42 protein-coding genes are annotated in these 57,671 nt (G+C 37.0%); 16 read left to right on the plus strand and 26 right to left on the minus strand.

What is annotated here, in order from left to right; all coding sequences use genetic code 11:
* Positions 1 to 128 precede the first annotated feature (128 nt).
* Positions 129 to 1,022 carry a C40 family peptidase gene (locus BFM98_RS06690; protein ID WP_066036909.1) on the minus strand — a complete coding sequence of 298 codons (894 nt, stop codon included), beginning with the start codon at positions 1,020 to 1,022 and terminating at the stop codon, positions 129 to 131.
* Between the two features lie 250 nt (positions 1,023 to 1,272).
* Between BFM98_RS06690 and brnQ the strand changes: the two genes are divergently transcribed.
* Complete coding sequence (gene brnQ, locus BFM98_RS06695; RefSeq protein WP_066036910.1) at positions 1,273 to 2,592, plus strand: branched-chain amino acid transport system II carrier protein; 1,320 nt, start codon at positions 1,273 to 1,275, stop codon at positions 2,590 to 2,592.
* A 181-nt stretch (positions 2,593 to 2,773) separates the two neighbouring features.
* Complete coding sequence (locus BFM98_RS06700; RefSeq protein WP_066036911.1) at positions 2,774 to 4,141, plus strand: S41 family peptidase; 1,368 nt, start codon at positions 2,774 to 2,776, stop codon at positions 4,139 to 4,141.
* A 38-nt stretch (positions 4,142 to 4,179) separates the two neighbouring features.
* Here BFM98_RS06700 and BFM98_RS06705 read toward each other — a convergent pair whose 3' ends face one another.
* Positions 4,180 to 4,779 (minus strand): TetR/AcrR family transcriptional regulator, encoded by a 600-nt coding sequence (locus BFM98_RS06705; protein WP_066036912.1) that lies wholly within the window; start codon positions 4,777 to 4,779, stop codon positions 4,180 to 4,182.
* 557 nt (positions 4,780 to 5,336) lie between these two features.
* Here BFM98_RS06705 and BFM98_RS06715 point away from each other — a divergent pair.
* Positions 5,337 to 6,311, plus strand: coding sequence for a proline dehydrogenase family protein (locus BFM98_RS06715; RefSeq protein WP_066036913.1), 975 nt, complete (start codon positions 5,337 to 5,339; stop codon positions 6,309 to 6,311).
* A gap of 103 nt (positions 6,312 to 6,414) precedes the next feature.
* Here the strand turns inward: BFM98_RS06715 and BFM98_RS06720 are convergent, their stop codons facing one another.
* On the minus strand, positions 6,415 to 7,752 hold the full coding sequence (locus BFM98_RS06720) for an AAA-type ATPase lid domain-containing protein (protein WP_066036914.1): 1,338 nt from the start codon (positions 7,750 to 7,752) through the stop codon (positions 6,415 to 6,417).
* Positions 7,753 to 7,931: 179 nt separating this feature from the next.
* On the opposite strand from BFM98_RS06720, the gene pruA reads away from it, so the two are divergent.
* Positions 7,932 to 9,476: an L-glutamate gamma-semialdehyde dehydrogenase gene (gene pruA / locus BFM98_RS06725; protein WP_066036915.1), complete on the plus strand. Its 1,545-nt coding sequence runs from the start codon at positions 7,932 to 7,934 to the stop codon at positions 9,474 to 9,476.
* 276 nt (positions 9,477 to 9,752) lie between these two features.
* Positions 9,753 to 11,723, plus strand: a complete 1,971-nt coding sequence (locus BFM98_RS06730) for an S-layer homology domain-containing protein (RefSeq protein ID WP_066036916.1) — start codon at positions 9,753 to 9,755, stop codon at positions 11,721 to 11,723.
* A 390-nt stretch (positions 11,724 to 12,113) separates the two neighbouring features.
* On the opposite strand, the gene BFM98_RS06735 is transcribed toward BFM98_RS06730, so the two are convergent.
* The 4 genes from BFM98_RS06735 to BFM98_RS06750 all read right to left on the minus strand — a co-directional run bounded on the left by BFM98_RS06735 (position 12,114) and on the right by BFM98_RS06750 (position 20,669).
* Positions 12,114 to 14,036: an N-acetylmuramoyl-L-alanine amidase gene (locus BFM98_RS06735; protein WP_083225287.1), complete on the minus strand. Its 1,923-nt coding sequence runs from the start codon at positions 14,034 to 14,036 to the stop codon at positions 12,114 to 12,116.
* A 233-nt stretch (positions 14,037 to 14,269) separates the two neighbouring features.
* The gene (locus tag BFM98_RS06740; RefSeq protein ID WP_009371892.1) at positions 14,270 to 15,181 is read right to left on the minus strand and encodes a C40 family peptidase; all 912 of its coding nucleotides are present in this window, start codon (positions 15,179 to 15,181) and stop codon (positions 14,270 to 14,272) included.
* 221 nt (positions 15,182 to 15,402) lie between these two features.
* Entirely contained in the window at positions 15,403 to 16,470 is a 1,068-nt protein-coding gene (locus BFM98_RS06745) for a CAP and S-layer homology domain-containing protein (protein ID WP_066036917.1), read from the minus strand.
* Between the two features lie 200 nt (positions 16,471 to 16,670).
* Positions 16,671 to 20,669 carry a rhoptry family protein gene (locus tag BFM98_RS06750; RefSeq protein ID WP_066036918.1) on the minus strand — a complete coding sequence of 1,333 codons (3,999 nt, stop codon included), beginning with the start codon at positions 20,667 to 20,669 and terminating at the stop codon, positions 16,671 to 16,673.
* Between the two features lie 356 nt (positions 20,670 to 21,025).
* Here BFM98_RS06750 and BFM98_RS06755 point away from each other — a divergent pair, with 356 nt between their 5' ends.
* The gene (locus tag BFM98_RS06755) at positions 21,026 to 21,703 is read left to right on the plus strand and encodes a hypothetical protein (RefSeq protein ID WP_066036919.1); all 678 of its coding nucleotides are present in this window, start codon (positions 21,026 to 21,028) and stop codon (positions 21,701 to 21,703) included.
* Entirely contained in the window at positions 21,703 to 22,959 is a 1,257-nt protein-coding gene (locus BFM98_RS06760; protein WP_066036920.1) for an HlyD family secretion protein, read from the plus strand. The genes BFM98_RS06755 and BFM98_RS06760 overlap by 1 nt, the downstream gene beginning before the upstream one ends.
* Before the next feature lie 86 nt (positions 22,960 to 23,045).
* Here the strand turns inward: BFM98_RS06760 and BFM98_RS06765 are convergent, their stop codons facing one another.
* The 4 genes from BFM98_RS06765 to BFM98_RS23855 form a co-directional block, all read right to left on the minus strand.
* On the minus strand, positions 23,046 to 25,538 hold the full coding sequence (locus BFM98_RS06765) for an S-layer homology domain-containing protein (protein ID WP_066036921.1): 2,493 nt from the start codon (positions 25,536 to 25,538) through the stop codon (positions 23,046 to 23,048).
* Between the two features lie 66 nt (positions 25,539 to 25,604).
* Positions 25,605 to 27,497 carry a stalk domain-containing protein gene (locus tag BFM98_RS06770; RefSeq protein WP_066036922.1) on the minus strand — a complete coding sequence of 631 codons (1,893 nt, stop codon included), beginning with the start codon at positions 27,495 to 27,497 and terminating at the stop codon, positions 25,605 to 25,607.
* Between the two features lie 650 nt (positions 27,498 to 28,147).
* Complete coding sequence (locus BFM98_RS06775) at positions 28,148 to 31,825, minus strand: S-layer homology domain-containing protein (protein ID WP_066036923.1); 3,678 nt, start codon at positions 31,823 to 31,825, stop codon at positions 28,148 to 28,150.
* A gap of 339 nt (positions 31,826 to 32,164) precedes the next feature.
* Positions 32,165 to 32,374, minus strand: coding sequence for a hypothetical protein (locus BFM98_RS23855; RefSeq protein WP_066036924.1), 210 nt, complete (start codon positions 32,372 to 32,374; stop codon positions 32,165 to 32,167).
* Positions 32,375 to 32,457: 83 nt separating this feature from the next.
* Here BFM98_RS23855 and BFM98_RS06785 point away from each other — a divergent pair, with 83 nt between their 5' ends.
* From BFM98_RS06785 to csaB, 5 genes are all read left to right on the plus strand, one after another.
* Entirely contained in the window at positions 32,458 to 34,308 is a 1,851-nt protein-coding gene (locus tag BFM98_RS06785; protein WP_066036925.1) for an S-layer homology domain-containing protein, read from the plus strand.
* A gap of 342 nt (positions 34,309 to 34,650) precedes the next feature.
* Positions 34,651 to 35,391 (plus strand): WecB/TagA/CpsF family glycosyltransferase, encoded by a 741-nt coding sequence (locus BFM98_RS06790; RefSeq protein WP_233732380.1) that lies wholly within the window; start codon positions 34,651 to 34,653, stop codon positions 35,389 to 35,391.
* Positions 35,388 to 36,944 carry a putative polysaccharide biosynthesis protein gene (locus BFM98_RS06795; RefSeq protein WP_066036927.1) on the plus strand — a complete coding sequence of 519 codons (1,557 nt, stop codon included), beginning with the start codon at positions 35,388 to 35,390 and terminating at the stop codon, positions 36,942 to 36,944. Before BFM98_RS06790 ends, BFM98_RS06795 begins: the two co-directional genes overlap by 4 nt.
* Positions 36,945 to 36,964: 20 nt before the next feature.
* Complete coding sequence (locus tag BFM98_RS06800) at positions 36,965 to 38,878, plus strand: DUF5693 family protein (RefSeq protein WP_066036928.1); 1,914 nt, start codon at positions 36,965 to 36,967, stop codon at positions 38,876 to 38,878.
* A complete protein-coding gene (csaB, locus tag BFM98_RS06805; protein WP_066036929.1) occupies positions 38,878 to 39,957 on the plus strand; it encodes a polysaccharide pyruvyl transferase CsaB in 1,080 nt (359 codons plus the stop codon). The genes BFM98_RS06800 and csaB overlap by 1 nt, the downstream gene beginning before the upstream one ends.
* A 40-nt stretch (positions 39,958 to 39,997) precedes the next feature.
* Here csaB and BFM98_RS06810 read toward each other — a convergent pair whose 3' ends face one another.
* Both BFM98_RS06810 and BFM98_RS06815 read right to left on the minus strand, forming a co-directional pair.
* Positions 39,998 to 40,828, minus strand: coding sequence for a flagellin N-terminal helical domain-containing protein (locus BFM98_RS06810; protein WP_066036930.1), 831 nt, complete (start codon positions 40,826 to 40,828; stop codon positions 39,998 to 40,000).
* Between the two features lie 172 nt (positions 40,829 to 41,000).
* A complete protein-coding gene (locus BFM98_RS06815) occupies positions 41,001 to 41,477 on the minus strand; it encodes an IDEAL domain-containing protein (protein ID WP_066036931.1) in 477 nt (158 codons plus the stop codon).
* A gap of 204 nt (positions 41,478 to 41,681) precedes the next feature.
* Here BFM98_RS06815 and BFM98_RS06820 point away from each other — a divergent pair, with 204 nt between their 5' ends.
* Both BFM98_RS06820 and BFM98_RS06825 read left to right on the plus strand, forming a co-directional pair.
* Complete coding sequence (locus BFM98_RS06820; protein WP_066036932.1) at positions 41,682 to 43,256, plus strand: hypothetical protein; 1,575 nt, start codon at positions 41,682 to 41,684, stop codon at positions 43,254 to 43,256.
* Positions 43,253 to 46,015: a DEAD/DEAH box helicase gene (locus tag BFM98_RS06825; RefSeq protein WP_083225293.1), complete on the plus strand. Its 2,763-nt coding sequence runs from the start codon at positions 43,253 to 43,255 to the stop codon at positions 46,013 to 46,015. The genes BFM98_RS06820 and BFM98_RS06825 overlap by 4 nt, the downstream gene beginning before the upstream one ends.
* Before the next feature lie 242 nt (positions 46,016 to 46,257).
* On the opposite strand, the gene BFM98_RS06830 is transcribed toward BFM98_RS06825, so the two are convergent.
* Complete coding sequence (locus BFM98_RS06830) at positions 46,258 to 46,656, minus strand: single-stranded DNA-binding protein (protein WP_066036933.1); 399 nt, start codon at positions 46,654 to 46,656, stop codon at positions 46,258 to 46,260.
* A gap of 297 nt (positions 46,657 to 46,953) precedes the next feature.
* Between BFM98_RS06830 and BFM98_RS06835 the strand changes: the two genes are divergently transcribed.
* Both BFM98_RS06835 and BFM98_RS24245 read left to right on the plus strand, forming a co-directional pair.
* Positions 46,954 to 47,379: a YwpF family protein gene (locus BFM98_RS06835; RefSeq protein ID WP_048395644.1), complete on the plus strand. Its 426-nt coding sequence runs from the start codon at positions 46,954 to 46,956 to the stop codon at positions 47,377 to 47,379.
* 85 nt (positions 47,380 to 47,464) lie between these two features.
* Entirely contained in the window at positions 47,465 to 48,418 is a 954-nt protein-coding gene (locus BFM98_RS24245; protein WP_254660007.1) for a nuclease-related domain-containing protein, read from the plus strand.
* Positions 48,419 to 48,622: 204 nt separating this feature from the next.
* Here BFM98_RS24245 and BFM98_RS06845 read toward each other — a convergent pair whose 3' ends face one another.
* The 12 genes from BFM98_RS06845 to BFM98_RS06900 form a co-directional block, all read right to left on the minus strand.
* Positions 48,623 to 49,048 (minus strand): hypothetical protein, encoded by a 426-nt coding sequence (locus tag BFM98_RS06845; protein WP_048395642.1) that lies wholly within the window; start codon positions 49,046 to 49,048, stop codon positions 48,623 to 48,625.
* 109 nt (positions 49,049 to 49,157) lie between these two features.
* Positions 49,158 to 49,541, minus strand: coding sequence for a hypothetical protein (locus BFM98_RS06850; protein WP_048395640.1), 384 nt, complete (start codon positions 49,539 to 49,541; stop codon positions 49,158 to 49,160).
* A gap of 147 nt (positions 49,542 to 49,688) precedes the next feature.
* Positions 49,689 to 50,132 carry a 3-hydroxyacyl-ACP dehydratase FabZ gene (gene fabZ, locus BFM98_RS06855; protein ID WP_016991806.1) on the minus strand — a complete coding sequence of 148 codons (444 nt, stop codon included), beginning with the start codon at positions 50,130 to 50,132 and terminating at the stop codon, positions 49,689 to 49,691.
* Positions 50,133 to 50,188: 56 nt separating this feature from the next.
* Positions 50,189 to 50,479, minus strand: a complete 291-nt coding sequence (locus BFM98_RS06860) for a DNA-directed RNA polymerase subunit beta (RefSeq protein WP_004269489.1) — start codon at positions 50,477 to 50,479, stop codon at positions 50,189 to 50,191.
* Positions 50,480 to 50,526: 47 nt separating this feature from the next.
* The gene (locus tag BFM98_RS06865) at positions 50,527 to 51,366 is read right to left on the minus strand and encodes a flagellar hook-basal body protein (protein ID WP_048395638.1); all 840 of its coding nucleotides are present in this window, start codon (positions 51,364 to 51,366) and stop codon (positions 50,527 to 50,529) included.
* Positions 51,367 to 51,390: 24 nt separating this feature from the next.
* Entirely contained in the window at positions 51,391 to 52,224 is an 834-nt protein-coding gene (locus BFM98_RS06870; protein ID WP_066036934.1) for a flagellar hook-basal body protein, read from the minus strand.
* 21 nt (positions 52,225 to 52,245) lie between these two features.
* The gene (gene mreB, locus BFM98_RS06875; RefSeq protein WP_004269486.1) at positions 52,246 to 53,241 is read right to left on the minus strand and encodes a rod shape-determining protein; all 996 of its coding nucleotides are present in this window, start codon (positions 53,239 to 53,241) and stop codon (positions 52,246 to 52,248) included.
* A gap of 209 nt (positions 53,242 to 53,450) precedes the next feature.
* Positions 53,451 to 53,711, minus strand: coding sequence for a sporulation transcriptional regulator SpoIIID (locus BFM98_RS06880; RefSeq protein ID WP_004269485.1), 261 nt, complete (start codon positions 53,709 to 53,711; stop codon positions 53,451 to 53,453).
* Between the two features lie 156 nt (positions 53,712 to 53,867).
* Positions 53,868 to 54,545, minus strand: a complete 678-nt coding sequence (locus BFM98_RS06885) for a M23 family metallopeptidase (RefSeq protein WP_048395635.1) — start codon at positions 54,543 to 54,545, stop codon at positions 53,868 to 53,870.
* Between the two features lie 37 nt (positions 54,546 to 54,582).
* Entirely contained in the window at positions 54,583 to 55,521 is a 939-nt protein-coding gene (gene spoIID / locus BFM98_RS06890) for a stage II sporulation protein D (RefSeq protein ID WP_048395630.1), read from the minus strand.
* A gap of 81 nt (positions 55,522 to 55,602) precedes the next feature.
* Positions 55,603 to 56,913 carry a UDP-N-acetylglucosamine 1-carboxyvinyltransferase gene (murA, locus tag BFM98_RS06895; RefSeq protein ID WP_048395622.1) on the minus strand — a complete coding sequence of 437 codons (1,311 nt, stop codon included), beginning with the start codon at positions 56,911 to 56,913 and terminating at the stop codon, positions 55,603 to 55,605.
* Positions 56,914 to 57,376: 463 nt separating this feature from the next.
* Positions 57,377 to 57,616 carry a DUF1146 family protein gene (locus BFM98_RS06900; RefSeq protein ID WP_004269481.1) on the minus strand — a complete coding sequence of 80 codons (240 nt, stop codon included), beginning with the start codon at positions 57,614 to 57,616 and terminating at the stop codon, positions 57,377 to 57,379.
* Positions 57,617 to 57,671: the final 55 nt, after the last annotated feature.

The following is a 57,671-nucleotide window of genomic DNA, read 5'->3' on the forward strand; positions in this document are numbered from 1 at the left end:
ATACCGAACTCAGTTTACCCAAGCTGCCTAAACGAAATAACCGTGTCTAACTTATAGGGGTCACTTCATTTAGAAGAAAGGGGGGTTTAGTTAAAAGCGATTTTTGCCTAGGCAAAAATCGCTACTTTTTATTTCACACTATCAAAACGTTTATAGGCTACTAATTTAGAAGACCAGTAAGAGTACGTAACATCAGAAACTTCTACACCATCTGTCCCCGCATGAATGAATTTATTATCTCCGAGATAAATTCCCATATGAGAAATACCTTCTTTATACGTATTCTCAAAGAACACTAAATCGCCAGGTACTGGATTTTCTACATGGGTAGTATTACCGTAAAAATAGCCCTCACTGCTTGCTCTTCCTATTTTTAAACCACCTTGATTAAAGGCATAAAAAATAAAGCCACTGCAATCAAGCCCTACAGGTGTATTTCCACCGTATAGATAGGGTGTTCCAACCAATGTATTGGCAACTTCAACGGTTTTGTTATATATCGCTTGTCCATTAGCTGTAGGATCTTTCGCAGTTACTTTTGATGGAGTGCCCGTACCTGAAGTCACATTATTATGTATAGTATCACCACCGGGTATCACTGCAGCTGAAGAAAGCTTCAATACTTGTCCAACAAAAATTGTGTCTTTTTCAAGCTTATTCCAATCCATTATATCCTTAATTGTCACATTATATAGCTTTGCAATTTTTGATAATGTGTCACCCTTTGCTACTGTATGAGAACTAGTTGCTGGTTTTTCAGATGTTGATGGAGTGGCGGGCTTTACTCCCTCATTCGTTGAATGTTTTGGAATCTCAAGCTTTTGAGCTACAAAAATCGTATCTTTCGATAGATTATTCCACTTCATAATATCCCCAATCGTGACTTGATGATTTTGGGCGATTTTCGTTAAAGTATCTCCTTTTTGTACAGTATATGTTGCTGCTTCCGCTGTTTGTAATGCTAAAAATGAAGTTGCTAAAGTACTTAGAACAAGAATTCTCCATTTTTTTGTCTTTTGCATACCAAAGTGCCTCCGTTCGTGCTAGAATATTCCCTTGTGTGTCTATCATACTAGATAACTATTGCATGAAAAATCGGAAAAACTGACTATTTTTCAAACATTATAGGAAACTTATAGAATACGACGAAATCCGACTATATTGAAATACTATTTTCATTGCAAGATTAGTGTTCCTATGATAACATACACTTCTGTATTTAAAATTTTTAGAAAGTTTTAGCTTTTCAATCTTAAAGGAGTTATTATACTTATGAAAAACATCTTGCATTTCATCAAAGGAAATTTAGCAGTAGGATTACTACTATTTGCCTTGTTCTTGGGTGCTGGTAATATTATTTTCCCACCATTATTAGGCCAACAAGCAGGTGAAAACATCACTGTAGCCATGATTGGTTTCCTTATAACAGGTGTTGGTCTTCCACTATTAGCGATTGTTGCTGTTGCCAAAGCAGGAGGCGATTTACAACTGCTAGCTAACCGTGTTAGTCCTGCTTTTGGAGTGATTTTCACCTCCATTGTCTACTTAGCAATTGGACCGTTCTTTGCTGTACCACGTACTGGATCTGTGTCCTATGAAATAGGCATTGCGCCATTTCTCTCTGAAGCGATGAGGGATCATTGGGCGCCACTTTTTATCACATCTATCTTGTTTTTCACGTTAATTCTATATTTATCTATTAACCCTTCGAAGCTCGTTGATCGAGTAGGTAAAATTTTAACACCTGCCCTGCTTTTTGTTATTTTATTGCTTGCTGTTAAAAGTTTTATCTCTCCTATGGGAGAACCAGGAGAAGCCGTAGGTAACTATAAAGTGTCACCTTTAGCTGAAGGCTTTGTACAAGGTTACTTAACGATGGACGTTCTAAGTGCTCTTGTTTTTGGTATCGTCATTTTACAGGCCTTGCGTGATATGGGTATGAAAGATACGAGAAAACAAGTAAAAACAACGATTTTTGCGGGGGTCGTTGCTGCAATAGGTTTATCCTTTGTCTATATCTCTCTAGGGCATATTGGTAATACAAGTATCAATGCAATCGGTATTTCTGATAATGGCGGAAATATTATTGCAAAATCAGCTGAGGTGCTCTTTGGAAGCCTTGGAAGTATTATTTTGTCTGCGACTATTTTACTAGCTTGTATATCCACAGCTGTTGGTTTATTAACTGCTAATGCACAATTTTTCCATAAGCTATTCCCTCAAATTTCATATAAAACTTTTTTAGTTGTCTTTACTATTTTTAGTACAGCTATTACAAATGTGGGACTTTCAACAATAATTAGTGCATCACTACCTGTACTTTTAATCATTTATCCTTTAGCTATGGTATTGATGGTCTTGTCACTAGCAGATCACTTCTTTAAAGGTGGACAAATTGTTTATATTTTAGCGCTCGTTCCAACTTTCCTTGTCAGTCTATATGATGGCTTAAAACAAATGAAAGTTGAAATTACACCTTATGAAACTATCCTGAAAGCATTGCCAATGTATGAGCAAAATTTAGGATGGCTTTTACCAGCAATTGTTGGCGCATCAATTGGTTTTATTATTCATAAAGTGATAAAAAAATGATTTACAAGAATCTACTTGCCCATAGCGACAAGTAGATTCTTTTTCTATCCCATATAAGTCCACCACTATAGCGATGGCTTCATGTATAATAAAAATCAGATACTCAATTGCATAATGTAACCATCCATTTAATACCTAATAATGATACATTCTATTTTGAGTTCTAGAAAAGAGGTGTCCAATGAAAAAGTTAATATGGTCATTCGTATTTGTTCTAGGCTTCTTCCTTCTCCCTTTTACAACTACTCACGCTGCTGAAAATGATCAACAGCTTATTAAGGAAATTAAGGAGATTGTGAAAGATACTTACGTTGGAACAATTAATGGAAATTTAGAGAAGGCTACATCCATCTCAGAAATCATGAGTATGCTTGATCCTTACTCAACCTACTTCACTAAGCAAGAATTTGAAAATTATATGAATAGCATCAACCTATCTACTATAGGTATAGGTGTGGTGATTGAAGAACACGAAGATGGAATTCATATTTTACAAGTAATCGAAGGCAGTGGTGCTTTTGAGGCTGGTGTTCAGGCTGGAGATATCATCATTGGGGTTAATGGTGAATCCATTATCGGGCGTTCTACTCAAGAGGCCTCTTCCCTTTTAATCGGTAATGAAGGGACTAAGGTGGAAGTTACATTAAAGAATAGTGACAGTTCAAAAACTACCAAAACTATTACACGTAAAAAATTCACATTACCAAATGTACAAGCTGACATTCTATTTGGAAATGTGGGCTATATTTCGTTGGCTTCCTTTTCAGAGGATGGTGCACAGCTTGTTAAAAATGCGCTGATAGACTTAAAAAAACGTGGTGCAACATCGTTCATCTTAGATTTACAAAATAATGGTGGAGGTTATGTGACAACAGCTGAAGAACTAACAGGATTATTCCAATCTGCTAAAGTAGCGTATTTATTAGAAGAAGCACATAACTCTTATACCATCCCAGCAGTTCAACAAGATACAAAGTTTCCTAAAGATACCCGTATTCTTGTAAACCGCTATAGTGCCAGTGCTTCTGAAATGCTTTCCGCATCATTGAAAGACCAGAAAGCTGCTATTTTATACGGAGAAACAACCTATGGGAAAGGCGCTATGCAAGGCTTTTACACATTACAGGATGGTAGCTATTTAAAGCTTACAGTTGGTAAATTTACAGGTCCTGCAGGTCATACTATTCATGAAGTAGGCGTTAAGCCAAATGTTCAAACCACAACAGCACCTATTTTCCAGGCACATTATGATGCATTGAAGGAGAAATATCCTAAATATAAACAACTTTCCACGGTAAAAAATATTGCTGATACACAAAAATTTACAGTAAAAATTCCTGCTGGGCTTACTTCTCAAATTGCTAAAAGCAACATTCAACTGGCTGCTTTAGGAGCTAAGGAAGTACCCGTAGCAGTTAAAATTGAAGGTCGTACATTAACTGTTACACCTAAGAGTGCTTTATCACCAAATCAGGAATATATGCTACTTATTCACCCGAAGAGCAAAGATCAAAAAGGCTACTATCAGCATATAAAAATAAGCAATTAAAAAAACTGTCATCGATAATAAGTATCGATGACAGTTTTTTATATCACTTTTTTGGTTTTCCAAAAATATAATTGTACAATATCATTTGCAAGTTCTGCAGGTAACCTTTTTTCTTCTAACAAATTCGTAATGATGAGTCTTTCTATTGAGCCTACTAAACTATCTATCATGATTTTTATATCCACACTATACAATTGTAGATCTTTGTCACAATCATGCAGATAAATAAGGTGGATCAATTGCTGTGTCATTTGGTTTTTCACCAAATGTGCTTGCTTGGATTCAATAAAACCTATTTTTGTTAATTCAGGATTTTCAATTATGTATACGAACAAGTTCAATAACTTTTGCTCTAAGAGCATGATAAAACCCTGTAATCCATATTCAATAATGTCAGTTGACTTATTATTCATTACTGCCAAGAATCCGCTTTGAAATTGCGCATTCAAATCGTTATAAAGGGCATCCTTGCTTTTAAAATAGAGATAAAAAGTAGGCTGAGTTACATTGGCAGCCTTTACAATGTCACTAATTTTTGTGTGATGATAACCTTTATCAGAAAATAGCTCTATCGCTTTTTCAAGTAATAGTTGTTTACTTTGTTCGCCATTTGAATTAAATTTTCTGCCTCTTGCCATACTTTCCACCTTATCTTAGTTTAGAGTAGTCATATTTCCTTTTGTATTGCTTATATAGACACACTATTCTAAATCAAAAGTAACTATAAATTCACAAAACGTACATAATTTAATCTTGATTATATACCATTTTATTATAATACACCCTGTTTTTTTTTACTATAAACTACTATTAATATGATATTTAAATTGAAAAATGAAAAAGCGGATATCTAAGAATCACTTCTAAGAATACCCACTAATAAATTATATTAAAATATAAATAATTCTGAAATACCATCATGCCATTTCACTCTCGAAAAGTCCAATATTATACATATTCGCAAATTTAGACATATACTAATTAACATAAAGCAAATCTTTTATTTTGAAAAGTCCTTTTTTTTTGAAAAAATTTTTTAATTTAAATTTTTATCATGAAAAAGTCAATGACTGCAATAGTTTTATCTCACTAACTGGCTTTGAAAAAATTTTTTCTGAAAATCAAACCATTTTACTTTTCAAAAAAAGTGTTATAATCGCCAAGAATTTAAAATTTTCATTTTTGGAGGCATATGATGGTATTACGTGACTTTTTCATTTACTTATCAGAGAACAAATTATTAAACAGCGCTGCACAAAAATATGGTTTAAAAATGGGTGCTCAAAGTGTTGTTGCTGGCACAAGTTTACCAGAAGTTGTGCAATCGATTAAAGAATTAAACAAGGCCAATATTTCTTGTACAGTCGATAATCTAGGCGAGTTCGTCTACGAAAAATCAGAGGCAACTGTTGCCAAAAATAACATTTTAGCTGTTGTACAAGCTATTCATGATGAACAGCTTGATGCACACATCTCTCTTAAACCTTCACAATTAGGTTTAGATATTGATTACGCATTTTGCTATGAAAACTTAAAAGAAATCGTAGCTCTTGCACATCAATATAATATTTTTGTGAATTTCGATATGGAAAACTACGAGCGTTTACATAGCTCTTTTGAATTATTAGAGGAATTACACAAAGAGTATGATAACGTAGGGACGGTTATTCAAGCTTACTTCTTCGAATCAGAAGAAAATATTGAGAAATATAAAAACTTCCGCTTACGTATTGTAAAGGGTGCTTATAAAGAACCTGAAAATGTGGCTTATCAATCTAAAGCTGATATTGACCATAATTACTTAAAACTAATTGAATATCATTTGCTACATGGTAAATTTACTTCGATTGCGACACACGACCATAATGTGATCAACCATGTAAAACAATTTGTGAAACAACACAATATTCCAAATGAAAAATTCGAATTCCAAATGTTATATGGTTTCCGTAAAGAAATGCAGCTAGACCTTGCTCGTGAAGGGTATCATTTCTGCACATATCTACCATTCGGTAATGATTGGTACGGTTACTTTATGCGTCGTTTAGCTGAGCGTCCACAAAATGTAGCACTTGTGACAAAACAAGTGTTTAACAAAAAAACGAACATGGCAATTGGTTTAGGAGCAGCAGCATTTGCGCTTGGTCGCCTTTCGAAAAAAGGAAAATAATTATACAAGCTTGAAGCTATCCATCAGTTTCGTGTTTTTATCCTTCAGTTCGATCATTCTATCTTTCACTTTCGAGAACCTATCCAAAAAAGCGAAAACATGGTTAATCAATGTTTTCGCTTTTTTTATTGAGCTTATAGTTTTTAACTCGATACTGTAAACTTTGTCGACGAATCCCCAAGGCAGCGGCTGTTTTGGAGATATTTCCTTGATGAAAATCCAATGCCTTTGAAATATAGTACTCCTCTACCTCTTTCATATAGACATCTAATGGTCGAATATCCTGTTGATTTTTAATGACAAACAAGTCGCTCGTAGAAACCTCTTTTTCCGTCTCCTCACAAGAGCTTTGGATTTTCCATTTGAAATGCACTGGCAGCATATGTGATTCAACTATCGTTTCATTGGTGATCAATGAGGTTATTTCATCCAGCAGGACTTCTAATTCCTTTAAATTTCCTGGCCAATCATATTTTAAAAAGATATCTTGGACTTCTTCTGAAAGCCCATGAATAGACGAGCCAAAGCTATCACGATGTCTTTTGAAATAATCATCGATAAAAGGCATAATATCTTCTTTTCTTTCTCGTAAAGGAGGTACATAAATCGTAATACCTGAAAAAAGTCTATAAAGCTTTTTGGATAGCTCGTGCTTTTGAATCAAATCAATGGGATCTTTGCCAACACTAGCAATTAAAACATGCTGATGATTAGGATGATTATTAAAAAGTTCAACAATCTTTTCTTGTGCTTCTAGAGATAAATATTCAATGCGCTCAGCAAAGAAGGTTATTTTCTCCTTTTCCACAATATATTTTTCAAATTGCTTTAATACCGTTTTCTCATCTCGACGGCAAATTAAAGCAATAAACATATCATTTTGTACCTTTAGATCATGATGTATTCCCTCTGCAACCATATCAATCCCAGTACCTGATTCCCCTATTAACACAACAGGCATTCTACTTAGTGCCACAATTTTTGCTTTTTCAATGACATCCTTCATGACTGGTGATACAGCCGTGATGATGTCAAATGTCAATGGAGCGCCATACCTTCTCAATGGCTGATACATCATGTATTCAAGCTGTGTAATATCTCGGGCAAATTCCACAGCGCCTATTAAAGAGCCTTCATAGTGCAACGGATAAATATTGCTTATGTAGGTCACTTCTTGATTTTTTTTATTCCAATACGTTTTTTTTATATTGTGTACTGGCATTTCAGAGCTGAGGACCTTATAAATATCGCTTTTTTCGATTTCAAAATCAATAATCTCTAAGGCTCGCCTCTCCTCAAATTCATCCTCATTAACGCCTTCTAATTCTCTCATTTTTTTATTGTATATAAGCAATTTGCCCTCTGTGTCTACCACGCAAATTCCCATATCGCCTTTTTCAATGACGTATTTATAAATACTTAGTAGTACATTGTTATCCATTTTGTCCTCCTGTATTCCGTTAAGCTTATTCTAACACCAATATGAAAAGCAGATGCAAAAATTAAAAAAGTTTTAAAATTTGAGTTGATTAATGCCAAATTATATTGCATTATATAATTAACACAATCTTAATAGGTGCATAATCATTTGGCACTACTTATACCTGGGAGGAAACTGACATGATTCCATACAAACACGAACCATTCACAGATTTTTCACAAGAGGCAAACTACAATGCTTATGTAGAGGCTTTAAATAAAGTTGAAGGTTACTTAGGTCAAGACTACCCACTAATTATTGGTGGCGAACGCATTACAACAGAAGACAAAATCGTTTCGTACAATCCTGCAAAGAAAACAGAAGTCATTGGTCGCGTTTCGAAAGCAAGCAAAGATTTAGCTGAAAAAGCCATGCAAGCGGCAGATGAAACATTCAAAACGTGGAAAAAAGTTGATCCAGCTATTCGTGCAGACGTTCTTTTCAAAGCGGCAGCAATCGTTCGTCGTCGTAAACATGAATTCTCTGCTTTATTAACAAAAGAAGCTGGGAAACCATGGGCAGAGGCTGATGCAGATACTGCAGAAGCAATCGATTTCATGGAATACTATGGTCGCCAAATGCTACGCATTAAAAACGGTCAGCCAGTCGAAAGCCGTCCAGGTGAATACAATCGTTATGACTACATCCCATTAGGAATCGGTATTGTTATTTCTCCTTGGAACTTCCCATTTGCAATCATGGCTGGTACAACAGTAGCTGCTTTAGTAACAGGGAACACAGTGTTATTAAAACCAGCTTCTACAACGCCAGTTGTAGCGTATAAATTTATCGAAGTATTAGAAGAAGCTGGTCTTCCAGCAGGTGCGGTTAACTTCGTACCAGGTTCTGGTGCTGAAGTAGGTGACTACTTAGTTGATCATCCAAAAACACGCTTCATCAGCTTTACAGGATCACGTGATGTCGGCTTACGTATCAACCAACGTGCATCTGTGTTAAATGAAGGCCAAATTTGGATTAAACGTGTGATCGCTGAAATGGGCGGTAAAGATACAATCGTAGTCGATAAAGAAGCAGATTTAGAGCTAGCTGCACAATCGATCGTGAAATCAGCATTTGGTTTCTCAGGTCAAAAATGTTCAGCATGTTCTCGTGCTGTCATCGTAGAAGATGTATATGAGCAAGTGGTAAATCGCGTAGAAGAGTTAACAAACGCTTTAACAGTGGGTGACCCAACTGATTACAGCAACTTCATGGCAACAGTAATTGACCAAGCAGCATTCAACAAAATTACTGAGTACATTGAAATCGGTAAAGGCGAAGGTCGTTTAGTAGCTGGTGGTACAGCAGACGATTCAGTCGGTTACTTCGTACAACCAACTGTGTTCGCGGACGTAGATCCTTCTGCACGTATTATGAAAGAAGAAATCTTCGGACCAGTGGTAGCGATTGCAAAAGCAAAAGATTTCGACCATGCGATTGAAATTGCAAACGATACAGAATATGGTTTAACAGGCGCTGTTATCACAACCAACCGCATGAACCTAGAAAAAGCGCGTGAAGAATTCCATGTAGGAAACCTTTACTTCAACCGTGGCTGTACAGGTGCAATCGTTGGTTACCAACCATTTGGTGGCTTCAACATGTCAGGTACAGATTCAAAAGCAGGTGGCCCAGACTACCTACAACTGCATATGCAAGCAAAAACAACTTCAGAAATGCTTTAATATTTACTTCAATAAAATGTCGTACATTGCTTCTTAGAAAGCAATGTACGACATTATTTTTTTGGGGGTAACACAAATGACATATATAATAGAAGAAACTCATGTGAATTTCGGTTCACTTTCCTTCCCCTATTTAAAACTAACTCTCACATCAAATTACAAAAGCATACTTATTGCCTATAAATAGCTGGTATATTTTATGGTATTTCTAACATTTGACCCTTATCTTGATTGTGTAACTTTGTTAAAATGATATCAGTTTAGGAGGGTAAAACTATGAAAAAACTATCAATTTTTATGTTGCTCATGATGCTTGTTAGTCTAGTCATTTGGCAGCCCCAATCTGTCTATGCAGACGAGCTATCAGGACATATGCATGAAAGTGGTCTACGCTATTTAATTCAGAAAGATGCATTACTGAAGGATGCAAATGGAAGCTATCGTCCGAATGCTACGGTTACACGTGGTGAATTCGCCACATACATAGCAAAAGCTTTAAATTTGGACACAAAGAACGAGATAACGTTTACAGATGTGTCCGACACATATTTATTTGCAAATGAAATTAAGCTTGCCGCTACTGCTGGAATTATTACTGGTTATACGGATGGCTCATTTAAGCCAGATGACCGTATTTCAAGAGAGCATATGGCAGTGATGCTAATCAGAGCAGTTGATTATTTAAAAATACCAAAAGGTACTTCTTCTATTACCTTCAAAGACAATGCAACTATTTTTAAAGATTTCCGTCAGGATGTTGCAATCGGTGCACAATTAGGACTTATTAAAGGAAGCTCCAATGGCATGTTTTTACCAAGAGACAATGCCACAATTGGTGAGGCATCGACATTTATTCTACGATTAATTCTTCTTGCTGATCAGGTTGACGCTGGTAAAAATGAAAACAATGGTAACTCCGAAAATAACGGTAATACTAATAATAATGGGAACAACAATAATACTGGTAATAACGGTAATACTACCGCATATATCGTCAAAGAAGTTTCCAATGGTAACTTGGTAGACAAACAAACCTTTACTAGCTTTGAAGCAGCTGAAAAGGCGATGACGACTAGTTCCTTAGTGATTACTCAAAATGATAAAATTATTAAAATGACTTCCGGTTATGTTGTAACGAATAATTATGTTGCTCTAAATTCTGAAACGATTAAGGATCAAATCGCAGTTGCGGGTAATACAGAAATGGAGTATCTAGGTAGTGATGCCACACAAGTAAAAGTACGCTTAGCTGGTCATACTGGCTATTTAAAGCAGGCTGACGTTACCTTAATTCCTTCTGCTTTAGTGAAAGGCCGTTCTTATTACACAAATGAGTACGGTGAAATAAAACATACTTTATATGATTATAAAACTAATAAATATTCTGCTAGTTACGTGTATGGCAAGGCACCTAGCTTTATGAAGCAGGGTGAGAAATACTTTAGCTGGGATGGCATCAACTTTACCAATGCTGATGGTTCTTCAAAGGGAGAAGCCTATAACTACTATCAGTTCTTACCAGCTCGTGCAGCAACTCAATATACAGCAGATGAGCTAGATCAATATATTGTGGGAAAATTAGCAGAAGTTGAAAGCTCAGGTGCTTCGATTTATAAAAATGCCACAACTAAAAGTAAACTACTTGGTTTAGGCTCTGTATTAAAAGAAGTGGAAGCCAATTCTCATATCAATGCTATGCTTATTTTATCCTTAGCACAGCATGAGAGTGCCTATGGTATGAGTGATCACGCTCAAAATCTAAACAATCTATTTGGCTTATATGTCTATGATACAAATCCACTAAACAAGAAGTTTGATAGTGTGGAAGCCAATATTAATGAGCTAGTTGAAAAATTCCTTCAGCCAAATTATATTACGCCAGGTGGACGTTATACAAATGGCGCAGTTGTTGGTTCTAAGGCTATCGGCTTCAACGTAAAATACGCTTCAGATCCATTCTGGGGGGCAAAAATTGCAGGACATTACTATCGTGCAGAAAAAGCTTTAGGCTTTAAAGATGCAAATAATCCTTATAAAATCGCTCTCACAACAACTGCTGGACTAAATGTTCGTGCAGATGCATCAACAAGTCAAAGTCCACTTTTCACATTTAGTAAAAGTAATATGCCTGTCATCGTTACAGATACAAGCTCAAATGGTTGGTATCAAATTGTTTCAGATAAACTAAACACTGAACCTGGATATATAAGTAAGGATTATATTAAATTCATCAATACCGTGAAATAACGTAAATGGCTGTCTCTTAATAAATGAGACAGCCATTTACTGTTGTTGAAAAAAGATAAAATCACTAGCAAAAAAGGCCTTTTCATAAGGCAGGAGGTGGATTTCCGTTCCGCCAGCGATCTTTCCAGGGGACGTCCGATGAGCAGCTTCACTTACTTACGTTCGCTCCAGGGTCTCCTCTGTGACGCTAGCTCCACTCAATCACCCATGTGCAAAAGTGTCTTTTCCTTATAGCTAGCCGTAGCAATCAAACTAGCCCATTATTTGTATGATTAGAAAAATTTTATGGCCATTTTATCAATTAGTTTGTATTTTTCTTATATGGGTATATAGAGAATAAGAAAAACGATCCCAAAGGCTAGTACATCTTTGGAATCGTCTCTTAATCAATTATTGTTTTTTATAATATTGCAAAATACCATTATAAATAGATTCTGCAAATAATTTAACGTATTGATCATTTGTCATTTTACTGTTATCCTCTGCATTCGTTAAGAAACCAAGTTCTACTAGAATAGAAGGGATCACCATATTACGAATTACGTAGTATTGCTCTTGCTTGACACCACGGTTTTTCATATTTAAATTGTTGACAATTTGATTATTAACATAAGTTGCTAAATCAATGTCTTCCTGATACATATCTCCTGTAGATATTGCATAATATGTTTCAGTACCAGACGCTGACGTATTAGCAGCAGAGTTGACATGAACACTTACAAAAATTTCACCATAGTTTGCTTGAGTAAAGTCTACGCGATCTTGTAAGGATGGATACGTATCACCAGTACGTGTCATATAAACTTTTGCACCAGCATTCTCTAGTAATTGTTTCACTTGTGTGCTGACTTTTAATGTAATGTTCTTTTCAGAAGCAGAGCCCTTTACTGTACCTGGATCTTTACCACCATGACCTGGGTCTAGGATGATAATACGATTTTGTAAAGGTTTAGCTGTTTGATTTAATAGTTTCAAATAAGACTTGTGAACATAGCCTGATTGGCCATTATAGGTGATTTCTGCCCAGTAACCATTGATGTTATTAACTTGGACATACTCTCCTTTATTCAGCTTAAATAACACGGCTGATGTAGAGTTACTTTGACTGCGAACATTTAAATTAGCTACCGTTACTCTTCCTAGCACATCACCAGAAGCTGGTGGTGTTGGATCTGGATTTGGATTAGGATTTGGCTTTTCTTCCTCCACAATATCCGTAGTGCTATTCGCTACAATATAACCTGGTAAACCATTTACTTGTGTTAAGTAGTAGCCACCAATTGTTTTGTAAACGGGAAGCTTTTCATTCGCTTTAATCGATGAAATGACTTTTGCTGAAGATGTAGGCTTCACATATAAATTGACAGCATTTTTTGTCGTTACTTCTTTTTCGACTGTTCCTAACGCATTACCATCTGCATCTACAAATTCTGCATATTGCTTATAGATGTAGGCATATGCGCCTTTATAAGTAACCTTTAGCCAATTACTTTCAACAGCGTAGACTGATAATTTACCGCCTGTATTGACTTTGCCTACAATGTTCGTGCTTGAAGTAGAATCTTTTGTCTTACGGATGTTTAACCCATCTGTAGTGACCTTCACTAAGCCAATGACTTGTGATGTATCTGGAACTTGTACACCTTTTACAGGAAGCTCTAATCGATATTTTTCACTATTTGCACGTGCAACGAATAATGAGAATTGAGAACGTGTTACAGTGCTATTTGGTAAATACGTATTACCTGTTCCGTTGGTAATGCCATTATAATAGATTGTATTGATGTATTTCACATATTCATGTGTGATTCCTACATCAGTAAAAGGTGAGTCGATCCCCTCATACTCACTAGTATCTAAATTAAAAGCCTTTGTTAATACATAACTCATTTCTCCACGAGTTAGAGGCTTATTTGGTAAGAATTGACCTTTTATATTTTTGTCGAAAAATCCTAGCTGTACAGCACGTTCTATATAACCTGACATTTCAGTGCCGACTGTAACATCTGAAAAGCTAGATTTATTTACAACTAATGGTTTATTACCAGAGGCAACAACAACCATTTTAGCTGCTTGTCCTCTTGTAACACTATTATTTGGGCCAAAGACTCTCTTACCATTCACAAAGTAACCTTGAATTACCCCCAAATTTACTAAATAATTGATTTCTTCATAGGCTGGGTGATTTTTAGTAACATCTTCAAATGTTATATTTGAATTGTTAGCTGCACTGACACTTGCACTATGTATCGTAAACATAGAAGCCGAAATGAATAAGACGCACAAGATAAGACTAATTTTTTTGATGTTCAATGTCTTATTTCCTCCCTTCTTGTTCTCTTAACGTGTCCATTTTAACAAAATTAGCTAAATAAAGCATCATACAATAGAACTGTTAAAATTTAATTTTCCAATTCACATCCTTTCCTACAAAATTATCATAAAAATAGAAGAGTCTGCTATTGCAAACCCTTCTTCCATTATACGCTATTCAAAAGATCATTTCTTGCAATCTATGACACAATTAAAGTGTTAACTTTATGAACTTATTGTTGGATTCTTTCAATAAATACTTTTAATTGTTCGATTTTTAGTAATTCATCAGAACCGAAGCTACCGTCTCCGTCACCATTTGTAATGCCATTTGACGCTAGAGTAGAAACATATTCATTAGCCCAGCTCTTTTGAGGCACATCACTAAAAGCTACACTTCCACCATTATTTTCAAGACCAAATGCTAGCACTAATACTTTAGCAATTTGTGCACGCGTAATTGGTGAAGACGGGTTGAATTTACCATTTGCATCGCCTTCAAAGATACCTAATTTTGCTACAGCTGCAATAGCACCTGCATGAGCATATGTAGGTTTTACATCTACGAAACTAGTAGTAGTATCAGATGTATCTAAGTTTAAAGCTTTTGCAATTTGTACTGCTACCTCTGCACGAGAAGCATATACGGAAAAGTCAATAGCTGCTTGTTTTACTTCAGCCTGTTGTTGAGCATCAAATGTTGCTACACGTTTAGCACCTACATAACGATCGCCCCAATAATATGGGTCATTAACATTTGAATAGCTTACACCTTGACCAGTTTGAGAGTGGATCATTTTACCATCACCTATGTATATCCCCACATGTGAAATACCACTACCACTTGTATTGAAAAATACTAAATCGCCAACTTGAAGATCACTCTTGGCAACTGCAGTACCTTGTTGATATTGAGATCCCGACGTACGGTTTAATTGAATGCCTAAGTCTGAAAATACTTTAGAAGTAAAGCCAGAGCAATCAAAACCGCTTGTTGTTGTACCGCCGTATTTATATGGAACACCTAAATATTTAGAAGCTGTATCAGTTAAATCTGCTTTAGACGCTGCTTCAGCAGTATTAATATTAGTAGTTGAAAATAACATAAATGATGCAAAAATCGGTAATAACCATTTCTTATTCATACTTTTGTTATACCCCTCTCAAAACTTTTTTGCCTATACATAGACTATCACAAAAGAGGCGAATGTTATTTTTCAATTGTGTAACGGTTTTAGACAGCAAAAAAACGCTGTAATACCAACGTTTGGTGGTATTTCCAGCGTAAAAAAGGGGATTTTTTTATCGTAATTTGGAACTTTCGTAACATTTCTGTAATATTAGCGATTCTTTGTTACACAACAACTTATTGACTAGAGAACATTTGGACCCAATAGTAATTTCCTTTGCTATCCTGTGTTATTGCAACACCTGTGTTCGTATAGTGCTCTTTTAAAATATTATCTCGATGGCTAGGTGAAGCCATCCATGCCTTAACAGCAATTTCAGGTGTTTTAATATTTCTAGCAATATTCTCTCCAAAACTTGTATAGTTGTAATCAAATAATGTCGCTAAATCCCAAGGTGCCCCATAATATGGGGAAACGTGTTCAAAATAATGGCGATTTACCATGTCCTGTGCTTTGATAATTGCAATTTGTGTCAGTTTCGAATCATAAGCAACTGGTTCTAGCTTATTCTTCTGTCTTTCAACATTTATTAATTCAATCACCTTTTTAGACCACTCAGAAGAAAGGTTTACAGTTGGGATATAATCCTTTGCTAGATAGTCATAGGCTACTTCCAATGCCTTAATTTTTTGTTGAAAAATCATGCTTCGCTCAACAAAAACAGCAAACTGTGCACGTGTTACCAATTGGTCAGGAGCAAAATGCTTAGCATCCACTCCACCAATAATGCCGATATCTGCTAAGGATTCAATATAGTCTTTTGCCCAATGCGTACGCGTAATATCCGCAAACTGGCTATTATTTTTGCCATCTACTTTAATTTGGTAAGCTAGTGCTAGCATTTTTGCCACCTGCATACGCTTTAAAGGCTCTTCTGGATGAAAGGCATCACTTTTTTGAATAACTCCCAGTTTAACAAGCTGGCAAATTTCCTTGTAATATGGATGTGTTGTAGGAACATCCTTGAATTTTACAGGGTTCTCAATGTCAATGTTTGTTTGAAGAGAGCGAGCAATGGCAGCAGCAGCCTCTGCCCTTGTAATAGCTTGCTCTGGCTTAAAAGTGTTGTCGTTGTATGTAGTCATATATTGTTTTGTGAGCATATGTTGAATCGAGGCATTTGCCCAGTATGAATTTGTCACATCTACTGCCTTAGCAGACGCTGCTTCTACTTGACTAAAACTAGTTAAACTTCCTACGGTTGCAGCTATTGAAAGTACCATTATACTCAATAATTTTTTCAACAGGGCGACCTCCTCACGTTGGCAAAATGAAAATGTATCAAATGGTACCTCCCAATCAAAGCGACCATTTATACTATAAGATACGAATTTCAGATGATATAGTTTCACTTTTTTGGAAATTAATATTAGGATTCATTTTTTCTTACTTATAAAAGGAGTTTTCCCGTTATATTGATTGGGAAAACTCCTTTTTTATCATACTATTGAATCATTTTAAGATAGTCTTCTAGAATGCGGTAATTATACACTAAGCCCTGTTGCTCAATTGACAAATTACTATAATCTTTTTGAGCAGCTAACACTTTTTTCTCGAATGAGGAGCTGTCTGGATCAATATTTCCGATCGCTTGAACAACTTTGAGAACGGCAGCCACATCTTTTTCAGCCTGCTTTAAGACATCCTCATTAATGACCTGTCCTTTAATTTTAGAGTCCAATGCCTTATAGGCAGCAACGGCATTCGCCACATCTTCAATATACGTTGAAGAGCTTGGAGACAGTCCCGCTATGATCTCCACAACCTTCTTCACATCAGCTAAACTTTTCTCTGCTTCGAGTAAAAGAGCATAATTGGAGATACGTTGTTTATCTGTCGTATTCAAACTATCATATTCTTTACGCGCCGCTTCCACCATGCCAAAGTAATATTTATCCTTTGGATTCAATTTAGCAATATTATTATAAACCTTTATAACATTATCTAGCGAAAGCAATAGCTGGTCGTTATAAACATAGCGACGTTGTTCCGCATTGAGCTTATCATAGGCTTTTAAAATCTTTTGGTATTGGCTATTCATATCTTTTGCCGTTAGCAATCGGTCTATATCTTCTACAATACTCATTACAGGCTTTATTAGCTTTTCCTGATCTTGTAGCACTTTATAATTTTGAACAGCCCGTTGCTGATCCTTTGGTAAAGCATTGTAAGCAGCACGGATTTCTTGAATACGTTTCACATATTGCTTTGGATCAACGGATGGTAAGTCATCAATCATTTGCATGACATTACCAGCCCCTAAAATACTAGACTCCGCTGCTTGCAATAAGTAGTAGTTTGTCACATATTGCTTCATATCGTCAGGTAGTGCATCGTAAAGTGAGCGTGCTCGCGATGTATCTTGAAGGAATGTGTTACTTGAAGATTTAAGTTTACTAATCAATTCCATCACATTAGAGACAGGCTCAAATTTTAAGAGAATATTAATATTATCGATGTATTTTTTTTGATCTTTCGATAATTTATCATACGCTTTACGTGCTGAGTTTACCTTACTAACAAAGTTTGTTGATTCTGGATCAAGTTCATTAATTTGAACCATCACACTTAAAATTGGTTTCACTGCTTTTTCACGTGTTGTTAAATCTTTAATATTCGTCACTAATTTCTTTTGGTCAGATGACAGCTTATCGTATGCTACACGCGCATTCATCAGCTTCGTTAAATAGTCAGCATCTTGCACTTCTGTTAATTTAATTAGCTCGACTACACTCTGTGCTAATCCTTGTTCATTCTCTGCTGCTACCAGTGCATCATAGTTTACGATCGCTTGCTGCTTCTCTGCTGGCAAGGCATCATAAAGCTCACGCGCTGTTTTCATATCTTGATAGAAAGTTTTACTTGTTGGTTTTAACGACGCAATAAGACCAATCAAGGAAGCAACATCCTCTACAGCTGTGAGATTAGCATAGTTTGTTACACGTTTTTGGGAAACTTGATCAAGTGCATTATAGGCTTTACGTGCATCAAGAACCTTTTTTGTATAATCCTTATTTGTTGGATTTAAGGCATCGATCATTTGAATCACCTTGATTACCGCCTTATTATCCTTTTCGTAGGAGCTTAACACTTTGGCTTGCTCCACTAGCTTCTGCGCGTTCTTATCCATTGCTTTATATTCTAATGTAAGTTCTGCTACCTTTTTGACAAATGTGTCAGGGCCTTCATTTGCTAAGGCTAGAATACGGTCATCAAATGCTTTGGCCGTATTGATATAGCCTTGTGCGTTTGTTAGGTGTACATAATTGATGACCTCGTCTTGAAGTTTTGGCTCTATATTATTTAATGCGTTATAAGCACCCGTTGCCTTTTGCACATCATCTTTATAGGTCTTTTTTGAAGTATTTAAAGCATCAATTTGAACAATAACATCTATAACAGGTACTTTTTTACTCAAGCCCTTATAATTTAAAACAAACTCCTGATTAGCATTATCTAGTTTGGAGTAAGCCGTATAAGCTGATTTTGCTTTAGAAATATAGCTTTTAGAGGAAGGATCCAATTTTTCAAATTGAGAGATGACATTAACAACCGATTTATAGGATTTCTCTAAATCTGTTAGCTCTTTAATATTCGTTACGCGCTTTTTAGCTGTTGGTGATAACTCATTATAGTTTGCTCGTACGGTTAATATTTTTTCAATAGCTATATTTTTATCTAGCAGATCAATTTCCTCAATAACGTCTTTTACTGCTTTTTCCTCATTAATTAAAGCCTCTACTTTTTCTATCAGCTGTGTTTTTAAATTGCTAAGTGCTTCTTCATAGCCACTACCTTGTGAATCTAATTGATCTACTAGATTTTTCAATGAAGCAAGCTGTGTACCATAGTCAGCTGTTGGTTTTAATGTAGCAATTTTTTTCGATAAATCTGCGTATTTTTGGAACAGTGTTAGTTTTGTAGCTCCTTGCACTAACGCTTTATCATTTTCATTTAACTTGTTAAAGGCAGTCCAGGCAGAGAGCGTCTTACTTTCAAAAGTTTTTGCAGTTGGATCTAGGCTATCAATTAACTTATCTACCTTTAACGCAGCACTTAAATTTTTCTCCCAAGATGTCAGCTCGGCTAAATTACTGACGATTTTTTTTACATTGCTTGGATTGATTGTTATTCCAGTTGGAGCAGGTGGATTATCATAAGCTGCACGTGCTGCTTTAATGGCAGCTACTTTTTCACTGTCTGCTTTAGGCTCAATCAATTTTATAAGGGCTTCGATACTTTCAGCTACAGTAATATTGGCTATTGCTGATTGTAATTCGTTCGCGTTTTTAACAAATCCTTTATCAATTGTTAGGTTATCATATTCTGTTTTTAGTCCAGTAACTGCGGTACGATATGACGCTTCTTTGGATACACGCAATCCTGAAATGCTTTTTGAAATATTTGCTGCCTGAAGATATTGTGCAATACTTTCATATTCCGTTTTTAATAATTGTTTTGAGGCAGCATCCAGACTATTATAGGCTTTCTCAACAGCTGCCACAGCACTAATAAAGCTTGAGGCTGAAGTGAAATCTGCAGGCTGCTTACCTTTTAATTGCGCAATACTAGAAGTCACTTTTTCTAGAGCAGATAAACCTGACAAGGCATCCTTATACTTCTTAAAAGGTGTGATTTTATCATCTTTTGGATTATAAGCTTCGACTACTTTCTTTTGCTCTGCTGTCAGTGCATTATAATTCGTCGTAAAGCTATTCATTCCAGGTGAAATAGCTGCATAATCTGTAGATTTCTCTAATAGCTCAACTAGCTGATCTAATTCTGTAGTGACAGCTTCTGCTTTTGCTGCGTCCACTTTCAGCTTACTTAACTTGTCAACATCCATTCCCTTGCCTTTAAAATAGACATTGCGTGCTGCATCATCATAGCCATATTGCAACGCTGTACCACGAACTGTTGAGGCAATACTTTTGGCATTATTAAGTGCGGCTGTGACAGCTGCTTCAAATTCCTTTTGAACAGTTACATACGCTTTTAGATTATCCGTGCCGATATTTAAAAAGTTATCATATTTCTTATCGAAAGCGGCTACCTCTGCAATAAATGTTTTACTTGTAAACGAGATTCCCGTCATTTCTTTTCCTAATTTTTGTAGCTCACTTAATAAGCTACGCTGCTCCTCCACATAGCGATACTTAGCTTCAATAAATGCAACTTCGTGTTCATTAAAGCCTGCTGCACTTAAAACTTGCAGATCTCCTTTTGCAATGACCATGTCATCAGCTGATGAGTTCTCTGACAGCTTACCAAATTGAGCAATAAGCTGCTCTCTTGTCGTTGCAGCCGCTACCTCATTTGTATAGGCAACTTGCTCCGTATGTGTTGTGACGCGGGATTGTGCATCATTTTCCTGTGCGTTCGCTATAGCCGTAGGTGCCAATAAAAGACCCGTTATGACCCCTGCTGTCAATTTTCGATTCAATCGAACCACCCTTTCATCGTTTATGTATAGGAAAATGATTGTATTCATTTTCATTTAGAATTTATGACTTTAGTATCGGTGTAAATTGCTCGATTTCAAGCCATTCTAATATATTTACAAAATGAGACATATCAAAAGTAATTTTTCTAAATTACTAGCTAGAAAAACAGGAAGTTATTTCAATTATACTATACAATGGTGTTATATAAGGTTTTCACCAATTGACATATAATAAGAAATTATGTTTTTTCAATGAATTTATTGGAAAAAAACAGCTATTTTCATATGTCATAATATCTTTACAAGGTGTATACTACAACTTTGATATCCTATTTTGGAAGAAAGGACGCTGTTTTATGTTTTACCATTATAAGTTCTGGCATAGCTTAAAAAATCCTACCTACTTTACTAGCATCGTAGAGGAAGGCGAGGTCATCGGATATAAAAAAAGAGTACTAACGGTGTTCATTCTTTTCATCCTGTTGTTTGCTGCTCGCGAATATTGGGGAATGGGGACAGAAAATTTAACGTCCTTATTCGCAATGGATTTACAAAATGAATACTATGTAGCACGTATCCTTTCGATGCTTGGTGCCGTTTTATGGGGAATCGTCTATTTTTGCTTCCATTATTATGGTGTTACCTATCTTTTACATCTATTAACGGACATTCCTTATACTTGGATAAAAAAAGTCCAGCTTTATGTTGTAGCCTTTCTATTAATTGAAAAAGCAATCCTCTTTGCTGTTTTCTATGCTGTAGGCTATACAACCATGTTTTCTTTCTTCTCCTTAGCTCCTGCTGCCTTACAGGTGATTGAAACAGATTTCGTATTATTTACCCTCAATCAATTGACGGTAACAACTGTTTTAATCATTATTGTACAGTACCTCTTCCTATCAAAATGGGAGGAAGAAGCTAGTAGAAAAATGTTAGTAGTCAAATTGATTGGTATACAGCTATTTATGGCCATATTTGTTGGTTTGATTAGTGTACTACCAATTAAAGAATGGATTGCTAGGGGGTTAGGATGATGGCATTTATCAAAACAAGACCATGGACAACTACGACCATCGTGTTAGCAATGCTAGTAATCGGCATAAATGCTTATTTTGTTTTTAAAGATAATAGCAACGTGACACGATCCTACTTTATCGATGAATTTCAAAAAGCTTATATCGGCACGAATACAGAGCGTGTTCATAAAGAAACCATTGTAGCACCTGCTGAGACATACACGATTACTGCTGATGCAACTAGCTTATCAGCTGTGAATGTAAAGCGTGGCCAAGAAGTGATGATGAATGATGTACTTGCTACCTATAAAACAGATGAGGTGGATGAGGAGTTAACAAAGCTTGAATCTGAACGCACAGCCTATGAAACAGAATTACAAGATTTACAGGATGCACTTGATCAAATTGAGGATGAGTATGGTGATGATTCTAATCCAAAAAGCTCCATTAATACGGATCAAATCAATGACAAACTATCTGTAACGCTAAAATTAGAGCTTGCTCAACAAAATTCAGCATCTACAGCGGTTGCCCTGTTAAATCGACATATTGCTGAAACAAATCGTCAAATTGCGTTACTTGAAGCCCAAATTACACAAATTCAATCTCGTCAGGGTATTGTCAGCCCTATTGATGGTGTTGTGGCAGCGATTAAGAAAGAAGCTGGTGCGCTAACTTTTGAAATCTATTCGAATGAAAAAGCAATGTATGCCTATTTATCAGAAAAGGAATGGCAAAAGGTGGAGGAAGGGCAAACTGTAGATTTCGAGGTGAAACATGTCAAGGATGATCTATCTGGCATCGTATTAGAAAAACAAACGATTGCTACTGACGATCAGACAGTTTGGGCAAATGAGTTAGCCAAAACGGCTGCCTTGCCACAACCAACTAATTATGAAGTGACCTTACAGCAAGATGCCCCACTCGAAGACATCCCATTTTCGACAACTGGCAAAGCCTCTATTATTGTCAACGAAGCATTCGATTCCTATAAAGTCGATAAGTCGTGGCTAGCCACAGCTAAAAAAGGGAACAAAAAGTTATATATCATCAATCAGGACGGTAAAATTCAGCTAATTGATGTCAATGTCCAATTTAAAACGGCTAAGTCAGCTATTTTTATGGATTATCTTGATGAAGGTACGCCAATGCTCTCGAATGAGAAACGTAATCTCGAAGCTTATACCTTCAGAACATTACCTGTTGAGAAAATCCAATGGAGCCATTTTAAAGAGCTAACTTGGAAGCAATATGTGAAATATATCGTTTTCTAACCTAAATCCGCCTCGTCTTTTTATGGGCAAGGCGGTTTTTTTACAAAAGAAATCCCCTGTAGATTACTACAGGGGATTCGTCATTTTTATTTTAATGATAAACATCTATTTAAGAAGCTTGCAAATTGCGCACGTGTAATTTGTGCATCTGGTCTAAATGTGTTATCTGGGAAGCCGCCAGTTAAATCATTTGCCACAAGTGCTTGGATATGGCTGTATGCCCAATGTGTTGATTTCACATCAGAGAAGCTTACTTTGCTTGTACCCGTTAATTTATAGGCCCTTGTTAAAATGGCAGACATTTCTGCACGTGAAAGCTGTCCGTTTGGATTAAACTTCCCTGCCTCTTGCCCTTTAATAATGCCCGCCTGCTCAACTGCGGCAATGGCACTGTATGCATAATGGCTCTTACTCACATCTTTAAAGCTAGAATCCTTCGTTGTAGTTAGATTTAAAGCTCTGGCAATGATCGTAGCTGCCTCAGCACGTGTAATGGATGCCTCTGGTTTGAACGTTCCATTTGAGTATCCTTTAATAAGGGATTGATCGTATAGACTTTGGATTTCGGAAAATGCCCAATGTCCTTTTGTTACATCTTTATAAACTAATTCCTCATGATTATCTTTATAAACGGCTTGTAATTGATCGAAATACAGCTGTCCTTTCTTCTGAAGAGATGCTGTTGGCTGAGCAACATACAAACGCTCGAATTTTAGTGGCTGTGGTAGATCACTTGGAATATCTGCCGTCACGTATTTCCAGCCACTCCAGTCTAAACCGCCCTGGCTTGTAAAATCAATTGTATGCTTAGCTCCAGCACCATCAATGACAACGCCTCTTAGCCAATGCTTACCAGCATCGCCAAATACCCAAAGACCGATATTTTTAGGCTGCCCTGAAATAGCAATTGGTGTTTTCGCAACCATATAGGCAGCTTTTGTGCCTGTGCCACTAGTTGTGAAATCATAGTTTAATTGTAAGCTAGCAGTTCCCTGTCTAGCATACTCTTTAGAGCTTGCTAATGAAGCATTAGCTTTCGCCACTTCTGTTGTCCAAGATGACGTATTATCAAAGCTATCTAGTACAATAGGTTTTTCTGCTAGATCTACTACTTTCACAGCTGTAGACGTACGAATTCCTTCATACTCTCCAATAATTTTCCCTTCACCCTTTTGTGTTGCTGTGAAGGTTGCACCATCCATTTTGCCGATATTACCTTCAACTGTCCAGCTCATATTTGCTGGGTTAATGGTCATTGGATTCAAGTATTGATCATAGGCACTTACAACCTGCATATCTACAGAAGAACCTTTCATTACCTGACCAACACTACTTAACGTAATTGATTTTACTTTCCCTGGTGGCGCTGTATTCACTACCTGTAAAATGGCAGATACACGACGTTCACTACCCTCTGACGGTCTATTCACTAGGTTGGCGAAATAACCTCCTGGGTTACGCGCCACCATTGCTGTAGAGCCGCCTCCGTCTAGGTTAATAGCCGAAGAAGCACCCACTGAAATTAAATGAGCAGCTAAATCTGATAAATTAACACCATTACTATGACCACTTATGCGACCATCAATCGTGACAAGAGATACCTTTGTACCTGTAGCATCTATAGCTACTGCTGTACGTGGACTACGTGTAGAAGCAAACCCTGAATTCGTTGGCATAGAAATATCCACTTTGCCGTTACGCACAAGCATTGGTCCAGCAGCTAAGATGAACTGTGCATCCATCCATTTTTGATCGATCGATAAGCTGACATCCACGCTTGTACCTGCTGTAATACTACTTAATTCAGCGGCTAACTCTTTATTTTGTACAGAGATAACAAAGCCATCTGCTGGTACAGAAGAGTTACCTTCTGCTCCATAAGCTGTTACATGAGATACTGTACCTGAGAACTGATCACCAAAATGCAAGGTACTTGTATCTTGGCTAGCGCCCGACACAACGAGTTCTACCCCCCATGTATTTGTCCCTGTTGATTTTTTTTCAGGTGTATATAAAACGTTTTTATTTGTTCCTCGTTCACTATTAATAAGATCAATAGGATAGCTTTTGCCATTCACTTGGAAAGTTAGATTCGTAGAATAATAATCTGCAATAGCTTTCCCTGATTTCGATAAACCAAATGCAACTGGCTTTTGTGTTGGGCTATCATATGTATCTCCCAAAATACCATAGTTCACAATTTCATTGTTTTCTGCTAACAAGTTCGCAGGCATACCATTTCCTAAAAAGTAAGAGGCATTGACAGCCCCAACCACACGATGCCCATCATATGTGTTTTGCTTGGCCATCGCTGATGTTGTTTTTAATGAATTAATAGGATTTGGCATACCAATTTCTAGTTTTGTATATGTATTATTTAAATTGACATCTAAAACATTTACAAACTGACGTATCGAACCTGACGTATAGTTTTGCTGTGAATGTATTACCTGTGGTGAAACCTCTGTTTTAACTTCACTGACTTTATTGCCTAAACCAGCAGCTTGTCCATTGATGGGGCTAACTGTTAGTGTAAGCATGAGTAGGACTACAATAATCGTTATTAGTTTTCTTGCCATTTTTCACTCCGAATTAATTCAAAGTATGGCACGTACCATGTCACATGACCCGTGCCAGTGACTTTTTTATTTTGTTTCTACATAGATTGCTACTGGAAGGTTGACACCACCAGCATGCATTAGTTCTAATTCAATCGTATCTTTTGAACCCTTCATTTTGAAATCAGGTAATTCAACATACTCTGCCCCGACTCTTAAAGAAGGCACTAAATACACTTTGCCATTCACCTTAATCGCTCCGCTGTATAATCCTCCTCGACCAGCTAACTTCAGCTTAATCGTTTTTGTAGAGCCTGTTGGATTGACAACAGGAATGGACACTTTATAATTCACGCCAAAATGTCCCGGATTTCCTACTGAGCCATTAATTTGCGACATTGAATTTTCAGCCGTTTGTAAATGGTCAGTACGACCGTTAGAAATATTGTAGCCTACCTCAGGAGAATCTACTGTGTACGCTGGTAGTTCTGCTAGAATTGACGCACTAGACCATGCACCTCTAGGGTGTTTAGCATACTGATCAACTGCCACCTGCTCAGATTGAATTGTTGTTAAATCACTATTATCCTTAGTTAGTACTGTGCGAATCGTATATTCTGGCTTTCCACCATTAACCGCTTGAATATCTAAATCATGTAAAAAGCCAATAATATAATCATAGTTTAGTTCATATGTTTCGATGACCTTTGTTTCACCTGGTGCAATGACAATGCCACTGCTGTCCGATTTTTGAAGCTTGTTATTTAAAACAGCATCCGCAATCGTCAAGCCAAGATCATGACCTACCCAACTATTACCTGTTTTTTGGTTAATGCCTTTCGAGTCAGTGACTTTAATGCTTTCTGTCGTAGACTTGTTTTGAACGGTAATCCCAAGATTGACATCTGTACCTAATGTGTTGTAATGCCAGCCAAAGATACGATGCTTATTTGTTGCCGCTGTTGGTTTCACATCATATTGGGCAAGTGTCGCATTGTTCAGTGGCACAAGCTTACGTGTTAACGTTTCTGGATTATCACTAATAAATAAATCACGATCTCCTTCTACTCGAGCAGAAGGAACAGCTTCTGGATAAGACGTAGAACCAAATGATTTATCTAGGAAGGGGCTTGTGAACATATAACGGTAAACATAAATATACATTTCTTTTTTTTCTGTGATATAGCGTAAATTTCCGCCTAATGCATCCACAAGAAACTTGGTAGGAATGTACATTTTGCCTTTTTGTATAAATGGCTTTTCGATCATTGTCACTGCTTCATTGTTAACCAAAGCCTGATTGCTGTTATCATTAAAAATAAAGCTCATCCCACCAATTAACAATTCAAAGGAACCATCAGGTTGCCAAGTACCAGATGAATCATCTAAATAATCATAAATATAGCTAGCAGGTAAATAGGTTCTTCCATCCTTTGAAACAATCGGATCTTTCATAACGATACGTTTGTTATTGATATGTAAGATATATGGGTCTTCCTGCGGTGGTGCTGTTGTTTCATCTGATAATGTAATATCTACCGATTGGGTAGCCTCATCCCAATTAACAACACCATCAAAATTTTCGCTGACGAAACGTAGTGGCATGTAGGTACGATCTTTATACATAAACGGTGCAACATCCATTGCAACCTCTTCTCCGTCTATTAAAGCAGTCTTCGAATCGATCGTTAAATCAACCATCTTACCATTGCGAATCGCCGATGCAGTCATTGTTTCCTTATCCCAATCCACACTTGCACCAACCGCTTCATATAATGCACGCATTGGTAATAACAAGAAGTCCGACTTATTTAAAATAGGATCATTAACATTGATGGTTTCTCCATTAATCGTAATCGAGACATTGTTTTTTATCTGAATTCCATTGTTACTAGTCGCTAATGCAGACGCTTGTCCTGGCAAAATCGTAGCCAACGCAACTGCTGATACAATACATGTAGTCCTAAGTTTCTTAAACATCTTAATCTCCTTTTTCCTCTTACAATAGTCTTTATCATCTTAACACGAAAAACCCCTAAAATGTGGGATTTATATCGAAAAGAGTAGAATTCGGTACTAGAGTGCTAGCCTTTCTCCTTCGAAAGCTTCATATAATACAAAAAAGACTTCCATAATTCTGTGAATATTTTCTACAAAATTCTTTATTGCCTAATAAATCCTTTTAATACCATCTATTACACCGAGTTTTAATGTATAATATTTTATTTTTAATTTAATTCTACTTACTCTATGGATGGAGTTAATTGCGAATACATATTAATCTATCAACCATCCTATTAAGTAGACTTATTTTTAAATAAAAGGTTACCAAAAATTTTAAATTCTTTTTAAAAGAAAATTCCTATTTTTATTGTAAGCAAGATTTTAAATATAGGAACAAAAAACTATGAGAAAGAGTATTCTTATAACGATTTCATTATTAATTATTTAATTAAACATTGTTTTATATCATTAAATTAATTTTATAGTAATTTTAATAACTATTTGTCATTATTGTCATATAAAACCTATAAAAAAAGTTCTATGCAAGATTTCTCTCGCATAGAACTTTATATTTTTATAAAAACCCTTCAATATATATTCATATATTGTGGAATATTCTTATATTCTTATTGTTCTACAGTTTTAACAACTAACTTATCAGAAGTTGCTGCTGGAACTGCTTGTGTAATTTCAATAACATCACCATTTGCAGTTACAGTATAGCCTGTTAAGTTAGCAGCTTGTAGAGCTGTTACAACTTGACTTACAGTTGCAGCACCAGGAACTGAAATAGTTGCAGTTGCTGAACCAAGAGTAATTGTATAATCTACTGTTTTACCAGTTGCTACACCTGATGCTACTTTAAATCCATATTTAGCTGGAGTAGCTGTACCTGCTGCACCTGCTACAATTGTTGCTTGAGCAGTAGCAAATTGTGTACCTGCTACGAATTCTAAAGTAGAATCTCCATCAACATTAAGAGTTGCAGTAGTACCAGTACCTACAGATACTAATTCAACTTTTTCATTTACTACTGAAGCATTGACTTTAACACCATAAGTAGAAGCAAATGTATTAATTGCAGCTACTACTTGTGCTGGAGTTTGACCAGCTGTTAAAGCAACATTATATGGTGTGCCTGTTTCATCAGTAATTTCTAAGTTACCACCAACTGCTACTGTTGTAAATGTTGGTAAAGTTGCCTTAGCTTTTGTTGGTGTTGCAGCAGCATAAGGAATTACAGGGTTACCATTAGAAATCACACTTGTATAAACTGTAGGAGTTACAGTTACATTAAATGTTACAGTAGTTGTTGCATTTTTGTCATCTGCTACTACAGCTGTTACAGTAGTTGTACCATTAGCTACTGGAGTAACCGTGATTGATGTATTAGCTGGTCCAACTAATGCAGCTGTTGCAATTGTTGGATTAGAAGTATAAGCAGATAAGATAGTTAATGGATCGCCATTCTCATCCGTAGCTAAATCAGATGTAGTGAACGTTAAAGGTGTAGCACCAACTTGAATTGTTTGCGCAGGTACTGCTTTAGCAGTTGGAGCGCTATTTACAGCTGTAGGAGCTGTATTTTCTTTAAGTTGATCAGCTACAGTTCCAGCAGTTTCTGCAGTAATAACTTTAAATGTTTTTGTATCGCCATCTACACTGTAAGATAATGTTACTTTGCTGCCAACATATTGTCTTAATAGTGCTTCAAATGCTACTTCGCTAAATACTTCATTACCATTAGCTCCGAAGTACTTGTACGTTTTACCAGACTCACCAGCATATTTCACTGGGTTTTTACCAGCAAATGTAATTGTATTGTTGTTTTTACCAGAATCAAATGAATTGAATTCTGCAACTACTCCAGTATATGAAGCTGGTACTTCAGATGTAGCTGTAAATGTAGCAGTAGCTTCTTTAGCTGTAAATGCATAGTCTTTACCATCTGTATTGATAGCAATACCTGTAGCAATTACTTTAACAGAAGTTGTTTTACCATCAACTGAAGTTACTTCTAAATTCTTAGCAGGTGTAATAACAGTTCCTGTAGAAGATAAAGAAGCTTCATAAGTTACTGTATAGCTACGATTTGGTGAGATAACTTGGTTATCTACTTTAATATCATTAGCACCAGTATTGTAAACTGTATAAGTTGCTTTCTTAATAGAAGTACCATTCATTTTTTTGCCGCTTTGGTTTACTAATTCTGCTGCAAATACTGCAGTTTCAGAACCATCAAACTTAGTTACAGCTTTAGTTAGATCTGATTGTTTGTATGCTTTGATAGCTGAACCATCAAGGTATGCTGCTTGGAAGTAAGAAATCGGTGCAACTGCTTTTGGTTCACCTTCATCAAGATCACCTTGTTTTGCATCAGAAGTGTTAATATCAATCCAAGCAATAGGTGTTGCATAATCATTTACTGTATCAGAACCGATAACAAATGTAGCTTCACCTTTATCATTTGTTTTTACAGAGATTTGTTTTGCTTTATCTCCAGTGTAGAATACATCATTATCTGCATCAACAAATTTAGCATTTGTAACTGTTGAAATTACGCGATCTTTATCTTCATTGAATGCAACATTAACGATTTCATTTTTAGCTAAGTTACCAGCTTTATCTTTTACAATAACTTTATATTCACGGCCGTTAGTTTGACCAATTGCTGCTACTTCGCCACCTTCACGAGTTAACTCAAGAGTATATTCTGCTTGAACAGCTGCGAATGTTACTTTTGTAGCTGATACTTGTAAAGCTGATGTGCTGTATTTTTTATTTGATGTATTATTTTTAGTATCATGTAAATCAAATACTATTGGAGTTACAGAAGCATTTGTACCTGAAACAGTGAATGTAGCTTCACCTTTAGAGTCTGTTGTAATTTGAGCAGCGTCTAAAGCAGTTCCATTGCTTAATTGTAATGCTTTCACACCATTAACTGAAGCATTTGCAACTTTATCAGAAGTTACATCCATGTTTTCAGCGAATCCAACGTTGAATGTTTTACCTGCTTCTGGTTTACCAGTTTTAGGGTTTTTGTAAGTAACTTTGTAAGTTTTGTTAGCGCCATTGTTAATTGTAGCACCTGTAGTTACTTCTTCAATAGATAGAATTGTGTCTACGCCCCAGAATACATAACCATATGCAAATTTAGAACGATCTCCAGTTGCATAAACAGTTACATCATCTCTACCTTCTTTATAACGAGTATAAGAATAAGTAGCGATACCCTCTTCATTTGTTACTGCTTCGCCTACGATTGTAGGAACAACAGCATCATTGTTGTCTCCAGGTACGTTGAAAGTAACAGGAATACCTGCTTTAGATTGACCTTCAGCAACAGAAACTTTAGCTTGAAGTTTTACTTCTTGACCAAGTTTACCTTGAACTGCAGAAGATACTAGTTCAACTTTAGTTGGAACTACAGCAGCCACACCTTTAAAGCCACCGATTGTTTCGCCGTCAAGAGTTAAAACATACTCTTTATCAGCTGTTTGAGCTTCAGTAGTTAATACAACAACTTTTTTGTTTGTTTGTTTAACAGAAGCATTTTTAATTTCTAAACCTTCGATTTTGAAGTTAAGTGCTTGAACGTTAGTAACTTCTTCTTCGAATGTTACTTCAACAGTTGTGTTGTTGATAGCTTTAACAAATGCTGCTTCTTCTGGAGTTTCACCTTCAACTTTGTCAACTGTACGTTTGAACACTAGTGCAAAGTCTTGACGAGTGATTGAGTTGTTAGGGTTAAGTTTGTTTGCATCAGTACCTTCGAAAATGCCGTTAGCTACTGCGATTTCTAAGTATTTTTTAGCCCAAGGTTTTACTTGAGAAGCGTCAGCAAATTCGCTAAGATCTGCTTCACCTTCTAAACCGAATGCTTCTACTAAAATTTTAGCAGCTTCAGAACGAGTTAAAGATTTGTTTGGTGCAAATTCAGTTGCACTAACACCTTCAAAAATGCCGTTAGCTACAACAGCAGCGATTGAGTTGTAGTACCAAGCGCCAGCTTTCACGTCTTTGAAGTTTACATCTCCGTTAGCTTCTAATTCTAAAGCTTTCGTGAAGATTTCTGCAGCTTGTGCACGAGTTACTGTGTTAAGTGGGTTGAAGTTCCCGTTAGTATCACCTTGGATTACGCCTTGGTCAACTAAAGCTTGAACTGCTTCTTTAGCGTATCCAGAGATTTTGTTATAGTCGTTTACTTGTGCAGCAGATGCTACAGGTACGATTGCCGATGCAACTAATGCAGCTGTTGCTGATGCCGCGAAGAACTTACGGCCTTTGTTTTGCTTTGCCATTAATGTATTCCTCCCTAAAATTCCTTAAATTGATATTAATCCAACGAAAACTATAGTACCGCCTAGTTACCTAAATGTATGTATTATAGCTTTCTTGAATAATACAAAACTAAAGCAAATTTGTTAGTAAATTTACTAGAAAAAGCGTAGTAGAATACCATTCTAGTAAGTTTATTCACTTTCTACAATAATATAACACTATCTTTTCCGAAATTCAAGCATTGGGACATAAATTTAGTTATAGAAGATTTTTTTACCATACCTAATATGGTATTTAGTAGAAACCATTAAAATTACAACTAATTATATCCTCATTTGGATTGGTAACATATAGTTCCGTTACCTATTATACCTTACTCTCAATAATAACCAAGCATTTTCTGGAATGGTTACTAAATTGTCAAAAATTAAAGACTCCCGTAATATTTTAGTTATAATTGTAAAGAAACCGAAATATAGAAGGCGTTTCTTAGCGAATTCCGCCTCTTCCCCACCAACTTTATGGGTTTCTTCTTTATTAAGTAAAAAGCTAAATCTATCTGTCCCCATGTTGTAATAATAGATTGCCACTTTTTATGCTACACTTTTGATAGTTTGATAGAACATATCAGCTATTGAAGGGAGCTTAAAAAATGAAACGTAAATTTCCTCTTTATGGGGCCGTGCTGGTAGGAATGTTATACCTTGCGCCAACTACCGCTTCAGCAGAAGATATTTCGAAGCACTGGGCCTACCATGAAATGAACTATCTTATTACCAACGATTTAATGAAGGGTGATGAATTCGGCCATTATCGTCCGAATGATGCTGTCACTCGTGCTGAATTTGCAGCCTTTCTTGTTAGAACACTGAACTTACCAGCAGCTTCTAGTCAGGCAACCTTTACAGATGTTAAAAAAGGTGACTGGTATTACGGAGTAGTCGAGCAAGCAAGCTATCATGGGCTAATTAAAGGTGACGAGCAAGGCAAATTCCATCCTAATAATCACATTAATCGTCAGGAAATGGCGGCTATGTTAAAAAGAGCTCTTACTTATCAAAACATCAATACATCTTCCTCCCCTATTGCTTTTAGTGATAATGCGCGCATTGCCAAATGGGCCTATGCAGATGTACAAGCTGTCGTCACAACAGGACTACTTGTTGGGAAGCCAAATAATCAATTTGCACCTCTTGCTCAAACAACTCGTGCTGAGGCAGCTACCGTGCTCTATCGTTTAATCCATTTAGAGGCGCCTGGGACAGGTGGTAAGCAATATATGACGACGAATTACTCATATGATTACTCCTCTGTAGTAAGTAAACAAACAATGAATAATCCAAAGGTCGATGGTGCTGGCATTTTCACGGCTAGCGAGGCACTAGTGTCATACTATGTACACCCAAAAAGCTTTATGCAGGATAGCCCATCTTATTATCAATTCCTTAAATTATCTACTGTCGTCAATAATCTGAGTGCAAAAGAGCTAAATGATAAAGTACTTGCCAATAAAGGAAGCTTAGCAGGTACAGCGGATGCCTTCATTCAAGCTGGTGTAGACAATAAAATCAATGCTATTTATTTAGTCTCCCATGCCTTGCATGAAACAGCCAATGGTGGTTCTGCACTAATTAAAGGGATCGAGGTTGGCTTAGATACAAATGGCAAGCCGATGGTAGCAACACCAGAAAATCGCGATAAATTAACTGCTATTAAGACAACCTACAATGCTTACGGTATTGGCGCTATAGATGCCGATGCTAATAAGTATGGTGCGGAGCGTGCTTATACAAATGGCTGGTTTACTGTTCAGGATGCCATTATCGGCGGTGCCCAATTTGTAAAGGATCAGTATATTAGCAGGGGGCAGGATACGCTCTATAAAATGCGTTGGAATCCTGATAATCCAACAGTCCACCAGTATGCAACACATGTGATGTGGGCTGTCATTCAAGCGAAAAAGATCTATGATATTTATGAATTAATTGGTGCTCATACGACAACAAACCTAGTGTTTGATGTGCCTGCCTATCAAAGTCAATCTTCCGCTCCTTCATTACCGAGTCCATCGAAGCAATACGCATTGGATTTAGGGTTAGCTGGAGCAACTGGTAAAACGACGATTAATCTCAATATGAGAACGTACCCGAATACAGCAGATAATGCTTCGATTATTACGAATTTGCCAAAGGATACCTCCTTTAAAGTTCTTGGTGAAAATGGTGGTTGGTTGAAAGTAAGTGTCAATGGACAAGAGGGCTGGGTGATTGATGATTATGTGAGTCTTGAAAATGGCTTACAAATTGTTAATATGAACATTACACTTAATGTTCGAAGCGAACCATCTACAACAAGTGCTATTTTAGGTACTGTTAAACCGAATGGCTTTATTATCGGTGTTGTAGACGATAAAGGTGAGTTTATAAAAAATGGTCCCTGGTATCAGGTGCTTTACAACGGAAAAAAAGGCTGGGTACATGGCGATTATATTGTAAAAAAATGATTTTAATAGGATGCGCAAAAGAAGAGTGCGATGATGATTCGCACTCTTTTTGTTAGTCATTTATTATCACCGAGATGAAAGCGCTATATAATAGAAGAAACTCGAAATTTTAGGATATAATTTTCATACTATCCCCCTAAAATTTAGTAAATTCTACGTCAAAATAGTGTCCTAAAAAAGCTTAATAGGACAATTGCTATACCATGTAAAAATCGTTACTAATAAGAGCTATACTCTAGGTAATCATCGTTAAACCCATTATCGAAAATTTCCTGTCAATATTGCTTTTGTGGTATGATAGATTGCAGTGAAAATGGAATTACAGAAAGGTTTGAACACTATATGAGGCATGTAACGATTATGGGCGTACCCTTTTTACATATTGGTCAACAAGGGTTTGTTGATTTACTCGTTAATCGTATTGAACAGCAAGAAAAAACTTTCGTTGTGACAGCCAACCCTGAAGTTGTCATGCAGGCAAATGAAAATCCAACTGTCATGAATTACTTAAAGCAGGCAACATACATTTGTGCAGATGGCATTGGTGTCGTTAAGGCTGCACAAATCCTTGGAGATTCACTTCCAGAGCGCGTAACTGGCTATGATACGATGGTACGTCTGTTGGAGGTTGGTCAGCAAAAGCATTTTAAAATCTATTTACTAGGTGCTCAAAAGGAAACTATCGAAAAGACGGTTGCCAATATTCATAAGAACTACCCAAACGTTGATGTCGTTGGCTATCATGATGGCTACTTCGACTGGAATAATAATGATTTTGCAAAAGAAATTGCAACTTTACAGCCTGATCTTGTATTTGTGGCATTAGGTGTACCAAGACAGGAAAAATGGATAACAGAAAACCTTGAAAAATTTTCAAAGGGTGTATTTATCGGTGTAGGTGGCTCCTTCGATGTCATCGCTGGTACTGTAAAACGTGCACCAGTACTCTGGCAAAAGTTAAATCTTGAATGGCTCTATCGACTGTTACGCCAGCCAAGTCGGTTTGGAAGAATGCTTGTACTCCCTCGCTTTGCTTTAAAGGTATTTGCATTAAAGTTTAAAGGTCAGGGCAAAACAAAATGAGTCAGTCAACATTTGTTAAAAGCACACTCATCCTGACGATTGCCACCTTACTTTCCAAAGTAATCGGAAGTATCTTCCGTATACCACTTCAAAATATTGCTGGTGATGAAGTACTTGGTATTTTTAGTCTTGTCTATCCTGTTTATATGGTAGCACTTTATTTATCCGTTGCGGGTATCCCTATCGCTATTTCTAAGCTAATAGCCGAAGCTAGGACGAGTCATGATACTGCCAAAATTAAGAAAATTTATGTGACTGCAAGAATCCTTGCATTATCCTTTGGCGTCATTAGTTTTACAATCATTTACGGCTTTTCAGGGCAGATAGCGAATGCACTTGGTGGACCTTCAACAGAGATTGCCTTAATTATTGTTGCCCTTACATTACTGGTAGCCCCCTATATGGCTGTCTATCGTGGATTTTTCCAAGGTTTTGGGGATATGCGACCTACTGCCATTTCTCAAGTGATTGAGCAGTTAGTACGTGTTGCATTAATTTTAATTGTTGCGTATTTCCTAGTAGCAATGGATTATTCAAATGATATCGTAGCTGGTGGAATTATGGCAGGCTCTGTATTAGGAGCCCTCGGTTCACTTTTCTATTTACTCTTTAAATATTTCCGTTCTTCGGTAAAAGTGACGAGTAAGGAGAAATATTCTGGTAAGGATTTCTCTAAATACAGTAAAACCATTTTAAAAATTTCGATTCCCATTGCGATCGGTTCTGTGACAATGGCACTCTTTAACTTTGTAGATTCCTTTACGGTTACATATGGCTTAAGAAGTGCTGGTGCAGATGCAAGTGAAATTAGCTACCTTTATGGTATTTATGGTCGAGGACTAACATTAGTTCAAATTACGACTGTTTTTGCTTCTTCAATTATCTTGCCGCTTGTGCCTTTGATTACAACGAAGCTAGCTGAGCGTAAATTGGATGAAACACGCACTATTATTGAGCAAACTCATCGTATGACACATCTTATTTCATGGCCAGCTGCTATTGGGCTACTAGCCTTAACCTTGCCTTTAAATCTAGCTCTTTTTAAAGACTTTGAGGGAAGCTTAATGTTAGCCATCATCAATCTAAGCTCTGTCTTTACATCACTAACTTTGCTAGGAACAGGTATTCTACAGGGCATGAATGCTGCCAAAACAGGAGCTCTCATTATTTTGAGTGGTGTTGTCCTTAAGGTGTTTTCTAACATCTTCCTTATTCAAGCATTTGGTTTAGATGGTGCTGCCTATGCAACTTTGCTAGTGTATTTTGTGTTATTTATTGTGAATTCTGTCTTTATTTATCGTACGATTCGCTTTACTGTCCTTGGAAAAGATACGGTGAAAATGATTGTGTCTTCCATTGTAATGGGAGCAGCAGTTGGATTACCAACACTTTGGCTTGACTTTACACATTGGTCAAGAATGTCGGCAATGGGCTATCTAACTGTCGCAATCGTAGTTGGTGGAGCTCTTTACTTCCTTCTACTATGGCTGATGAAAGCTATTCATAAACAAGATTTAAAGAAAATCCCTGTTATCGGAAAAAGATTTTCATAAATAAGAGAGGTAGGACACTTATGTCAAAACAGAAATGGCTTTGGGGAATCATTGTTCTTTTACTCGTCGTTTCCTCTACAGGTATTATGAAGAGGTGGAATGCGGAGCAATCGAATGATGCTTATGAGATTGTTATTCCCTATGATGAAATACAAACCGCAGAAAAAAATAGCGACCTAACAATGGATGAAATTCTTTCTTCCTTAAAGGATGCTGGGCTGAATACTGTGAGTCTAGAGCCCTTAACATTAAAGGAAATGGAAAAGCAAAACTTAATTACTGTTTATAAAGAAAGTGAGTTAGCAGCACAATTATTGTTTACACCTTATAAAGATGCTGTTGATATCACTAATAGCGGCTATTATATTCGAGTGCCTGAAAACGAAAGCTACCAAAAACTGATCATGGAGAGCGTTGAACCAGAGGAAGTACAAATAGGAGAAGAAGCTTTCTATTTCCTTCCTGCTTCTAACCACAATTTTGATTTAAAAACTCCAATTGGCTATGATCAGCCTGCTATTGACATGATTAGTAAGCATGGACTAGCTCACATCTTTAAGGTGGAAAATGCAGATAATGAAGTAGCTAATGAAAAGTTGGTCAATCAATTAGTCGATTTAAAAGAGGCTTCAGCAGGCCGCTTACTTGGTCAGGGTGATGAAGCTATTGGTTTTGGACAAGAAGACGGCAATCAATTAGTTGAAAAATTAAATGATGCTGGCTATTACTTCTACACAATTGAAAGTAACCCACTTAAAGGCGAAAGTAAAATCGCTCAAATGACGGATTACAATATGATTCGTTTGCATAGCATCAATGTCAATAGAGAGACTAAATTAAAGCTAAATGCAAGTATTGACCGTACAACACGAGCTGTCAAAGAGCGTAATATTCGCTCTATTTTCTATCATATTAAAACAACAGGTAATGCCAAAGAAAATGTAGAAGAAACGATTGATTATTTAAATGGTGTGCATGACACAATGCCAGATCATTTCAAAGCAGGTGAACCTAAGCTATTTGATAAAGTAGTCGTGCCAGCTTGGGTCACAGCAGCCGTATTAGTAGCAGGTATTTTATTTACCTTTATCATTTCAGAATTAGTAAAATGGATGCCTCTTCGTATCGCAGCTGCTGGCTTTATGGCTATACTAGCGATTGCGTACTTTATCCTGAAAAGTACTCTATTTTTACAAGCATTTGCACTCATTATTGCAGTCCTTGCCCCAACCTATGCAGTCATTAAATCAGCGCAAGGTTCTACGAAGGTGTCTAACATATTGGTCCAATACTTAAAGGCAGTAGCAATTAGCGTTATTGGCATTGTAATTGTTATTGGCTTATTGAATGGTAATGCCTTTATGACAGGCTTTGCTGTATTTAAAGGGGTTAAGCTTGTTTATCTTATTCCAATTATGGGTGTTTTACTATTTACAGTGATTGAGATAAACCGACTAGCTGAACAAAACATTAAGAACTCTTTATCAAATACGGTAACATTGTTAAATAAAGAATTAAAATATTGGCATGTGCTACTACTCGTTGTGTTGGCAGGTGTCGGATTATTTTACATTAGCCGAACAGGTAACTCTGGCTCTGTAAGTGATATGGAATTAGCCTTTAGACAATGGCTAGAAAATACATTGTATGTTCGACCAAGAACAAAGGAATTTTTAATTGGTTTCCCATTCTTCATATTAGCGCTTTATGTAATGGGGATTAATCGAAAATGGGGAAGTATTCTCCTAGTACCAGGTGTTATCGGTTTCTTATCCATCATGAATACATTTACTCATCTACACATCCCAGTAGCTGTTTCTGTATTACGTACACTATACAGTGTATCTCTAGGTCTTGTAGTAGGACTTTTGTTTATCCTAATCTTCAAAATCGGTTATCGTTGGGTTTCTAAGGCAATCGCGAGGTGGTCATAATGCACGTTGTTTTATCTGGCTATTATGGATTTGATAATGTCGGAGATGATGCCATTCTACTGTCCATTATCCAATCTTTAAAAAAGTGGCAAAGTGATATAGAAATCACGGTATTATCTAATAATCCAGCAGCTACTGAGCAAACATATGGTGTCAAAGCCATTAACCGTTGGAAAATGAAAGAAATTCGTCAATTACTTAAAACAGCAGATGGACTGATTAGTGGTGGCGGTAGTCTCATGCAGGATCAAACAGGCATGAAAACGATTCCTTACTATGCGGGCGTTATTCAAATCGCAAAATGGTTGAAGAAGCCAGTATTTGTTTACGCCCAAGGTATGGGCCCGATTAATCACCCACTTAGTAAATTTATTGTTCGTACAGTTTTTAATAAGGTCGAACAAATAACAGTCAGAGATAGAGCCTCTCTAGCTCTTTTAACAGAGATCGGTGTGCGAAAAGAAACAAAGATCGTACCAGATCCTGTTATGGGACTTAACGGTAATGACTTTCATTGTGAGTGGCTAGAAAATGTCTCTTTGTCAGCCGATAGCTATATCTCTGTAAGCGTTCGAGATTGGCCATCCTCTGTTGCCTACAAGGAAAAAATTGCACACAGCCTAGATGAATTAGTACGTCAGGGTGAGCAAATCGTTTTCCTGCCTATGCATGGTGAGCATGATTTTATTACTTCACAGGAAGTAGCAGCACTTATGAAGGAAAAGAGCTTGATTGCTCCTGCTGATTTATCTATTGAAGAAAAAATCGCAGTGATTGGTCAATCTCAACTATTAATAGGTATGCGACTGCACTCCTTAATTTTCTCAGCAATCTATGCGACACCGTTTATTGCCATTTCGTATGATCCGAAAATTGATGCGTTTGCTGATATCGTTGATCAGCCTGTCATCGGTCATGTCGAGGTTGATGATTGGAATGGTGTAACATTGTTTGAACAAGCTGTAGCAATTCTTGAATCCTATACAACAGTTCAAGAAAAAATGCGCCAGGCCGTCATCCCATTGCAAGATGAAGCAACTGCAACTGCTAAATTAGCAATTGATGCTTTGTCAAAATAAACATTAAAAAATGATGAATTTCAATGTTAATTGAAATTCATCATTTTTTTCCTACTTCTAATAATTTTAAAATGGACTGGGCCTGTTGCATATGCATGGCTAAAACATATTGACCTGCTTGCATTAAAATTTGCGCCTTCACCATATTCATCATCTCTTTTGCGATATCTGCATCTCGAATACGAGACTCTGCTGCTTGTAAATTCTCTGCCGTGTTCACATTAGCATTATAGGCATGTTCCAAGCGGTTCTGATAGGCACCAAGACGTGAGCGCTCATTGGAAACACGTTTTAAGGCTTCATCCATTGAAGACATAGCTTTTTCCGCATCCTCACGAGTAGCAATAGAAGCATCCTTCAACCCAAGTGCCTCGGACCCCATCCCATTAATAAATAATTCTATACTCTGTCCTTCATTGGCGCCTGCTTGAATCTTGATGCCATTTGTTTCATAATCCCCATTAAGTAATGTCTTCGTATTAAATTCTGTATCGGTTGATGTGCGCTGGATTTCCTTTTTTAATTCCTGAAATTCCAAATCTAATTTTTTACGATCATCATCTGTTAATGTATCATTGGCTGCCTCCACTGCTAACTCACGCATACGCTGAATCATGGCATGTGTCTCATTCAGTGCCCCCTCTGCCGTCTGCACAAGCGAAATACCATCCTGTATATTCTTAGCTGCCATATTCAAGCCACGAATTTGAGCACGCATTTTTTCAGAAATCGCCAGTCCTGCTGGATCGTCTGCTGCACTATTAATTCGATATCCGGAAGAAATTCGTAGCATAGCTTTACTCATCGCCCCATAATGACGATTCATATTATTCAGGATTGCCATCCCTGTCGCTGACCACTTACCAAGCATGATTTCACCACCTTCTTGTTTTTATATCGGTCCAACATCTCATCTATTGACCTTAATACTGGAAATCGTTTCTAATTTTTTATGTTTTTTTAACATTTTATAGTTGATTAACTACATAATAAAAGCACCTGCTTGTCATTTATGATAAGTAGGTGCTTACTGGACATTCCATCTATTCAATTTTGAAACCCCCAAGTTGATGGCTCTTTTGCTGTAGCAATTCGAAAAAGAGTTCTTTATTATTCTCTAGTAATGCCTGATCAATCAAATGATCCAAATTTTTCTCCTCTAACTCTGCAATAAGCTGATCGATTTCACCAACCGTCACAGTAGAAACCATCGGAATTTGTTGCTTTGGTGTAGCGCTTTCAAGTATTGGTGCTAGATGCTCATGAACATTAGTAATAAGCAATAGTTGATAAAGTGGTAACCGAATAAAGCGATTTCCTTTTTGGAAAACAAAAACCTCAGATAAATTTTCAATCTGCTGTGTCTTCATGTTGATGATCATCTCTTTACCTTCTATGGGAATGAAATGGAAAATCTCATTCTCTTTTAAAATAGAGAAATATTGATAAGCAAATACGAGACGTAATTTATCTCCAGTAACTTTTGTGTAAAACGGCTTCATGTATTGAACTTGCATCATCCTTCATCCCTCCCTAGTTATCTGATTATTCAGATTTTAACACAAATCAAAAGCCTTGTTAACTATCTTTACCTCATTTTTTTCTTTCTGATCATTCAGCTTATCATTACTGCATTTTAATCGTATAATGGAAGGACAGTCTTTTTTTCCTTTTTACAATTAACAATGTTAACTATAGCCATACATGATGAAAGGAGTGAGGTTATGGCATTGTCTATATCGCAATTAGCTAAGGAACATCAAACATTTGTGCTGACTAAATTAAAAGAAGCTGAACAAGGGTTACATCCTTCCTCTACCGAAGATGAGGAACTAGTGCGCCGTGCTGTCTTTTCAGTAAGGAATAAGTCCATTGTTTTTGAACGATTTAATGGAGCAAGTTCTATATTATATGCAAGTGTTCAAGATGTCAGACCCGCTTCTGTTGAAATTGATTTTTCAAAGGAAGAGCTACATTGTAGCTGTCCTCAAGCAAAATGGTGTCGACATCAAATAGGTGCTTTACTCGCTCTCTACCAATATTTTGATTCGGTTCAAAATTGGTCGAGTGCTTGGCGTGCACAAAAATCTGTTCAATTAAAATCTTTAGCAGATGAACGCAGCCCGCAAAGCTGGTCGATGATGGTGGATGAGGTGATGAAACGATTATTAACACCTGGGCGCATACTAGAAGGCTATGGGCTTTCCGCTGTAAGAACCGATGCTTTGGAGCGTCTTCGTCGACATATGCCCTTTGAGCGTGAATGGCAACCTCTTTATAAGCTCTATATGGAGCTAGCCATTTTTAATTCGATATGGCGACATTTAAATGAAACACCTGGACATTCGTTAGATTCACCTTATATGAAATATTTTATCGAACAAAGCACGCAATCTTTTGAGAGCATTCTTACAGAGCTTTCTAATCGATCACGACTATTTGCGACAGATCCATTTTATGATGCCATCCAAGAGCTAGTAAGAGAATTTTTATTAGAAAGACAAGGGCTTTTTGCCAATCGCCTTCGTCTATATATGCTACTATGGGCAGTACTTTTTTATGAGAAGCCTCGTCGTGAACAGGAATTGGCATTTATAAATAATCTTGTTCACTCTTCAGCAGAAATTTCTCTACAATCACTAAAATTATTATTTTATGTGCTATTACAGAAAGAGGATTTACTGCTTGAAAAGTTGGCACAGGTTGATTTACCACAAATGCAGGATTTGTTTGAACTAGCTACTTTTGCACAACGTGCTGGAGAGTCCAATTCATTAGCAGTCATTTTACGAGCAATTTTACCTTTGACTGAAGTGTTTCTACAGGAGGTCGTTCCAGTCGTTCAGCGTGCCCAATACGTAAGGCAATTCCAACTTTTATTTGACGAGATTCAGCTTTCGGAGGAAGAGGAAGCAACGCTGTATAGTGCCTTTGGTGTGTATGGACTACAGCCGTTCTCAAGTTTTTTAATTAAAAAAGGTCGCTATCGGGAATGGGCAGCTCTGCATCAACTAAACCCATCATCCCTCTCTTACTTAGAAATGTGTGGATTAAAGGATGTATTACAGGTTGAACCTGCAACTGTTTTACCTTTATATCATGTCTATGCAATGGCTGAAATTACGCAAAAATCACGCTTAAATTATAAACAGGCTGTGCGTATTTGGAAAAGTATGCGTAGCGCTGCAAAGCGAGCTGGTAAAGCAGCTTATTTTGAAACATATATGCAAACCATTCGTGCAGAATATAAACGACTACGTGCGTTACAAGAAGAAATTGAGAAAGGAAACTTAGTATGATGACAATAAATGCTCCTTCCCCTTTTTCCAAAACACAACAGCTCCATATTGAAGTAGCTCGGGAAGGATATTTTACGTTGCAGGGTTTTACTGCAAATGGTACAACAATCGATGTTGATACATTAATTTCTTCGCTATTCTTTACTTATGAGGCAAACGTTTATGGATTATTAACAAATCGAGCTGATTTTACAATTGAAGTTTCTACAGCTGAGTTACTCGATATTTTTTCAACAAGCTTCCAGCACCCTTTCATCAATTGGAGTGGTGCAAATGAAGAAAGTATAGAATGGTTAAAAAAAGTTTACGCATTACAAGCATACTGGCAAGAGCCATCACTTTGGTCACATGCTGTGATTGCAGATGATTTTTCATCATTAACTTTCCCTATTGATCATGTAGATTCAGCATTATTGGAAACAGCTGTACAGCAGAAGCTTTCACAGGTTGGGCTAATACTAGCTGATTTACCAAAGTTACTTCCCTTTTTCCTACGTGGAGGCTGGCCATTGGATCAAGCTCGTCAAGCTGGAGCCGTTTCCGTTTCTTTACGGTTAAGTGAGCCAGAAGAAGATGCCGATGTATGGTTATTAGAAACAGTCCTAAGCACTGCTACAACAAAAAACTACTGGACACCTGCTATTCGTAAACAATCCTTACCTATAGAAGAAGCACTACCTACAAAGTGGCGAATGTTTGCGACTGAAATTACGCAGCAACAACAGCAAATTGTAGAACTTCTATCCACCGATACAATCAATAGTGATATCTTTATTCGTGCGACACTGGAAGATTTAGAAGTTCGCTCTTTTTTACGTGAGGATCTTGCTAGATTGCAGGCACTTGGTTTTGATGTTGTACTGCCAGCATGGCTAAAGGATTTAAAACAATCCAAAATTCGAGTACGCGTTACAACTAGCAATGTTTCTACAAGGAAGGTAGCAGGTTTAGATGATATTTTAACGTTTAAATGGCAGTTTTCTATGAACGGACAAACGATTTCAGCTGAGCAATTTAAAAAACTTGTGGATGAGAAACGTGAATTTATTCGTATTGGCACTGAATGGTTCCGAGTAGATGCTAATTGGATGCAAGAAATGCGTGAATTGATGCAACAGGCAGAAGATGAAAGTTGGACTGTTCGAGAATTATTATTTAGGGAGTTACCAGAAGACCTGTCTGCCCCTCTTGAGGAAGAAGATGCAGATGATGCACTGAGAGATGATCCAATCTTTGCATTGGAAATACAACAATCATTAAAATCATACATGGAGCAACTTTTGGAGAAGAAAGGCTTGCCTGCCGTCTCGATTCCATTGTCCCTACAAACCGAATTACGCCCTTATCAATTAGAGGGCTTTGAATGGTTAGTCTTTATGCGCCAACAAGGTTTCGGTGCATGTCTAGCTGATGATATGGGCCTTGGAAAAACGGTTCAATTGATTACCTATTTGCTTCATATTTATGAGTCATCAACTTACACAAAGCCATCCATCATTATTTGTCCCACTTCAGTACTTGGGAACTGGCAAAAAGAACTTGCTCGATTTGCCCCGTCCCTGATTGTGCATACACATTATCAAGCAAATCGAGCAAAGGATGAAGAGTTTAAAAAGCTAGTGACTGCAGAAAGGCCACATGTCATTTTATCAACCTATGGTACTGTGTCACAGGATACTGAATTTTTACAGGATATCGAATGGGCAACGGTAGTACTTGATGAAGCACAAAACATAAAAAATATGCAAACTTTACAATCGAAAGCCATTCGTAAATTGCTAGGTGACCATCACATTGCTCTTACTGGGACTCCTGTAGAAAATCGTTTATCTGAGTTATGGGCTATTTTTGATTTCATTCATAAGGGCTATCTAGGTAGCTTTGGTCGCTTTAATGAAGAATTTATTTTGCCTATTGAACGGGATGAATCAGAGTCGCATAAGCAGAAGCTTCGAGCTAAAATTCAGCCATTCTTATTGCGTCGTACAAAGCGAGATCCACATTTACAGCTGAACTTACCAGATAAGCTAGAATCAAATGAATATTGTCCATTAACAACAGAGCAAGCCTCACTCTATGAGGGCTATATTTTAGAGACGCTTGATCAGCTGGAGCAGTTAACAGGCTTTCAAAAAAAGGGTCGCGTCTTAAAGATGCTCAGTAAATTAAAGCAGCTATGTAATCATCCTGCCTTATATTTAAAGGAACCTTTCGAGGATGCCGAAACAATGCTTGCGCGTTCGACTAAACTAGAGCGCATTGTACAAATGGCAGCTGAGATTGTGGACAATGGCGAGCAATGCCTCATCTTTACACAATATATTGGAATGGGACAATTGCTACAACATTGCTTTAGTGAAATATATAATGTAGATGCACCGTTTTTAACTGGTGCCATGCCTAAGCAGCAGCGAGACCGCTTAGTAGAGGCTTTCCAGGCAGGAGATTTTCCTATATTTATCCTTTCTTTGAAAGCTGGTGGAACAGGACTTAATTTAACAGCAGCTAATCATGTTTTACATGCAGATCGCTGGTGGAATCCTGCTGTTGAAAACCAAGCGACAGATCGAGCATATCGAATAGGACAGACACAATTTGTGCAGGTCCATAAGTTTGTGACAATTGGCACGATCGAGGAAAAAATTGATAAGATGCTGGTGCAGAAATCTGCATTATCTGAGGAGCTTATTCAATCAAGCCAATGGTTGACCGAGTTAGAAGATCAAGAACTCCGCGATTTAATAACATTAGATATATAATAAATGAGATGCGCCAAGAGCAAATAGTTCTTGGCGCTCTTTTAGTGGAACTTGCTACTTCTTTTCCCTACTTACTTCATTATTCGTATTTAGTTGTGTTGAAAATTCCATTGCTGTGCGGTCTTCAGCAATGTTTATTAGTGTTACACATCACTCCTTTCTGTTTGTTACGGTGCAAGAAATATAAGGAGAATGGCGGATCAGACAATGAATGTTCTTGCCCCGTATGTAAACTATACTTGCTAAGGTAAAACAAAATCCTTTAAGTGTTCCTGTTCATTCGGTGGCTGTGGCGGTTCAGTAACTGCTTCGTCACTATCTCTTTGTTTAAGTTGATAAAATCTAACATCCTCAACCACTATCTCTGTCATAAAAATCTTTGTGCTTTCCTCATTTACAAATGACCTTGTTTGAATACGGCCAGTGGCACCGATTAATGAACCTTTACCGCAATATTTAACGATATTCTCTGCAAGCCTTCCCCAAGCTGTACAGAAAACAAAATCTGTATCTACTTCCCCTTGATTGTTTTTAAAATTACGGTTAATGGCTAGTGAGAAATGGGTCTGCATACGATTTCCAGATAAGTAACGTAACACCGGGTCTTTTGTAAACCTTCCAACCAATCCGACTTGATTCATTCATTCACCTCCTTTGCTTTTGATTGCTCTCATCTTACAAAATGATTCCGGTATTCGCAAAAATCAATATTGTTAATTTCCTTCAGTTTTTGTGCATAAATTGGGTAAATCGGCATTTTTATTTTTCTATTTTTTATTAATTTTCTAGCTGAATGCTTTAGGCTGTAATGGCAAATGCTATTCCATGAAATCTGCAATTTCGCAGTTTTTGAATAACCGTCACAAGTGCGCATCACAAACAACAGCTGTCTCATGTGTTATACTAAAAGAATGACAGACTTAGGAGGAATATACATATTGAAAACCTTTAAAATGCTTTCCTTTGACCTTGTCACGAAAGATGGCGTGCAACCATTCCCTTTAATCGATGGCATCATTATTAATCAGGAAAATAGCCATCAATCTTGGGTACTTGAATTGTTTATGGAAAAACAATATCGCTCAACCTTTGATGAGCTCTTAGCGAATGCTACAGTCTTCAATGTACGTGCAGTTATTTCATTCCCAGATAATGAACCCGCTCCTTTTCAGGTGATCGTACATACTGTTGAAGAAATCGGTAATCATGTTTCAGTCCTATTAAAAGGTACGCTTAAAATTAAACGATCAAAATATGCAGAACAATTACTTTCCGAGCTACTTGCTGAGGGTGTTTCTTTAGAGGATTTACTGGATCGCTTTACACAAGATATGAAAAAGCGACCAAAATTAAAAAATGACTGACGATGCGAATTTTTGCATCGTTTTTTTATTGGACAAGCAGTAATTTTTTTGTACAATACAATTTAAAAAAGGAGGGTTACATTTGGTGGTTGCTATAAGGAAGAAGCCTTTAAAATTATTATGGCTTGAGGCTTTGATGAGGCGTCTTTTAAAGGATGATGTAGAATATCATTATTATCAAGAGCAGTATCGTCGACTAGATGCAGGGTTTGCTGGCGAGCAAAAGGTTGATCGCGTATGGCATGAATTAATATATCCAAATACCTTTTTTGTCTTACATAATTTATGTCTTATGAACACGGCTCAACATCTGCATCAGATTGATACGCTTTTTATTTGTCCCCATTTTATGTTGGTTGTAGAAATCAAAAACATACATGGTCGTCTTGAATTTGATCAACACACACATCAATGCACACGCACAAGGGTTGATGGTACTGTAGAAGGATTTCCAAATGCTCTTACTCAAACTGAGCGTCATATGGAATTTCTTAAAAATCTGATTACAAGTTATTCCCTTCCTGTTGAAGGGGCTGTTGTTATAGCAAATCCTTCCACAATCATCGTCAATTCAACTAGTACTCTTCCCATTTTTCATGCGTCCGGACTTCATAAGTATCTCCAGTCGCTTTTTAAAAAGCACCCTAAAAAATTAATAGATAATCAATTAACCCAATTAGTGCACCTACTACTTTCTAAACAAATTATTCCTCAGATTCATACATCAATTGCCCCATCACGATTTCGACACGGTGTTCTTTGTCCAAAATGTACCTATCAAAATAATATGTACTTCCATCGTGGCATTTGGAAATGTTCATTTTGTCATTATAGAAGTATAGAAATTTTCGCAGAGGCTTTGCTTGATTATCGGTTATTGATTAGTCATTCTATTACCAATAAACAGTTACGAGCGCGTTTTTTAGAATTAATTCTAACGATGCAGCTACTCGATTGCTACGGAAGTTTAAGTTTCCATATACCGGTACCTATAAGAATCGTGTTTACCATTTACCAGAAAATTTACTGGAGCATATGAAGAATTTTTTTTGATGGGGGTTTTGCTTAGCTTTTAGGTATTCACCCTGCTTTCGCGGGTATTCGCTTTGCTTCCGCTGGTATTCACTCTGTTTTCGCGGGTACTTACTCTGCTTCCGCGAGTATTAGGTCTGCTTCCACCGGTATTCGTTTCGCTTTCCATTGAAAAAAGAGTGTTTTCCGCAGAGGAAACACTCTTTTTATGTTATCGGTTATTCATACCATCACGGTATTTTTCAGTGTTGTTTACTTTATCGTCGACAACATCATTATTATTGTTACCGTTCATGTTGTCATTACGTTCAACACCATTTACACCGTTTGCATTTGGTGTGTTGTCATAGCCGTTTGTGCTGTTGATATCGGCATTTGAACCAGGTGTTGTTGCTTCAGGTAATGTTGTATTATCGTTAACAGTACCTCGATCTACACCATTCCCATTTACATTATTGCGATCGTATGCATCGTCACGATTATTCGGATCTAATGCGTCCTCGACATCGTCGACTCCTCGACGTACGTCATTCTCGACTTCTCGAACAGGGTGATCTTCTACTGCATTATTTCCCCAGTTACAACCTCCAAGGAATGCAGTTGCAAGAATGATGGTTAAAAATGACATTTTCCACATAGTAAAAAACCTCCTTTCTTGGGTACTATGTCATCAAATACATCTACTGTATTTGTGATCCTACATAGATTGCCCGAGAAAGGAGGGAACTATCCGATTTTTGTACAAACTATTTTTGTTTTTCTTTTAATAACTGTTCAATATATGCTGCCTCTGCTTTACAGTCGTAGCTATAGTTTGTGCCTAGCTCTTTTTGCAATGCCTCGATTGTTTCGACTTGCTGTGCTGTTGGTTCTTCATTTAAAATTTTGGCAATAACCTCATCGATTTTTTGTGCCATTTCTTCATGAAACTGTGCGCTCATCAATGTATCAGCAGGGATTTTTTCGATCCACGCGGCATTCTCCTGAAAATAAGTCTGCCAGTTTGCAATGAAGTCTTCCATGGAAAAGCGCTCTTCATCCCAACCAATACTTGCTAAGTATGTTTCAAAAGATGTTGAAATCGAACGAGTAATGCTAATTTTAATACCTGAAGACAATTCCTTATACATCTTAATAATCCTCCTACGTTTGTAAAACCTAAAAATTACATCTATTTCAATTCACAATCGCTTATTTACCATCGCAATTTAAGAACCTACTAATCAATTTTTGACTTGACTTTATCTATTTTATATCTTTTGGTCTACAAATGCAAATTAAGCTTGTTTAGGCTGTTCAGGCCCAATTGCAAATAGAATATCGGCTTCACATACAAGTTCTCCATCTACAGTTGCTACACCATGACCTTTACCCATTGCGCCACGAAGTTTTACAAATTCTACTTCCAATTTAAGTTGGTCGCCAGGTACGACTTGACGCTTGAAACGACAATTATCAACACCCGTTAAAAACGCTAAACGACCCTTAAATTCTTCAGCATTTAATAAAGCCACTCCACCTACTTGAGCTAAAGCTTCCACAATTAACACACCTGGCATAACTGGATAACCTGGGAAGTGCCCATTAAAAAAATCTTCGTTAATTGAAACGTTTTTTAATCCTACTGCACGTTTCCCTTCTTCTAATTCAATGATGCGATCGACGAATAAAAAAGGATAGCGGTGTGGTAAAATTGCTTGAATTTGTTCTGCAGTTAACATGTCATTTCCCCCTCAAAAATTAAGTATGTATACACAAAGTAAGGTAAAGAATAATGTTATTCTTTACCATTCATAATATCAAATATATGCTGCCATGTTTCTCGTTTAAAAATATCCATAGCATTGCCTTCTCCAATAACGCTAAAGCCAAACATTGCGCCTAATGCTGCGGCAACAACGACTAAAATGAGAACAATTACAATGCGTAACCAAATCGGAATCAGTCGGATTTGCACCCATCGAACCTCGCGTTGCTCTCCAGTCGAGCGGCGTTCTTTCTTTTCTGGTTGCGGTTGCGTATCGGTTTCTTGTGTCGGCACAGAACGTCGACGTGAATCGTTTGTCATAGATTGTACTCCTCTTCATTCCTTACTATGCGTTTTTGGATAACTTCCTATCGAATGCCATTAATTAGTCCTAGCATTTGATCTGCTAATGTCACCGCTCTTGCGTTGAATTGATAAGAACGTTGTGTTTGAATGAGTTCTGTCATTTCTTTCGAGAGGTTAACATTGGACATTTCTAGTGTACCACTTTGCATGCCAATTTGCTGACGGTTGGCTCCCACAAGCTCTGTCAAAACTTCTGCCTGCGTATAGCCAAGTTCAGCTAAATTATTAGGTAATCCCATATAAGAACCGGCAACATGCTCCATTAATTGCGGCTTTTGGAATTCTGTTACAGCTAAATCCGTACGAATAATATCCCCATTTGGATAAGATGCTTCTAATACGCCACCATCTCGAACAGCAAACTTTTGAACCGTGTCTGGTAATGTAATAGCTTGTCCTGCAGCATTAGCTACTGGATAACCCTCTGCTGTTACAAGCATAACTGTTCCATTATTCAATGGAGATAAATAAAAGTCACCTTGTCGAGTATACACTGTTTCAGTTCCATTTTCACCATCTGGCATCAAAATATTGAAATATTGTTTCGCTTTTGTGAAAGCTAAGTCTAAATCACGATTAGTTGTTTGTAATGAACCTTGCTTTTCATTGGATTTAATTTGCCCAATCATTGCGCCAGATCCATAGCGAATACCAACAGGTGTTTGTCGTTCTGCGCGATCCTGCTTATCATTATTAAATTGCTGATAAAGTAATTCATTAAAGGATGCTTCCTTTGTTTTATAGCCCGTTGTATTACTGTTAGCAATGTTATTACTAATGGTATCCAGTTTGTTTTGTAATTGCCCCATTGTGTTTGTAGCTGTAATCATTGTACGTAGCATTGATAAAAGCCTCCTGTTCGCCCATTAAATTTTTCCGATTTCATTTACAGCCTTTTCCATGCTACGATCATAAGCTTGTAATACTTTTTGATTTGCTTCAAATGCACGGTAGGCAGTCATTAAATCTGTCATTGTGCGACCAGAATCTACGTTTGACCCTTCTAAAAAGTTTTGACGTAGTGTAAAGGAAACACCATTCGCTCCATAAGCTGTTGGCAAGTTCTCACCATTTTCTGTACGAATAAGGCCATTATCTTGTTTTTGTAGCATGTTCGGGTTTGCAGCAAATGATACACCAACACGAGCTACTTGTTGATTATTTACAAAGATAGCGCCACTTTCATCTAATCGGAAATCATCATTTGGTAGCTGGATACGTTGCCCAGCATCATTTAGTACATATAATCCTTGACCATTAACTAAATAGCCTTGCCCATCTAACGTGAAATTACCATTACGTGTGTAAGCCTCACCACCAGCAGGATGTTCTAGTCGGAAGAAAATTGAACCCATAACCCCATCTTCATTTTGTGGTAAGTTTCCATTAATCAATGCCATATCTGTTGTAAAATCAGTGTTATAGATTTGGCCTTGTATGTAATTTGGCAATGTTTCTTGTAAATATGTCCCTGTATTTAAAGCTCCTACTTGACTCATATATTCAGCGCCGGCTTGTTGGTGAGCAGGAGCATTTGTTTTTCCAATGCTAGACATTAGCATATCTGGGAATGAGCGAATCGTAGATTGATCTGCCTTAAATCCTGGCGTATTCGCATTTGATAAATTATTGGTAAGTAATTCTGTTCTTCTTTGTTGCGTGATCATACCTGTTGCAACTGTATAAAATCCTTTAAACAAAGAAATCACCTCATTTTATTTTTATAAGGATGCTGGCACACGATCAATATTTTCAAGCATGATACCTGTACCAATGGCTACACAATCCATAGGTCTCTCTGCAATGAAAACAGGTACCTTCAACTCTTCTATTAATAGCTGGTCCATTCCATGTAACAATGCACCACCACCAGTTATAATCACTCCACGATCAATGATATCGGCTGATAGTTCAGGTGGTGTTTTTTCTAAGACATTTTTAGCTGACTGGACAATCATGGCTACTGACTCATGTAGTGCACGTTCAATTTCTTCAGACTCAATTGTAATTGTACGTGGTAAACCTGTTACCATATCACGGCCACGAATATCCATTGTATCATTGCGACTACCTTTGAAAACTGTACCAATTGTCATTTTGATTGCCTCTGCAGTACGTTCTCCAATCAGCAATTTATATTCTTTTTTAATATATTGCAAAATATCGTTATCAAACACATCGCCTGCTACTTTAATGGATTCACTTGTTACGATATCACCCATTGATAGAACTGCGATATCTGTCGTTCCGCCCCCGATATCGACTACCATATTTCCACTTGGTTGGAAAATATCCATTCCAGCACCTATTGCTGCAACTTTTGGCTCTTCCTCTAAATATACTTTTTTACCACCGGATTTTTCAGCAGCTTCACGAATTGCCTTTTGTTCAACACTTGTAATATTCGTTGGACAACAAATTAATATGCGTGGCTTCGCCAAAAATCCTTTTACGTTTAATTTATTGATGAAATGTCTTAACATCGCCTCTGTCACATCAAAATCTGCAATGACTCCGTCTCTTAGTGGACGAATAGCTGTGATATTACCTGGCGTTCTCCCTACCATTTGGCGGGCTTCTTCCCCAACCGCTAATACTTTATTTGTCTTTTTATCGATCGCCACAACAGATGGTTCATTGAGGACGATCCCTTTCCCCTTAACGTGGATTAATACGTTCGCAGTCCCTAAGTCAATGCCAATATCTTTCGAAAACATTTTATAATTTCTCCTTCCCGCCAGTTCCAACTACATAACGTTCATTTTATCTCTTTATCTAGAATATTTTATCATATTCTATTGGTAATTTCACCTAAATTTAGTGAATAAGACTGTTTTCTTTTTAGGCAGTGAACGGCTATAATATAGAATTACTATTCTTAGAAAATCATCACTTATGCTTGTCCAACACAACAAAAAAGAACGAATCATTCTTGACTCGCTCTTTCTTTCCACTTGTTTTTCGTTGCTTCTCCTCCGCGAATATGACGTACGGCCTTATGGTAGGCGAGTATTTCTTTCACTTGGTCAGCTAATCCTTCATGAATTGTTGGTAATCGCTCTGTTAAATCCTTGTGCACCGTACTTTTTGAATAACCAGTCATTTTCGCGAGGACACGCACAGTCTCACGCGTCTCAATCAGTAATTCACCGAGGCGTATGCAGCGCTTCCGAATGTGCTCATGCACGTTCTTCGTCCTTTCCACACAATTTCACAAAATGCTTTGGCAATCAGATGCACATTTGCGCATTTCTTCACCTTATGTGAGGACAAAGCTATTCAGAACACGTTTTGCATTTTCTTGATAAAATGCTGACTTTTTATGCGTTACTAGCTTTTCTCATTAAAAAGCTAGTAATTTTTTCGGATTGATATATTTTCCGTTTTCAAGAATTTCGAAATGCATGTGGACGCCAGCCGCTTGATTCCACTCGTTGTCAGTCGCTTTTCCTAATGCTTGACCTTGTGTAACCTCATCGCCTTCTTTAACAGCGATATCCTTCACAGAGCTATAATGTGTCTGCATACCATTTGGATGCTCGATCACGATCTTATTGCCTGTAAATGCGTCTAGTTTTACCTCTAGTACTTTACCACTCATAGCAGCTAGTACTTCAAACTCTTCACCATTCATAGCAATAGAGATTCCTGAAGATGTAGTAAATGTTTGATTAAATACCATTAGTGCATTTTCACGAGACTCTTCATTTGCCTCTAACTCGTAAAATTCTTGTAAGACTTGTACTTTACTAAAATTCTCTTCTTTGAATGGATACTTCATGTTTTCAGTTCGTGCATTAGTTTCCACTACAGGACCTGGATCTACTTCAGCTAAATCTGGTAAAGGAGCCTCTTCTACTTTTGATACGAGACTATTGTAACCAAATAACAATCCTGCTAGAACAAGTGCACCACCTGTGTAAACTACTGGCCAAAACCACGGTTTCTTTTGTAATTGGCCATTTTCCTTTTGATTTGGATCTTGGTTTTGAGAAGCTTTGTTATTTTTATCCTCTCTCATTTTCATCACCTCTAGTTGCAGTGTGAACAACTAGAAGTTATTTTAAACATGCATCTATTTTTTTTATTTCAATATCTTGATAATAATAGTGTAAAATTTCGGCAGCTGTTTTCCCTTCATTTGCCATTGCCTCAGCTCCATATTGACTCATGCCCACTCCATGCCCATAACCTTGAGTTTTCACTTGAACTTTTCTTTTATTGGCATTAAAGATGATTGTGAAATCAGTTGATGGTATACCAAGGAGCGTTCTTACCTCTCTCCCTGTCCAGACGTTATTCCCTAGCTGTAAACGTTCTACTCGTCCAGAATCATTATAAAATAACTGGATACGATTAAAATCACTAGGTTGCCATTGTATAGGCCAGAGCTTATTCCATTGAGCTAAAGTCCATTCTTGCTCAGCCTCAAACTTAGGAGATGTTTGATCAGATATACTTGCAACACTTTGCAAATATGGAATATCATTTCCACCATATCCATAAGCACTTTCTGTTTTACCATTGCTTGTTGAATGAAACATGGCTGTAATCAATTCATTATTATAAAGAATAACTTGTCCTTGTGTTTCATTGATAGCTTCGACAATTTTCTTTTCATTTCCCAGGAAATTGCTAGCCCAATTCGCCTTTCTTTGTTCTTCATCATAGAAGACTTGCTTTGCCACAGTTGGGGCGATCGCAATTTTTCCGTAATTTGTCGTTTTCAACGCATATGTGCGTGCTGCAATAGCTTGTGCCTTCAGTGCCTCTTTTTTAAAAGAAACGGGCATTTCTGCAGCAACTACTCCTGTAATATACGTTTCCAAAGGGATTTTTTCTTCTTGCCCCTCCACTTCTATAAATATTTCACAAGCATTCTTATCACTAGTTTGAGGTATGATAGCCTCTTGTCTTTCACTAAACCCTACTATAGGAAGCATATATAATGCCCCAATCAAGCAAATGACACCTATACTAATCATCCATTTTTTCATAAGGAATAATATGCTAGATTTCTTGTAGTTATGAGAAAACAAAAACCCTCTGCATAAAAAGCAAAGGGTTTTAAAATCTATTTAGTTTGTAGGCAATTCAACTGTTACATCTTCAATTGTCACTACTTCTTCTGTAATACGTTCAATATTAGCACCAAGAGATGCTAATTTTCCATGGAAATCAACATAACCACGATCTAAATGATGAAGTTTTGTGACACGTGTCATTCCTTCTGATACAAGACCCGCTAAAATTAATGCAGCCGCAGCTCGTAAATCCGTTGCCATTACCTCAGCTCCCTGAAGATCCACAGGCCCCTCGATAAACACAGAACGTCCCTCTATTTTAGCACCAGCATTCATGCGACGGAATTCCTCAACATGCATAAAACGGTTTTCGAATACCGTTTCTGTAATAATACTCGTACCTTCAGCAGTAAGCATTAACGCCATCATTTGTGATTGCATATCTGTTGGGAAACCAGGATGTGGCATTGTTTTGATATCAACTGCTTTTAGTGTTTTAGGAACTCGTACACGGATTCCTTCATCCAACTCAGTAATTTCTACGCCCATCTCACGCATTTTAGCTATTAAAGCAGTCATATGCTCAGGAACTGCGTTTTCAATCACCACATCTCCTCTCGTAATAGCTGCTGCCACCATAAATGTACCAGCTTCAATACGGTCAGGAATAATATGATGCTCTACTCCATATAATGTATCGACTCCTTCTATACGAATCGTATTTGTCCCCGCACCGATTACACGGCCACCCATACTATTAATAAAGTTTGCAAGATCCACGATTTCAGGCTCTTTCGCTGCATTTTCAATTACAGTTGTCCCTTCAGCTAAAGATGCAGCTGTCATAATATTTTCAGTTGCCCCAACACTTGGGAAATCCAAATACACATTAGCCCCTTTTAAGCGACCCTCTGTCTTCGCCTCAACATAGCCATGGCCAAATGAAATTTTTGCACCCATTGCTTCAAAGCCTTTTAAGTGTAATTCAATCGGACGTGATCCAATTGCACAGCCTCCAGGAAGTGCTACACGAGCATAGCCATTACGAGCAAGTAGAGATCCCATTACTAAAATAGATGCACGCATTTTACTAACAAATTCAAATTGAGCTTCACTTGAAAGTTCTTTTGTTGCATCTATATATACGGCATTATCTTCAGGTATATATGTAACTGCTGCGTTTAAACTTTTAAGTACTTCATTTATTGTAAAGACGTCTGCTAAATTAGGGACTTCTTTAATTACATTTTCTCCTTTTGAAGCAAGTAAAGCTGCTGCAAGGATTGGTAACACTGCATTTTTTGCGCCCTCTACACGTACTTTCCCCTGTAGTTTTTGGCCGCCAGTCACTATTATTTTATCCACCCTATGTCCCTCCGAATTCAATCTATTAACCTACCAAATTTTTATTTTAATAAAGAAGTATAATGTCATAATCAGTAAACAAACAACTCTATAGTACAACTTTTCTAACGCTCGTTCAAGCGTCCAAATCACTATTTTAAGCCATTATTAGATTTTTTGCTATTTATTTATTGTACGCTGCTAAATTTTTTTTGTGAATGACCAATAACCTGTTCGCTTCTAATACATACCCAAAGATATATGAATAAAAAACAACTTTTCACTTTTTTCTATAAAAAATGAAGTGGCAGGCCCTATTATCGTACATTTATCAATGGGTATCTTGGTAGCTAATAGCGTAAAATTCATAAGAATTTAATGTATTAGCGTCTTTTTACATAGTTCAAAGGGCCACACAAATGGTATTATAAAGTCCTTTGAAGTATGTAGACCTCTAAATTTATGAAAGAAAGCTACGAATTCTTTAAAATAAATAAGGAAGTTTGCCTGACCAGCTAGATATTTGAAGAAAGAAATTAGATACTGCTGAGCCTATCGCAATACTAAGTAAAATATAAATGAGCTGAATTTGAAAAACTCGATTCTTTTTAAATAATTTTTCGATCATAAAAGCTTGTAATGCGTAAAAAGTAATAGCAATAAAAAATAGGTGAGACAAAATACCCAATAAAGCTTCTTGTCCGATCGCTTCATATATTTCCATGTAGCATCCTCCATTTCTCCTTCAATATGTTTATTCACCTTAAAAAACGGGCAGA

Origin of the sequence: Lysinibacillus sp. AR18-8 (genome assembly GCF_001705465.1) — a bacterium.
GTDB lineage: Bacteria > Bacillota > Bacilli > Bacillales_A > Planococcaceae > Lysinibacillus > Lysinibacillus capsici.

Excerpts from the sequence above, each read along its gene's own strand:
- BFM98_RS06785 (WP_066036925.1), top strand. The coding sequence starts at position 32,458 with ATGAAACGTAAATTTCCTCTTTATGGGGCCGTGCTGGTAGGAATGTTA.
- BFM98_RS06810 (WP_066036930.1), bottom strand. The coding sequence starts at position 40,828 with ATGCTTGGTAAGTGGTCAGCGACAGGGATGGCAATCCTGAATAATATG.
- fabZ (WP_016991806.1), bottom strand. The coding sequence starts at position 50,132 with ATGTTAACTGCAGAACAAATTCAAGCAATTTTACCACACCGCTATCCT.
- BFM98_RS06800 (WP_066036928.1), top strand. The coding sequence starts at position 36,965 with ATGTCAAAACAGAAATGGCTTTGGGGAATCATTGTTCTTTTACTCGTC.
- BFM98_RS06755 (WP_066036919.1), top strand. The coding sequence starts at position 21,026 with ATGTTTTACCATTATAAGTTCTGGCATAGCTTAAAAAATCCTACCTAC.
- BFM98_RS06825 (WP_083225293.1), top strand. The coding sequence starts at position 43,253 with ATGATGACAATAAATGCTCCTTCCCCTTTTTCCAAAACACAACAGCTC.
- spoIID (WP_048395630.1), bottom strand. The coding sequence starts at position 55,521 with ATGAAAAAATGGATGATTAGTATAGGTGTCATTTGCTTGATTGGGGCA.
- BFM98_RS06815 (WP_066036931.1), bottom strand. The coding sequence starts at position 41,477 with ATGATGCAAGTTCAATACATGAAGCCGTTTTACACAAAAGTTACTGGA.
- BFM98_RS06770 (WP_066036922.1), bottom strand. The coding sequence starts at position 27,497 with ATGTTTAAGAAACTTAGGACTACATGTATTGTATCAGCAGTTGCGTTG.
- BFM98_RS06720 (WP_066036914.1), bottom strand. The coding sequence starts at position 7,752 with ATGGATAACAATGTACTACTAAGTATTTATAAATACGTCATTGAAAAA.
- csaB (WP_066036929.1), top strand. The coding sequence starts at position 38,878 with ATGCACGTTGTTTTATCTGGCTATTATGGATTTGATAATGTCGGAGAT.
- BFM98_RS06715 (WP_066036913.1), top strand. The coding sequence starts at position 5,337 with ATGGTATTACGTGACTTTTTCATTTACTTATCAGAGAACAAATTATTA.
- pruA (WP_066036915.1), top strand. The coding sequence starts at position 7,932 with ATGATTCCATACAAACACGAACCATTCACAGATTTTTCACAAGAGGCA.
- BFM98_RS06775 (WP_066036923.1), bottom strand. The coding sequence starts at position 31,825 with ATGGCAAAGCAAAACAAAGGCCGTAAGTTCTTCGCGGCATCAGCAACA.
- BFM98_RS23855 (WP_066036924.1), bottom strand. The coding sequence starts at position 32,374 with ATGGGGACAGATAGATTTAGCTTTTTACTTAATAAAGAAGAAACCCAT.
- BFM98_RS06795 (WP_066036927.1), top strand. The coding sequence starts at position 35,388 with ATGAGTCAGTCAACATTTGTTAAAAGCACACTCATCCTGACGATTGCC.
- BFM98_RS06900 (WP_004269481.1), bottom strand. The coding sequence starts at position 57,616 with ATGGAAATATATGAAGCGATCGGACAAGAAGCTTTATTGGGTATTTTG.
- BFM98_RS06740 (WP_009371892.1), bottom strand. The coding sequence starts at position 15,181 with ATGAATAAGAAATGGTTATTACCGATTTTTGCATCATTTATGTTATTT.
- BFM98_RS06790 (WP_233732380.1), top strand. The coding sequence starts at position 34,651 with ATGAGGCATGTAACGATTATGGGCGTACCCTTTTTACATATTGGTCAA.
- BFM98_RS06690 (WP_066036909.1), bottom strand. The coding sequence starts at position 1,022 with ATGCAAAAGACAAAAAAATGGAGAATTCTTGTTCTAAGTACTTTAGCA.
- BFM98_RS06730 (WP_066036916.1), top strand. The coding sequence starts at position 9,753 with ATGAAAAAACTATCAATTTTTATGTTGCTCATGATGCTTGTTAGTCTA.
- BFM98_RS06760 (WP_066036920.1), top strand. The coding sequence starts at position 21,703 with ATGGCATTTATCAAAACAAGACCATGGACAACTACGACCATCGTGTTA.
- BFM98_RS06830 (WP_066036933.1), bottom strand. The coding sequence starts at position 46,656 with ATGAATCAAGTCGGATTGGTTGGAAGGTTTACAAAAGACCCGGTGTTA.
- BFM98_RS06860 (WP_004269489.1), bottom strand. The coding sequence starts at position 50,479 with ATGACAAACGATTCACGTCGACGTTCTGTGCCGACACAAGAAACCGAT.
- BFM98_RS06765 (WP_066036921.1), bottom strand. The coding sequence starts at position 25,538 with ATGGCAAGAAAACTAATAACGATTATTGTAGTCCTACTCATGCTTACA.
- BFM98_RS06885 (WP_048395635.1), bottom strand. The coding sequence starts at position 54,545 with ATGAGAGAGGATAAAAATAACAAAGCTTCTCAAAACCAAGATCCAAAT.
- BFM98_RS06850 (WP_048395640.1), bottom strand. The coding sequence starts at position 49,541 with ATGTATAAGGAATTGTCTTCAGGTATTAAAATTAGCATTACTCGTTCG.
- BFM98_RS06700 (WP_066036911.1), top strand. The coding sequence starts at position 2,774 with ATGAAAAAGTTAATATGGTCATTCGTATTTGTTCTAGGCTTCTTCCTT.
- BFM98_RS06865 (WP_048395638.1), bottom strand. The coding sequence starts at position 51,366 with ATGCTACGTACAATGATTACAGCTACAAACACAATGGGGCAATTACAA.
- BFM98_RS06845 (WP_048395642.1), bottom strand. The coding sequence starts at position 49,048 with ATGTGGAAAATGTCATTTTTAACCATCATTCTTGCAACTGCATTCCTT.
- mreB (WP_004269486.1), bottom strand. The coding sequence starts at position 53,241 with ATGTTTTCGAAAGATATTGGCATTGACTTAGGGACTGCGAACGTATTA.
- BFM98_RS06820 (WP_066036932.1), top strand. The coding sequence starts at position 41,682 with ATGGCATTGTCTATATCGCAATTAGCTAAGGAACATCAAACATTTGTG.
- brnQ (WP_066036910.1), top strand. The coding sequence starts at position 1,273 with ATGAAAAACATCTTGCATTTCATCAAAGGAAATTTAGCAGTAGGATTA.
- BFM98_RS06705 (WP_066036912.1), bottom strand. The coding sequence starts at position 4,779 with ATGGCAAGAGGCAGAAAATTTAATTCAAATGGCGAACAAAGTAAACAA.